Annotated in this window: 52 protein-coding genes (2 of these 52 cut by a window edge); 26 read left to right on the forward strand and 26 right to left on the reverse strand. The window is 42.1% G+C overall.

From position 1 onward, the window contains the following. The 3 genes in view from CDH51_RS06270 to CDH51_RS06280 are tightly spaced (at most 42 nt apart) and all read right to left on the reverse strand, a layout consistent with a single transcriptional unit that may run on beyond the window. Nucleotides 1–581, reverse strand: partial view of an ABC transporter ATP-binding protein gene (locus CDH51_RS06270; RefSeq protein ID WP_100627881.1) — the 5' portion only. It extends 52 nt beyond the left edge of the window; only the first 581 of its 633 coding nucleotides appear in the window; the start codon lies at nucleotides 579–581; its stop codon lies beyond the left edge, outside the window. Nucleotides 582–585: 4 nt separating this feature from the next. Then, entirely contained in the window at nucleotides 586–1,761 is a 1,176-nt protein-coding gene (locus CDH51_RS06275) for a hybrid sensor histidine kinase/response regulator (protein ID WP_100627882.1), read from the reverse strand. Nucleotides 1,762–1,803: 42 nt separating this feature from the next. Then, nucleotides 1,804–5,235 carry an ATP-binding protein gene (locus CDH51_RS06280; protein WP_100627883.1) on the reverse strand — a complete coding sequence of 1,144 codons (3,432 nt, stop codon included), beginning with the start codon at nucleotides 5,233–5,235 and terminating at the stop codon, nucleotides 1,804–1,806. 115 nt (nucleotides 5,236–5,350) lie between these two features. On the opposite strand from CDH51_RS06280, the gene sucD reads away from it, so the two are divergent. Beyond that, entirely contained in the window at nucleotides 5,351–6,232 is an 882-nt protein-coding gene (gene sucD, locus CDH51_RS06285) for a succinate--CoA ligase subunit alpha (protein ID WP_100627884.1), read from the forward strand. Nucleotides 6,233–6,373: 141 nt separating this feature from the next. Then, on the forward strand, nucleotides 6,374–8,005 hold the full coding sequence (locus CDH51_RS06290) for an ABC-F family ATP-binding cassette domain-containing protein (RefSeq protein WP_100627885.1): 1,632 nt from the start codon (nucleotides 6,374–6,376) through the stop codon (nucleotides 8,003–8,005). Between the two features lie 78 nt (nucleotides 8,006–8,083). On the opposite strand, the gene CDH51_RS06295 is transcribed toward CDH51_RS06290, so the two are convergent. From CDH51_RS06295 to CDH51_RS06340, 9 genes are all read right to left on the reverse strand, one after another. After that, on the reverse strand, nucleotides 8,084–8,833 hold the full coding sequence (locus CDH51_RS06295) for an NIPSNAP family protein (protein ID WP_100627886.1): 750 nt from the start codon (nucleotides 8,831–8,833) through the stop codon (nucleotides 8,084–8,086). Nucleotides 8,834–9,060: 227 nt separating this feature from the next. Continuing rightward, entirely contained in the window at nucleotides 9,061–9,756 is a 696-nt protein-coding gene (locus CDH51_RS06300; RefSeq protein ID WP_100627887.1) for a DUF2490 domain-containing protein, read from the reverse strand. 48 nt (nucleotides 9,757–9,804) lie between these two features. Beyond that, nucleotides 9,805–10,572, reverse strand: coding sequence for a carbonic anhydrase (locus CDH51_RS06305; RefSeq protein WP_100627888.1), 768 nt, complete (start codon nucleotides 10,570–10,572; stop codon nucleotides 9,805–9,807). Nucleotides 10,573–10,662: 90 nt separating this feature from the next. Further along, nucleotides 10,663–10,950: a hypothetical protein gene (locus CDH51_RS06310; RefSeq protein WP_133389845.1), complete on the reverse strand. Its 288-nt coding sequence runs from the start codon at nucleotides 10,948–10,950 to the stop codon at nucleotides 10,663–10,665. A 125-nt stretch (nucleotides 10,951–11,075) separates the two neighbouring features. Then, on the reverse strand, nucleotides 11,076–11,942 hold the full coding sequence (locus CDH51_RS06320; protein WP_100627891.1) for a sugar phosphate isomerase/epimerase family protein: 867 nt from the start codon (nucleotides 11,940–11,942) through the stop codon (nucleotides 11,076–11,078). A gap of 37 nt (nucleotides 11,943–11,979) precedes the next feature. Next, complete coding sequence (locus CDH51_RS06325) at nucleotides 11,980–13,683, reverse strand: GMC oxidoreductase (RefSeq protein WP_100627892.1); 1,704 nt, start codon at nucleotides 13,681–13,683, stop codon at nucleotides 11,980–11,982. A gap of 794 nt (nucleotides 13,684–14,477) precedes the next feature. Next, entirely contained in the window at nucleotides 14,478–15,581 is a 1,104-nt protein-coding gene (locus tag CDH51_RS06330) for a sensor histidine kinase (protein WP_198514279.1), read from the reverse strand. Between the two features lie 290 nt (nucleotides 15,582–15,871). Then, on the reverse strand, nucleotides 15,872–16,252 hold the full coding sequence (locus tag CDH51_RS06335) for a VOC family protein (protein ID WP_100627894.1): 381 nt from the start codon (nucleotides 16,250–16,252) through the stop codon (nucleotides 15,872–15,874). A 66-nt stretch (nucleotides 16,253–16,318) separates the two neighbouring features. Then, a complete protein-coding gene (locus CDH51_RS06340; protein WP_100627895.1) occupies nucleotides 16,319–17,359 on the reverse strand; it encodes an NHL repeat-containing protein in 1,041 nt (346 codons plus the stop codon). A 107-nt stretch (nucleotides 17,360–17,466) separates the two neighbouring features. On the opposite strand from CDH51_RS06340, the gene CDH51_RS06345 reads away from it, so the two are divergent. Beyond that, nucleotides 17,467–18,291 carry a sugar phosphate isomerase/epimerase family protein gene (locus CDH51_RS06345; protein ID WP_100629353.1) on the forward strand — a complete coding sequence of 275 codons (825 nt, stop codon included), beginning with the start codon at nucleotides 17,467–17,469 and terminating at the stop codon, nucleotides 18,289–18,291. A 387-nt stretch (nucleotides 18,292–18,678) separates the two neighbouring features. On the opposite strand, the gene CDH51_RS06350 is transcribed toward CDH51_RS06345, so the two are convergent. From CDH51_RS06350 to CDH51_RS06360, 3 genes are read right to left on the reverse strand one after another with little or no spacing between them, the layout of a single operon-like run. Beyond that, complete coding sequence (locus CDH51_RS06350; protein ID WP_100627896.1) at nucleotides 18,679–19,974, reverse strand: TRAP transporter large permease; 1,296 nt, start codon at nucleotides 19,972–19,974, stop codon at nucleotides 18,679–18,681. 1 nt (nucleotide 19,975) lies between these two features. Further along, on the reverse strand, nucleotides 19,976–20,464 hold the full coding sequence (locus CDH51_RS06355) for a TRAP transporter small permease (protein WP_100629354.1): 489 nt from the start codon (nucleotides 20,462–20,464) through the stop codon (nucleotides 19,976–19,978). A gap of 1 nt (nucleotide 20,465) precedes the next feature. After that, nucleotides 20,466–21,449, reverse strand: a complete 984-nt coding sequence (locus tag CDH51_RS06360) for a TRAP transporter substrate-binding protein (protein WP_100627897.1) — start codon at nucleotides 21,447–21,449, stop codon at nucleotides 20,466–20,468. A gap of 193 nt (nucleotides 21,450–21,642) precedes the next feature. Here CDH51_RS06360 and CDH51_RS06365 point away from each other — a divergent pair, with 193 nt between their 5' ends. Both CDH51_RS06365 and CDH51_RS06370 read left to right on the forward strand, forming a co-directional pair. Next, nucleotides 21,643–23,274: a UxaA family hydrolase gene (locus tag CDH51_RS06365; RefSeq protein WP_100629355.1), complete on the forward strand. Its 1,632-nt coding sequence runs from the start codon at nucleotides 21,643–21,645 to the stop codon at nucleotides 23,272–23,274. A 4-nt stretch (nucleotides 23,275–23,278) separates the two neighbouring features. Further along, nucleotides 23,279–24,667 carry a tagaturonate reductase gene (locus CDH51_RS06370; RefSeq protein ID WP_100627898.1) on the forward strand — a complete coding sequence of 463 codons (1,389 nt, stop codon included), beginning with the start codon at nucleotides 23,279–23,281 and terminating at the stop codon, nucleotides 24,665–24,667. Here CDH51_RS06370 and CDH51_RS06375 read toward each other — a convergent pair. The 8 genes from CDH51_RS06375 to rpsT form a co-directional block, all read right to left on the reverse strand. Next, entirely contained in the window at nucleotides 24,653–25,417 is a 765-nt protein-coding gene (locus tag CDH51_RS06375; RefSeq protein WP_100627899.1) for a zinc-dependent peptidase, read from the reverse strand. The genes CDH51_RS06370 and CDH51_RS06375 overlap by 15 nt on opposite strands. A 42-nt stretch (nucleotides 25,418–25,459) precedes the next feature. Next, a complete protein-coding gene (gene rny, locus CDH51_RS06380) occupies nucleotides 25,460–27,025 on the reverse strand; it encodes a ribonuclease Y (RefSeq protein ID WP_024281518.1) in 1,566 nt (521 codons plus the stop codon). 69 nt (nucleotides 27,026–27,094) lie between these two features. Beyond that, nucleotides 27,095–27,379: a cell division protein ZapA gene (locus tag CDH51_RS06385; protein WP_024281517.1), complete on the reverse strand. Its 285-nt coding sequence runs from the start codon at nucleotides 27,377–27,379 to the stop codon at nucleotides 27,095–27,097. Next, the gene (locus tag CDH51_RS06390) at nucleotides 27,380–27,664 is read right to left on the reverse strand and encodes a hypothetical protein (protein ID WP_100627900.1); all 285 of its coding nucleotides are present in this window, start codon (nucleotides 27,662–27,664) and stop codon (nucleotides 27,380–27,382) included. Nucleotides 27,665–27,667: 3 nt separating this feature from the next. Next, nucleotides 27,668–30,082 carry a phenylalanine--tRNA ligase subunit beta gene (pheT, locus tag CDH51_RS06395; RefSeq protein ID WP_100627901.1) on the reverse strand — a complete coding sequence of 805 codons (2,415 nt, stop codon included), beginning with the start codon at nucleotides 30,080–30,082 and terminating at the stop codon, nucleotides 27,668–27,670. 113 nt (nucleotides 30,083–30,195) lie between these two features. Then, complete coding sequence (locus CDH51_RS06400; protein ID WP_100629356.1) at nucleotides 30,196–30,813, reverse strand: DUF1684 domain-containing protein; 618 nt, start codon at nucleotides 30,811–30,813, stop codon at nucleotides 30,196–30,198. A 144-nt stretch (nucleotides 30,814–30,957) separates the two neighbouring features. Next, complete coding sequence (gene radC, locus CDH51_RS06405; RefSeq protein WP_100627902.1) at nucleotides 30,958–31,653, reverse strand: RadC family protein; 696 nt, start codon at nucleotides 31,651–31,653, stop codon at nucleotides 30,958–30,960. A gap of 95 nt (nucleotides 31,654–31,748) precedes the next feature. After that, nucleotides 31,749–32,003: a 30S ribosomal protein S20 gene (gene rpsT, locus CDH51_RS06410; RefSeq protein ID WP_024281512.1), complete on the reverse strand. Its 255-nt coding sequence runs from the start codon at nucleotides 32,001–32,003 to the stop codon at nucleotides 31,749–31,751. Between the two features lie 211 nt (nucleotides 32,004–32,214). Between rpsT and CDH51_RS06415 the strand changes: the two genes are divergently transcribed. From CDH51_RS06415 to CDH51_RS06445, 7 genes are all read left to right on the forward strand, one after another. Next, nucleotides 32,215–33,156 carry a zinc dependent phospholipase C family protein gene (locus CDH51_RS06415; RefSeq protein ID WP_232724767.1) on the forward strand — a complete coding sequence of 314 codons (942 nt, stop codon included), beginning with the start codon at nucleotides 32,215–32,217 and terminating at the stop codon, nucleotides 33,154–33,156. Nucleotides 33,157–33,249: 93 nt separating this feature from the next. Beyond that, the gene (miaB, locus tag CDH51_RS06420) at nucleotides 33,250–34,722 is read left to right on the forward strand and encodes a tRNA (N6-isopentenyl adenosine(37)-C2)-methylthiotransferase MiaB (RefSeq protein ID WP_100627903.1); all 1,473 of its coding nucleotides are present in this window, start codon (nucleotides 33,250–33,252) and stop codon (nucleotides 34,720–34,722) included. A 2-nt stretch (nucleotides 34,723–34,724) separates the two neighbouring features. Further along, the gene (locus tag CDH51_RS06425) at nucleotides 34,725–36,011 is read left to right on the forward strand and encodes a sigma-54 interaction domain-containing protein (RefSeq protein ID WP_100627904.1); all 1,287 of its coding nucleotides are present in this window, start codon (nucleotides 34,725–34,727) and stop codon (nucleotides 36,009–36,011) included. Further along, on the forward strand, nucleotides 35,995–36,534 hold the full coding sequence (lptE, locus tag CDH51_RS06430) for an LPS assembly lipoprotein LptE (RefSeq protein ID WP_100627905.1): 540 nt from the start codon (nucleotides 35,995–35,997) through the stop codon (nucleotides 36,532–36,534). Before CDH51_RS06425 ends, lptE begins: the two co-directional genes overlap by 17 nt. Before the next feature lie 27 nt (nucleotides 36,535–36,561). After that, nucleotides 36,562–37,299, forward strand: a complete 738-nt coding sequence (locus CDH51_RS06435) for a hypothetical protein (protein ID WP_100627906.1) — start codon at nucleotides 36,562–36,564, stop codon at nucleotides 37,297–37,299. 1 nt (nucleotide 37,300) lies between these two features. Further along, nucleotides 37,301–37,663 (forward strand): preprotein translocase subunit SecG, encoded by a 363-nt coding sequence (gene secG / locus CDH51_RS06440; RefSeq protein WP_026945508.1) that lies wholly within the window; start codon nucleotides 37,301–37,303, stop codon nucleotides 37,661–37,663. A gap of 143 nt (nucleotides 37,664–37,806) precedes the next feature. Next, on the forward strand, nucleotides 37,807–38,739 hold the full coding sequence (locus CDH51_RS06445) for a sterol desaturase family protein (RefSeq protein ID WP_100627907.1): 933 nt from the start codon (nucleotides 37,807–37,809) through the stop codon (nucleotides 38,737–38,739). 10 nt (nucleotides 38,740–38,749) lie between these two features. Here CDH51_RS06445 and CDH51_RS06450 read toward each other — a convergent pair whose 3' ends face one another. Beyond that, a complete protein-coding gene (locus CDH51_RS06450; protein WP_100627908.1) occupies nucleotides 38,750–39,460 on the reverse strand; it encodes a hypothetical protein in 711 nt (236 codons plus the stop codon). A gap of 216 nt (nucleotides 39,461–39,676) precedes the next feature. Here CDH51_RS06450 and CDH51_RS06455 point away from each other — a divergent pair, with 216 nt between their 5' ends. The 3 genes from CDH51_RS06455 to CDH51_RS06465 all read left to right on the forward strand — a co-directional run bounded on the left by CDH51_RS06455 (nucleotide 39,677) and on the right by CDH51_RS06465 (nucleotide 42,162). Continuing rightward, nucleotides 39,677–39,955 carry a co-chaperone GroES gene (locus CDH51_RS06455; protein ID WP_024281503.1) on the forward strand — a complete coding sequence of 93 codons (279 nt, stop codon included), beginning with the start codon at nucleotides 39,677–39,679 and terminating at the stop codon, nucleotides 39,953–39,955. A 32-nt stretch (nucleotides 39,956–39,987) separates the two neighbouring features. After that, nucleotides 39,988–41,619: a chaperonin GroEL gene (gene groL, locus CDH51_RS06460; protein ID WP_100627909.1), complete on the forward strand. Its 1,632-nt coding sequence runs from the start codon at nucleotides 39,988–39,990 to the stop codon at nucleotides 41,617–41,619. 156 nt (nucleotides 41,620–41,775) lie between these two features. Further along, nucleotides 41,776–42,162, forward strand: a complete 387-nt coding sequence (locus CDH51_RS06465; RefSeq protein ID WP_026945505.1) for a response regulator — start codon at nucleotides 41,776–41,778, stop codon at nucleotides 42,160–42,162. An 18-nt stretch (nucleotides 42,163–42,180) separates the two neighbouring features. Here CDH51_RS06465 and CDH51_RS06470 read toward each other — a convergent pair whose 3' ends face one another. Further along, nucleotides 42,181–43,275 carry a serine hydrolase domain-containing protein gene (locus tag CDH51_RS06470; protein WP_100627910.1) on the reverse strand — a complete coding sequence of 365 codons (1,095 nt, stop codon included), beginning with the start codon at nucleotides 43,273–43,275 and terminating at the stop codon, nucleotides 42,181–42,183. Nucleotides 43,276–43,291: 16 nt separating this feature from the next. Next, complete coding sequence (locus tag CDH51_RS06475; RefSeq protein ID WP_100627911.1) at nucleotides 43,292–44,809, reverse strand: S10 family peptidase; 1,518 nt, start codon at nucleotides 44,807–44,809, stop codon at nucleotides 43,292–43,294. A gap of 152 nt (nucleotides 44,810–44,961) precedes the next feature. On the opposite strand from CDH51_RS06475, the gene CDH51_RS06480 reads away from it, so the two are divergent. From CDH51_RS06480 to CDH51_RS06535, 11 genes are all read left to right on the forward strand, one after another. Then, a complete protein-coding gene (locus tag CDH51_RS06480; RefSeq protein WP_100627912.1) occupies nucleotides 44,962–45,216 on the forward strand; it encodes a hypothetical protein in 255 nt (84 codons plus the stop codon). Nucleotides 45,217–45,403: 187 nt separating this feature from the next. Continuing rightward, the gene (gene purL, locus CDH51_RS06485) at nucleotides 45,404–49,081 is read left to right on the forward strand and encodes a phosphoribosylformylglycinamidine synthase (protein WP_100629358.1); all 3,678 of its coding nucleotides are present in this window, start codon (nucleotides 45,404–45,406) and stop codon (nucleotides 49,079–49,081) included. A gap of 124 nt (nucleotides 49,082–49,205) precedes the next feature. Continuing rightward, a complete protein-coding gene (locus CDH51_RS06490) occupies nucleotides 49,206–50,333 on the forward strand; it encodes a helix-turn-helix domain-containing protein (protein WP_100627913.1) in 1,128 nt (375 codons plus the stop codon). 122 nt (nucleotides 50,334–50,455) lie between these two features. After that, nucleotides 50,456–52,159, forward strand: a complete 1,704-nt coding sequence (locus CDH51_RS06495) for an amidohydrolase (RefSeq protein WP_100627914.1) — start codon at nucleotides 50,456–50,458, stop codon at nucleotides 52,157–52,159. A gap of 26 nt (nucleotides 52,160–52,185) precedes the next feature. Beyond that, a complete protein-coding gene (locus tag CDH51_RS06500) occupies nucleotides 52,186–53,112 on the forward strand; it encodes an alpha/beta fold hydrolase (RefSeq protein WP_100627915.1) in 927 nt (308 codons plus the stop codon). A gap of 182 nt (nucleotides 53,113–53,294) precedes the next feature. Beyond that, entirely contained in the window at nucleotides 53,295–54,059 is a 765-nt protein-coding gene (locus tag CDH51_RS06505; RefSeq protein WP_157807052.1) for a transporter, read from the forward strand. 18 nt (nucleotides 54,060–54,077) lie between these two features. Continuing rightward, the gene (locus tag CDH51_RS06510; RefSeq protein WP_100627917.1) at nucleotides 54,078–54,602 is read left to right on the forward strand and encodes a hypothetical protein; all 525 of its coding nucleotides are present in this window, start codon (nucleotides 54,078–54,080) and stop codon (nucleotides 54,600–54,602) included. A 711-nt stretch (nucleotides 54,603–55,313) separates the two neighbouring features. Further along, nucleotides 55,314–56,462 carry a DUF4221 family protein gene (locus tag CDH51_RS06520; RefSeq protein WP_100627919.1) on the forward strand — a complete coding sequence of 383 codons (1,149 nt, stop codon included), beginning with the start codon at nucleotides 55,314–55,316 and terminating at the stop codon, nucleotides 56,460–56,462. Between the two features lie 24 nt (nucleotides 56,463–56,486). After that, nucleotides 56,487–56,699 (forward strand): cysteine peptidase family C39 domain-containing protein, encoded by a 213-nt coding sequence (locus tag CDH51_RS06525; protein ID WP_232724768.1) that lies wholly within the window; start codon nucleotides 56,487–56,489, stop codon nucleotides 56,697–56,699. A gap of 114 nt (nucleotides 56,700–56,813) precedes the next feature. Beyond that, entirely contained in the window at nucleotides 56,814–57,053 is a 240-nt protein-coding gene (locus CDH51_RS06530; protein WP_100627920.1) for a hypothetical protein, read from the forward strand. Between the two features lie 128 nt (nucleotides 57,054–57,181). Then, a protein-coding gene (locus CDH51_RS06535) for a hypothetical protein (protein ID WP_232724769.1) crosses the window boundary here: on the forward strand, nucleotides 57,182–57,671 show its 5' portion. It continues 692 nt past the right edge of the window; only the first 490 of its 1,182 coding nucleotides appear in the window; the start codon lies at nucleotides 57,182–57,184; the stop codon falls past the right edge of the window.

Below are 57,671 nucleotides of genomic sequence, written 5' to 3' on the forward strand. Positions count from 1 at the left end.
TCATGCGTAACGATAATCAAGGCTGCCTGGATTTTAGTAGCTTGGCCCTGCAGCAGCTTGACCACACGTTCTGCATTTTCATCATCCAAACTTGAAGTGGGTTCGTCAGCAAGGATAAGTTTGGGACGATTGATCAAGGCTCTGGCGATAGAAACCCGCTGAGCTTCCCCTTCACTTAACTGATTCACAGGCGAATGTGATTTATATGATAAATCCAGTTCCTGAAGAAGCTCATCAGCATCTTGCCCATTTTTATTTGAAAAATAGCGCGCCATCATGAGGTTTTCCTTCACGTCAAGCGGTGCGAGTAAGTGAGGCTTTTGAAAAACAATCCCAATATTCTCACCCCTAAAACGGTCCATTTTGCCGGAATCAAGCTGATTGATAGCGGTGCCATCTAAAACAACCGAACCAGAATGCGGGGAAAGTAATCCTGCAATAAGATTGAGCAAGGTGGTCTTTCCACTACCTGACTTTCCTAAAACTAAAAGGGACTCTCCACGATCTAAGGAAATATCTTGGAAATGGTACTCCTTTTGGCCCGGATGGGAAAACTTTAAATCTTTGGTTTGAAAGAGCATAGGATTATTTTACGGGAATCGATACTTCAAAGGTGGTGCCTTTACCTACTTCGCTCGTAAAATTGATTTCACCCTTCATTACTTCCAAGCACTTTTTTACAATTGACAGGCCAAGCCCCGAACCTTCTACAATTCCAACGTTTCTAGCTCTAAAAAAACGGTCATAGAGTTGGCTTTGTTCTGATTTAGGAATACCAATACCAAAATCTTGGATTTTTCCTTTTAACATCCCGTCTTCGTAATCCAAATTGAAAATCACCTCCCCATTATCCTTGGAGTATTTAATGGCATTGGATAGCAAGTTTTCAAAAACCTGATAGAGTAAATCCTGATCTGATGTGATTGTCTTTGGCAGTTTTCCCAAATTGGTTTTGACCTTTACGCCGTTTTCCACACCTGCCTGTGTAGTGTCTAGTACCTCCTTCACGAATGCACCCAAAAATAATTTTTTAGGTTTGTACTCCATTTGATTTGCATCTGCCTTTCCAAAAAACAACACACTTGTCAGGAGATTATTAAGTGCTCGAACTGAGTTCTCGATTTTAAATGCATGCTTACTAATCTTTTGCTTAAAGGGATGATCCTTTTCAGCATACATCTGTAAAAGTTGGGCGGAACTGAGAATAGAAGTAAGCGGAGTCTTAAAACCGTGAGAAACATTCAAGACGATCCTCGATTTCAGTTCATTGATTTCACGCTCCTTTTCCAAGGCCTTGGTAAGCTCTTTATTGGCTTCGTAAAGCTCAGCTGTCCTAAGCTTCACTTTTTCTTCCAATTCATTATTTAGCTTTTGCAGCTCCTTCTCCTTTCTATCCTTGAATATGGCCAGTTCGATAACCATATTTAATTCTCGGATATTAAACGGCTTAATTACATAGGCACTAGGGTTGGTTCCCACCACCTTATTAAGTGTCTCTGCATCCGAACTCGCACTCAAGTAGACAACAGGAATATCATATTTCTCATTGATTATTTCGGTTGTCTTGATTCCATCTAAGTCTCCTGCCAGATTAATATCCATCATGACAATATCAGCTGGCTGTTGTTCGAGGAGTTCCAAGGCTTTTTCCCCAGTATCAGCCACACCGATTATTTGATGGTTATTTTTTTCAAGAGCTCGCTGAAGCAAAAGTGCCGATACCGAGTCATCTTCAACGATGAGAATTTTTAAGGAAAACATCTAGTCGAGTTCAAATTGGATTAGGTGGGAAAAATACAAAATTTATATTTCCGACAAGGGAATCTGTACGAATACGGTTGTACCCTTCCCTTTTTCACTCTCGATTTGGATTTTTCCTTCCAGCATTTTCACTAGACTATGCGTGATCGTCATCCCTAGTCCTGTGCCGTCAAATTTGCGCCCATTTCCTGTACTCTCCTGCTCAAAAGGATCAAATACCTTTTCCAAAAATTCAGGTGAAATCCCGATCCCCTCATCTTTGACCAGAATATTCAACCAATCATCTTCTTGGGAAACATCTACTTGAATCCTTCCCTTCTCAGAATATTTGATCGCATTACCAATTAAATTATTCAGGATAATGGTTGTAAATCGCTGATCAATGAATCCTTGTACCGCAGTCTTAGGATAATTCCCCTCCAATATGAGCCCCTTTTTTTCGGCCAAAGAAGATAATGGATATACAATTTTCTTTATAAAAGCGATGACATCAGTTTGCTGCTTAACGATTTCAAGTTTTTTGGCCTCAATTTTAGCCATATCCAAAATGGAATTGATGGTAGACAGCAATCGCTCACCACTTTGAAGAATTATTTCCAACTCGGATAAAAGTTTTGGGTCATTTTTCCGAGTCATCATCACATGTTCGGTACCTCCCAAAATCACATTTAGCGGAGTTCGAATTTCATGACTAACATTCGACAAGAGACTGGTCTTAAATCTATTAGCCTCTTCTGCACGATCTTTGGCCTCCCTAAGTCTATGTTCGATTTCTTTCTCCACCGTCACATCCCTGAAAACTGCAAGCAACAACCTTTTGCCCTCGAATTGGGAGGGAATTTCTTTGGTGTAAACTTCATTTTCCATTTTTCCTAAAGGCCAGAAAACCTGACAGGTAAAAGAAAAACCAGGAAGATTATTCGCCTCAAGTTCTTTCATATACGACTTAAAAAAATCGGAATCATTGATGGCATCATGGAGGTCCACGCCTAACAAATTTTCTTCCTTCTGAAGAGACCACTTTTCGAAAATAGGGTTTACGGCTATGATTTCCTGACCATCAAGTGTTAGTACAAGTGCATCTTTTGAACTATCCCAGACATTCTTAAACTGCTCTTCGGCCCGAATTTTCTCCTTTTCCTTCTTATCAACCGCAGACTCCAATATTCCTAGCTTTCGAAGCTGAGAACTAAATGAACTGACCAAAAACCCAACCCCAATCAAAAAAAGGGAAACCAAAGCCAAAAACCAAAATCTAAAATAAAAGGGTTGGAGAATCCTCATCTCTGCGGTAGAAATAGTCTCGGTCATCCGGTAATTTTCGTAAGATGACTTTATCTCAAATTGATAGTCTCCCGGTGGAATATTTGGATAGAAAATTTGATTGGATTGTGGATTTTTTAGAATCTTCCAGCTTTCATCAAAACCTAATAACCGATAGTGCACCCAAAGCTCTTTTTCTCGATTAAATCCAATTGCAGAAAAATCTACTTCGAGGCTATTTTCTTCAAATGGTATTTCTACGGTTTTTTCCCAAGCAATGGCACTCGAGCCTGCATTTATGCCATTTATGGAGATTTTAGGTTTTCCTGAGGCGATGAATTTTTCTTCCTGAAAATAAATGGACAGCCCCTCAATGGTTCCGATCATGATTCGTTGATCGTTACCCTCTATCAAAGCCCCCCGATTTGTCTCATTATTTGGAAGACCTAGTTTTTCTGTGAAATGAACTAGCGAGTCTTTGTCATATTTGTAAAAGCCATCATCGGTACCAAACCACAATGCGCCTTTTGAATCTTGAAGAATTGAAAAAACAGGGTTTTTTATTGTACGGCCAGCTGGAAAAAATGGAACTACTGATTCTCCTTGGATCATCTTTAGCCCTGACTCCGTCCCTAATAAAATACCATCGGGCGTTTCTAGGAAATCATATCCTTCTGCGATACATAGTCCAGGCTTTTGAATCAAAGGGTCCGGATTTTCCAATCTCCCTGCCCTCATCACCATCAATTTCCCATCCCGAAGTTTTTTTGCCTTTCGAAGATGATAAAACCCTTTCTCAAAAATCTCATTTATCTGACGTTCTAAGCCATTTTTAAAAAGGGCTTCTCCTCTATCAGTAATCTTTGCAAAAAAAATATTTTTGGAACTCGTAATGATTAAGCTGTCACCTTCCACTTGAACGGAGGAAATATTATCTCCTTCGGGCGCAGGGAAAATCTCAATTTCCCCGGTGTTCAAATCGTATCTTCCCAAACCATTAAGCGTAGCCGAAAACCAAACCGAGTTTCTAGAATCAGTAGAGAAATTTACAATCCGACTTGTAGGGATGCCTTCAGGACTAGGATATTCATAAAGAGTTTCAATGCCTGATCTTGAGAATTTTTGAATTCCATTATTGAAACCCAAAAGATATTCTCCTGTCGGCAAAAGCGTAATCGCCGTCACTTCATTTGCTAAGAGCCCTGAATAGGATTTGGTGTAGTTTTGAATAGCTAGGTTATTAATATTGGCAAGTCCTCGGCTACTTGCCAGCCAAAGCAAACCCTCTTGATCAATGAGAAAATCCTGAAGCAGAAAAACCCCAAAAATATCTTGGGAATCAATAATCAGTGATCGTGATGCTCCAAGTCTTCTTTTTCTAAGACTTGAATTGAAATGGTAAAAAACACTCCCCGAGTGAAAACTCAATCCATATAAGTCAGTGTCATACGGGTACGGATAAGTAAAACCCCGATCTACAAATTTTTCTGGTTGATTTTCATAGGGACCACTTGCTAGATAGCCGTTGCCCAAAAAATAAAACTCTCCTGTTGCTGGGTTTTCCATGACCATAGCAGGAGGAGAGGGAAGCGATAGACCCTTTAATGGGTAAGGTTTCCAATCTCCGTCACTTAAAACCAATGGCTCTTCACCAAGAAAATAAAATACGGGTGATACAGTACTTCCACCAAGAAAAGATAACTTGGAGTTAATTTTTTCAGGATCGGGAAGAATTTTAAACCACTCTTCTTCACGAGAATAATTCAAGCTTTCAGAAGTATTTATGACAAATTCCTTATCCCTCCCTTTTCCTCTGCTTAGAAATTGGATAAAACTAAACTGCGCTGAATTATCTACTTCCGTAAAAAAGACTTCTTCCCAAGTCCCATATCCACCCTTGAAAAATCGCATTTGTCCCCGGTCATTATACAACCACACGCTTCCGTCCTCATCAATATGAATAGCGATTTGGTAGTCAAATTTGGCATTTAGGCTATCTGGCAAGGAATAAGTTTGAATCCCGTCCGAAAAAAAAACGCCTCGAGTGGTGGAAAACCAAATTCTACCCAAGGTATCCTGCTCCACTTGAAAAATATTTTGCACCGGCAATCTTACTCCTTTGGGACTGGTATCATACTGAAAAGACTGCCCCATTCCTGCCAAAGGGAATATTAAAAAGAAAATGAGGTAGATATCAAACAATCGTTTCATGAGCTCTAAGATAGAAAAAGATCAGAATCGTAATTTTGAATGCATATTGTTTTACATTTCTTTTTGTCAGCGGGTGCTTTCTTTTATTTTTGTGCCAAACTTTATCTAAGCAAGCATGAGTGTACTAGTCAATAAAAACTCCAAAGTAATTGTACAGGGATTTACCGGTTCTGAAGGTTCTTTCCACGCCCAGCAAATGATCGAATACGGCACCCAAGTAGTAGGTGGTGTGACTCCAGGTAAAGGAGGTTCCATGCATTTGGGCAAACCGGTATTCAACTCCGTCGAAGAAGCTGTGGCAGAGACTGGTGCAGACACATCCATTATTTTTGTACCACCTGCTTTTGCAGCGGACGCCATTATGGAAGCAGCAGATGCTGGAATCAAGGTCATCATTGCCATCACAGAGGGAATTCCTGTAGCTGACATGATGAAAGCCAAGCCTTACATCAAAGAGCGGGGAGCTGTTTTGATCGGACCAAACTGCCCTGGAGTCATCACACCGGGAGAAGCAAAAGTTGGAATTATGCCAGGTTTTGTATTCAAAAAAGGTAGAATTGGTATCGTATCCAAGTCAGGAACTTTGACCTACGAAGCTGCTGATCAAGTAGCAAAAGCTGGTCTTGGAGTCTCTACTGCCATCGGTATTGGAGGAGACCCTATCATCGGTACTTCTACCAAGCAGGCTGTGGAAATGCTAATGAACGATCCCGAAACTGACGCTATCGTCATGATCGGTGAGATCGGTGGTAACTACGAAGCAGAAGCAGCTAAGTGGATTCGTGAGACTGGAAATAAAAAGCCAGTCGTAGGATTTATCGCTGGACAGACTGCACCTCCAGGACGTAGAATGGGCCATGCCGGTGCCATCATCGGTGGAGCGGACGATACAGCGGCTGCCAAAATGCGCATCATGAGAGAAAACGGAATTCACGTTGCAGAGTCTCCAGCTGAGATAGGTGCAACTATGGCCAAAGCCCTTGGGGTAAACGCTTAAATTATTTGTCCGATTTCCGATGTCGGATATCAGATCTTTAAAACCGCTTCGATTAAATTCGGAGCGGTTTTTTTATGATTTGACCAAGTCTGATTTTTCAATATTCAAATCACTACCTTTGCGGCGTCAATTTATTTACCTATGATCTCAGTAGATAACGTCGCGGTCATTCACAGCGGCAGCACCCTTTTCAGCAATGTTTCCTTTGCCATCAATCCAAATGATAAAATCGCCCTGATGGGTAAAAACGGAGCTGGTAAATCTACCCTATTGAAAATCATAGCCGGGGAGACTAAGCCAAGCTCCGGGGCTGTTTCCGCACCAAAGGACTTCGTAGTCGCATACCTTCCGCAGCATTTGCTTACTTCAGATGACTGTACAGTGGCTGAGGAAACTGCCAAAGCTTTTGCCAGCTACTTGAATATGAAATCCGAAATCGATCGGATCAATGAGGAATTGACTGTGAGAACGGATTATGAATCGGAAGATTACTACAAACTGATCGAGAAGGTATCGGATCTCAGTGAGAAATTCTACGCGATCGAAGAGATCAATTATGAGGCAGAAGTTGAAAAGGTATTGCTGGGATTGGGTTTTGAAAGAGAAGATCTTACCCGATCTACCTCCGAATTTTCCGGAGGCTGGAGAATGCGTATCGAGTTGGCAAAAATCCTACTTCAAGACCCCGATCTAATCCTTCTTGACGAACCTACCAATCACCTGGATATTGAGTCTATTCAATGGCTAGAGGATTTTCTCATGAATAAAGCCAAGGCTGTGGTAGTCATCTCCCACGACCGGGCCTTTGTAGATAATATCACCACCCGAACCATCGAGGTGACGATGGGTAGAATCTATGATTACAAAGCCAAATACTCCCACTATTTGGAGCTGAGAAAAGAAAGAAGGGAGCAACAGCAAAAACACTACGAGGAGCAGCAGCGCTTTATCGCAGAGACTACTGAATTCATTGAACGGTTCAAAGGCACTTATTCCAAAACCCTGCAGGTACAGTCTAGAGTGAAAATGCTGGAAAAATTGGAGCTAGTCGAAGTAGATGAGGTAGACACCTCTGCTTTGAAGCTTCGTTTCCCTCCTTCTCCCCGCTCAGGGAAGTATCCTGTCATTGTAGAAGATTTGAGTAAATCGTATGGAGATCATGTAGTCTTCAAGGAGGCATCCATGACGATCGAGCAGGGACAAAAAGTGGCTTTTGTCGGTAAAAATGGAGAAGGTAAATCCACTATGATCAAAGCGATCATGGGAGAGATTGATGTTGAAGGAAAATGCGAATTAGGTCACAATGCTCTTGTAGGATACTTTGCCCAAAACCAAGCCTCACTTTTGGATGAAAGCCTGACCATTTTCGAAACCATCGATCAAATAGCGGTGGGAGAAATCCGAACGAAAATCAAGGATTTGCTAGGAGCCTTTATGTTTAAGGGAGATGATATCAACAAAAAAGTCAAGGTGCTCTCTGGTGGGGAAAAGACCCGATTGGCAATGATCAAATTGTTATTAGAACCAGTGAACCTTTTGATTTTGGATGAGCCTACCAATCACCTGGATATGCGGACCAAAGATATCATCAAGGATGCATTGAAGGCTTTCGATGGGACGCTTATCGTAGTGTCTCACGATCGAGACTTTTTGGATGGCTTGGTGAACAAGGTGTTTGAATTTGGGAATAAAAGAGTTCGAGAGCACTTCGAAGACATCAATGGATTCCTTCGAAACAAAAAGATTGAAAATCTGAAAGAAGTAGAGCGGTGATTTTTAGTTTGTAAGTTGTAAAGGGTAAGTAGTAAATGGTCTTTTTGAAGCCAATTACTACTTACCATCCACCTAAAATCATTTCATTGGAGAAAAAGGAAGTGCTTTTAAATAAACCGCATCCACTCGCTCAACGATTTTCCCATTTTCCTCAGAAGCATCCCTTGCTTTAATCCAATCTGGGTCATTTCTGAAATTATCAAATGCTTGATCAAACTGTCCCCGGTCACGGTGTCCTAGCAAATAGACCAATTTGGGTTGAGATCCATCATTTTCCTCCGTCAAAAAATACGGATAGTTGATTAAGCCCTGCTTCTCGAATAAAGCTTGGGTATGATTTTTAAAACGCTTTTGAATATCATCAATCTTTCCATCGTAGCAGTAATAAGTTCGCAATTGAAAAACACCGGATTCTCCAATAAAATCCCCTTCATTAAGTCCAGGAGCCAGCGTCATAAATTGTTCATCAATTTTGGCTACCAAAGGACCATTTTCTCTTGACTTTTCGTAAGCAGCTTTCCAGTCAGGATCATTCAGAAAAGTCTGCCACATACTATCACGGGAAGCCTTATCCGGATAACCCAAGATATAGTAAAGCTTATTTTCTTCTTTATCCAAAGGCTCAAAATAGGCTACATTTGTCATTCCGGCCTTTTCAAAAAGGGCCATGGTATGATTTTTAAACCGGTTGATCAGGTCCGGCAATTTCCCCTCATGTGCGGTATAAATTCTTAGCTCGAAATAGGTCGCATTTTCTAGAGGTGATTCCTGTGCAAAGGCAGCAAAGGAAAATATTAAGAGGCAAAGGGTGAGAAGCTTGAGTTTCATCTTTTAAATGGGGTTAGTTTGACAAATCAAAGTAGGGGATTCAATCCATAAAAAAAAGAAGTCTTATTCATCTTATCAGCTTCACAAAGTCAAATGGTCAGAAGAACCCGACACGCTCCCAAAAAGGGCAAAAAAATGAGTGTTTACAAATGATTTCAATCCATAAAAGCCCCCAAAAATGATTTTATTTTTGGGGGCTAATGCTTCAGAAATCAGTCAACACAGGTTTAAAAACTATGATGGAGACTCAGTTGAGTCTGTCCTTTACTCCACTGTGAGGTAGTTTGATTCATCCAACCTGCCTGAAGGCGAAGATTGTCCCGGAGTCCAAACCCCAGCCCTAAATAGGTACGGTTTCGATCGAATCGCTCCACCATGCGCCCATCTCCTATATCAGTCTGTCCATTAATGAATATTTCATTGTAAAGCGCTGCATAGAGTACATTCTTCTTCAACTCCGTTCCGTTGATGGGAACATTGATGAACAGATTGTACCGGTATCGAGTCCTGAAGTCTTGGTTTTGAACCCACCGCTGTTCATACCGAAACCGGTGTGTCAAATACACCCGATTACCTAGCTTTTGGGGCAGGAGAGCCTCTTGATAAATTCGGTTTTCAGGAGTAGTAGCATCACCTTCCCCAAATTCGCCGGAGGATATAAAGGCATAACCTAGCGTAAACATCACATTCGTATTCTTGGGTGTATAAGTGAATCCAGTCCGAAGTAATATTTGCTCCAAGTCTGAACCCATATTCCAATATCGAAACTGATAGTCTCCTTGGATTCCAAATTGACTGTCACCAAATTTCTTATTGAAGAAATACATGTACCAAGCCCCCAATTGACTATCATCCACCTCAGTCTGAGCTCTACTAGAAATAGCCAAGCTCATCACTACACAAATCATCAATAACTTTTTCATACAAAACTTGATAGACAGCCGGCCAAATGACCGGCTGAATTGATTGAATTAGTTAAATTTTGGAAGTGAGGTGATCGTCTCCTCGATGAAATGCACATAGCCAGACTGCAAATTGTAAACTGCTCCTACAATCAGGACTTCGCCCCCATCGGACTTTCTACTCAGAACTGGCTCTAAACTCCGTAGTAAGTTGACCTGCTCGATCACATTTTCTTTGACGGCATAATTAAGGGCCTCTTTTGCAGGTAAGTTTTCTGCTTTAGCACGAAGCGATGCTGGTTTTATCGCATTGATTAGGGTTACAACATGTCCCGGAGGATTGGCTGGCAATTTCATGGCAGCATCCACTGCACCGCATGACTCATGACCCAATACTACAATCAGCTTGGTTTTCAAGACCTCAACCGCATATTCAATAGTGCCATAGGAAGCCTCAGCCATAACCTGTCCAGCAGTGCGGGTGATAAACAAATCTCCAACTCCTTGGTCAAAGATAATCTCGTTTGGCACTCGACTATCTGCGCATCCAATGATGACAGCAAAAGGCGACTGTCCTGCTTCATTGCTCTTCAAATCAGCATCTGTCTGCCTTGGCCTGATACTTTTATCCTCAGCAAAACGCCTGTTCCCATAGATCAATTTTTTTAAACCATAATAGGGATCTAGGTATGCACTATCGCGATCTGCAAAATATTGACCTTCTTCAACTCCCAATCCTTTTTGGACTGCGGAAGACAGTTCTTGTCCATTTACAAAGGGAATGATTGTCGAATAGAATATTATAATTAGAAATAAACTTTTAAATAGATTTTTCATTTTGAAAATAATAATTAGTTGATTTAGGAAAATGTAAAACTTCCCAATGCCTCAGATCAGGTATTGGTACGTTTCAAGAAAGAGATGAAATCAAACTAATTCAGGAGGGAAATCTATGGATATTCTTGCTCCATCAGGAATTGAAAAAATCACATTTGTGGTAGTTGATAGCTCAACACAAAAGGCTCTAAAAAGCTCGTTACTAGAGAAATCAGAGTAAAAATTTGATTTCTCTTTGGTGTCTTTTTTTTCCTCTTCACCATCCAAGTTTTCCACTAGTTGAATAGAAAAGATGCTGTTTTCAGCATCTGAAACACTAATGGAACTCGTCAAAACGGGAATCAAAATCAGAAAAGAAAAGAAAAGAGCTAAACGCATATTTTTTATTCGAGTAATAAAGAACCTTTATGCATTGAAAAAGTTTTTGACAACCATAATTTTTTTGAATCCAATAAAAAAGCCACTTCCTAGAAAGTGGCTTTTGAACAAGTTGTTTTTGGATTCTAATACCTCAAGCTTTTGAGATAAGCAATGCTTTTGGGTAGTGCTTCAAGTTCCTGATCGCTTTCATCCTCGATAAACATGTGCTTGATTCCGATTTTGTTTGCCTCCCGAAGAATGCTTGGAAAATCTAACTCTCCCTCGCCCAAAGGAACATCATTTTCAGGACCGGTCAAACCAGTCATATCTTTGGGAGCACCCTTTCGGAAGTCTTTCAAGTGTAAGGACACCCAACGATTACCATATTTTTCTAACAAGGAAGCTGGGTCCGCCCCACCAAAATGCGTCCACATCACATCCATTTGAAGCGCTACGTATTCAGGATTTGTATTTTTCACCAGATAGTCGAAGAGCGTTTCACCTTCATAGGGCTGAAATTCATAGCCATGAACATGATACTTGAAGATCAATCCATTTTCATTCAATACCTTCCCTCCCTTATTGAAAGCTTCAATAGCCCGATCTGCATCCTCTTTGGAAAATTGTCCTCGCTGATGAGGAATCCAAGCGCACATTACATATTTCACACCTAAGGCTTTGGCTCGGTCAGCCACCGCTTGAGGATCCGACTCCAACTGCTCAAAACCAGTGCCTGTAGAGGGCATGGAAATCCCTCGTGAGTTCAACATTGCTTTAAATTCATCGGGGCTAACTCCATTGGGAACACCTCCCTCATATTCTTTGAAACCCATCTCCTGAATAATATCCATTGTCTCCGAAACCCCATTTTCCCATTGGTTACGAAAAGTATAGGCTGCTATCCCTAGAGGTACCTGAAACATAGGGTCTCCTTTTTTCTGAGCAAGGGATTCTTTTGGAAGAGTCAAACTTCCAAAAAAGAGAAAAAAGGCTAAAATAAGATTCTTCATTTGTATAGGGATTAAGGATTATTGAGAAGTCATCAACTTACAAATTTTGCTTTTTGAGCTCCTCCACGGCGTAATTCGCTGCTCTCGCCGTCAGGGTCATGAACATGAGCGTAGGGTTTTGTGTACTGGTACTAGTCATACAAGCCCCATCTGTCACAAATACATTGGGACAGGCATGAAGCTGATTGAATTCATTTAGAAGGGAAGTTTTGGGATCCCTCCCCATTCTTACTCCACCCATTTCGTGAATATCAGATCCAGGAGGAGCTTTGGTATCGGTCACATTGATATTTTTGAAACCCATACGCTCGTACATTTCGGATTGCTGCTCAAGAAAATCCTGCGTCATTTTATCATCATTCTCGGTCCACTCGACTGACATAATGATTTTTGGAATTCCATACTTATCGGTTTCAGCTTCGCTCAGTCTCATATGATTAGACTCGATCGGAATGACTTCTCCCTGCATCCAGGCAGCCATAGTCCAAACACCATATTGCCTGTTGAGAAGATTATCTCTCAACTGATGACCTATGCCTGAAGTATCGGCATCTACCCTTCTTCCACCTGCCATTCCTATTGCATAGCCACGGAGGAAATCAGTGTCTTGCCTGAAGACATTGCGAAACCTAGGTACATAGGCATGCCCTGGATGTCTTCCCTCAGTAGCCTGATCAAAAAATCCTTCGAAAGAGGCATTTCCTTTACCCCTATAATTATGACAAGCCATAAACTTGCCCATCAATCCATTATCATTCCCTAATCCATTCGGGAAACGGCTAGACTTGGAGTTTAGCAGAATGGCATTGGAATTTATAGTAGAGGCATTGACAAAAATAATTTTGGCATAAAACTCCGTGGCCTCTTTGGTGTGGCGATCTATAATCCGCACTCCAGTAGCCCGACCTTTTTCTTCATCATAAATAATGGATTCGACGACTGAGTCTGGACGAATAGTCAAATTTCCAGTCTTTTCTGCCCAAGGCAAAGTGGATGCATTTGCTGAAAAATAGCCCCCATAAATGCAGCCTCGATTACACATATTCTGATGCTGGCACTTGTTTCTTCCTTGCTGCTTGTGTATTTCCTGTGGGTCGGTCAGGTGTGCACATCTTCCTTGGATCAAATGCCGATCACCATAAATGCTTTTCAGCTGCTCGCTGTAATATTTTTCGATACAACTTAATTCAAAACCTGGCTGAACAATCTGATCAGGAAGCTCCGGAAGACCATCCTTCGAACCACTAAAACCTACGAAACGCTCCACATGATTGTACCAAGGCTCCAGATCTTTGTATCGAATCGGCCAATCAACCGCATAACCATCCCTTGCAGGACCTTCTAGATCATAGTCAGACCAGCGCTGAGTCCCTCTAGCCCAAAGCAAAGATTTCCCGCCTACATGATACCCCCTAAACCAACGAAAAGGCTTCTCTTCAATGATTGGTTGTTCATCTTCCGTCAGAGCCCAATGCATCGTCTCCTCTCTTCCCCAACGTGCTGCACCTATCCCGGATCTTTTTTCTATGGGCACTGTCCCTCTAAATTCAAATTCCCATGGTGCCTTAGATGCTGTAGGGTAATCTTCAATATGCCGGACCATCCGTCCTCTTTCTAGAACTAAGGTCTTTAATCCATTTTCGCAAAGTTCCTTCGCTGCCCAGCCACCGCTGGCACCAGAGCCAATTACGATTGCATCATAGGTTGTTTCGGACTTTGCTTTTGTATTCAGATTTGCCATTTTCAGCGGATTGATAAGGATCGATAATTAACCAAAAATCAAAACATTATACTATCAATAAACCGCAAAAGGTAAAAAAATCCTGACAAACGGGTTTAGACAGAAAGAATAAAAAAAAGCGGAAAGCAACCTTTGAAGTCACTCTCCGCTTCACAGCCAATTACCGTAGTACTTGACTGCGTCAAGATAAGTATTAGATGAAGTCTAATTGCTTAGAGCTTCTATCTCAGTCATCCAATGGACAGCTACTTCTTCAGACAAACCTTGCGGTCTTTTAACCTAGCCATTTCGATTTTCCGAAAAAAACCGATGGGCTTTGTCAGTCCTTGATGCAGCCAATTGACATTGCTGTCAACCTCGCAGATCGCCTCACTTTCGCGAAGCTTTGTGAATCATTAAAGTCAGACTAATCCGACTAACCTAGACTCCCCTAAACAACTTTAGATTGCTCTTCATTGTGACCCCTGAGGGCCAATAGGTGAATGGAGTCAAGCCTCTGTGCCAGGCACTGGGCTGTGGTCTTTGATCACTACCGCGAACTTGCAAGTTTACTTCCAAGGAAGCACCCTAACAAGATCCAAATTTCAAACTGATATTTAGGACTTAATCCTAATATTTTACTTTCTTGATGAAATAAAGTTGGCTATTATTTTACCAAATGACAAATATTCAGAATAATATTTCTTAACAATTTATCCCCCAAAAAGACATGAATTATAAACAACTTACACACAAAGTTTCAGCTGTTTTCCACATTATTCAGCTTTCAAAAAATATAGGAAATGATTGATGATTTATGAGGACAAGTCCTTCTCCAGAAAGAATATATTTCCAGCATCACTATCCACTTCAAAACCCAGGCTCAGCTCAAGTTGATCGGCTATTTTCTTACATAGAGGCAAACCAAGACCAGTACCTTTTTCTGAGCGCGTACCAAGAGAACTTTTTACCTTAAATTCAAAAATATCTCCATGAAGATTTTCGGGAATAGGATGCCCAGGATTAAAAATTCTCCATTCAATCTTTTCCTTGCTTACTTGGGCTTTGACCTCAATATTTTCACCTGTCGGAGTAAATTTAACTGCATTATCCAACAGGTTTTTCAAAATAATCTTGACTTCATTCACCTCTAAATCACAGACCATATCCTCCCCTAGTTTTTGAAGTACTATCTGCTGCCCCTTACGATGAGCAGGCACTCTCATTGCATCGACGATCTCTTCTGTGAGTTCATGGACATTTATGGGACTTTTCTGAGCCTTTGTACCATCCATTTCGGCCATTACCCAGCTCAGCGTGTTATTTAAAATTCGATTGAGATGCACCGATTGGTTTTTCAAATCTCCCAAAATCAAATTGACTTCGTCCTGATCAAAAAGTCCTTGATCCACCATTTCTAGTGTAGACTGCAGTACTGCAACAGGACTTTTCAGGTCGTGGGAAAGTAAAGCCAAAAGTTGATTTTTCTTAAGATTCAAGTCCTCGAGTTTCTTAAGAGCTTCATCTTTTTCCTTCTGAACCTTCAAAAGCGCCTCATTTTGAATGCTGTAATTTTTTAATAGCACGTAGATACCGAGAAAAACAAATAATCCACACCAAAGAATAGTGATCCAATGGTCCCAAAATAAATTTTCAAGGCTTGAATATTGTGAATCAACCACATACCATCCACTTACCTCCCCATAAAAAAGTAGACTGTATAGAAGAAAGGTGAATCCCAGCCAAAAAAACCGCTGCCAACCTCGGATCAAAATTGCCGTGACGGCAGAAAAAATAAAAATAGTATATAAAGTAGGCCCACGAAATCCTTCATTATTTGGGTAGTTTATGGCGGCAATTAGCAGCCCTAAGAAAAGCATCACCTGAATAATCTGCTGATGCCAACCCCATCTTCGCATAGCCCAATATCCTGTCAAAAAAGGAATAGCAAACGAGAGCTTAATAATGACAATGAAACTTGAAAGGCCAACAAAAAAATCACTGAAACCTAAAACAATCATTAAAACACCTGCCAACAACGCAAATATTTCTGCAGATTTATCCTGAAGCTTAACTAAATCGCCTTGTAACCCCTCCGAATCGAAAAAACCAAATCGCACCTACTTATTTTTTTTCAGAAAATAAAACTAACAAGAAAAATAGATTTTCAAACTATTGAAATATTATTCATAGTTATTGTTTTATTATTTTATCGATTGGAATGAAATGCAACCCGGTTTCCTTCGGAATCAATGATTACTCCCATATAGCCAATATCAGGAGCAATCATCCTTTTTGGAATCTCCACCTTTCCTCCAGCAGCCTCCACTCTGGAAAGCTCCACCGCACAATCATCCACACCAAAATAAACCAAAACTCCAGTTTTTGGACTTATTTCATAAAACTCTTGGTGATAAACTAGACTTCCTGATGCTCCACCCTGATCAGGATCGAATGGAAACCAAGCCATTTGAAAATCATCAAGCACCTGCTTGGATAATTCACACTCAAAAACCTCCTGATAAAAATTAATCGCCCTATCCATATCCTGAACGGGTATTTCAAACCACTGAACACTGACCGATTTCATATTTGAAAGATTTAATTTTTGAAATGAGCTAACCAATCAGGTTAACAAAGCTTAAATAGACACTACCTACACCCTAGTCAATTTGATTGGATAGGTTTTTCCTGCATTCCATTGGCAGACGTATATATTTTCATCCTGATCAATACATACATCGTGGCAATGCTTAAATACAGGCTCCGCTTGCTTCATTAATTGAAGTTCACCATCCCGATATTCAGGCTCTGATCCTCCTGGATTCGAAATCACCTTATTATCCTTATTCAAAATAGTTACAAAGCCAGAGTCAGGCGTTTGCTCCAAGTATCTGAGCCTAGACCAACAAACTCCAGCATATAGATTTTCGCCATGAATTACCGGTCTACAGACAAAAGCGCCCGGTAAAAAAATGGTCTCCATATATTCTCCATTAAGGCTGAACCGCTTAAATGAATTATGACCTCTAGAAGTACAGATCAAAGTAGGGCTTTTACAATTTCGCTGGTCTACAGCAATTCCATGAGCAGTACTAAATTGGTGATCTTCGGATCCAGGACCTCCAAACTTTCTGATAAAATTTCCATCCGAATCATAATGAAGAAAGTACTGCGATCCATATCCATCAGCTACATACAAATCCCCGTTGGGCGCTACGGCCGTTTCAGTTGGAGTCCAGCGCATTTCACTTTCATAAATCCCTTCCTTTCTTGGGTCGACCAGTTCCGAAACTACCGTTCCTTTCAGCGTAGTCTTAATCACCCTTCCTCCATTATCAGAAATCCACAGATATTCAGCATCTCCTTCATCGACAAGTGTCAAGCCATGCGCAGCCTGTAGACCTAGAGTCCAAGTTTCCAAAAGCTTACCGGATTGATCATAAATAATGACATTATTCTTGGGCTCGTCTGTCAAAAGGATCATTCGCCCCTTTCGATCCATTACCATCTCATGACAATTGACCACCGGAAACTTATCCGGATCAAGATTGCCCCATTTGGGATCAATCTTGTAGCGAAAATCGCCATGTCCAAGAATTTTATCTTTTGATTGAAATAATGAAAGATCAGGTCGAATGGTCATAGACAAGCCTAAGAGCGAGGAGTTTTGAATAAATTTTCTTCTGGATATCATAATTTTACTCAACAATTTATAGCTAATTAATGAAAATTCAGCATTTTAAGGATTATCAAATTATTTTTTCTAAAATTTACTATTACTCAAAAAATAAAACCCAAAACATGAAACTCAAAAGCCTATTTCTCTCACTCCTTCTTGCAGTTCCGGCCTTGTCATTTGCTCAGGAAATCGGTATTCAGACTTACTCTCTCCGCAATCAATTACCCGATGATCCTGAGAAATACTATAACATGATTGCCGACTGGGGCATACGTGCAATTGAAGGAGGAGGAATGTATGGGATGTCTCAAGAGAAATATGATCAGGTTTTCCAAGAAAATAATCTCCGAATAATTGGAGTCGGCGCAGATTACAATCAATTGCTTCGGGATCCCGCCCCAATCATTGCTGAAGCTAAAAAACACGGTGCGAAATACGCTACCTGCTATTGGATTCCTCATCAAGAGGGACCCATTTCTCTGGATGAAATAAAAGTTGCAACAGCGCTTTTCAATGAGGTGGGTAAAACTTTCAAAGAAGAGGGAATCACCCTACTTTACCATCCTCATGGCTATGAATTCTCGCCTGCCGGCAAAGGTGTAGTATTAGACTGGATGCTGGATAATGCAGAAAATTTTGCATTCAACATGGATATTTATTGGGTAAAAATGGGAGGTGGCGACCCTTTAAAAATCATGAAAAAACATAAAGGAAAATTCCCAATGCTTCACCTTAAGGACCGACAAATCGGAACTCCCAATAGCATGGATGGCCGCGCGGATGTTGAGACGAATGTTGTCCTAGGTACCGGAGATGTAGGTCTTGCAAAAATCATCAAAGAAGCACAAAAACAAGGAACCGAATACTTGGTCATAGAAGATGAAAGTAGCCGTTCCGTGGAGCAGATCCCACAATCAGTTGCTTTTATTCAAAGCATCTTGAAGTGAATTTGAGAGCTGTCAACCAAGGGATAGTTTGAACCCCTAATTGAGAAATTTAAAATCTAGCTACAATTATCTTATTCAACATTGATAAAATAATCTTAAAAATTTAAGACTACAAAACTCAATTTTAATACGAACCCTAAATTTGAACGAGCGGGGGGTGACGCAGCCCTGCCTTTGCCGGCAGGCAGGAGCGGGCCAGCGTCAAGCTTTGTGCGGAGGAAGCTTTGCTGTGTCTTGACTTTTTGGTTCTTTTGGCTTGACCCAAAAGAACGAAGAAAAAAGACACGAAAATACCTTTGGAATAATATGGAGCCTAGTTTATAGGGCAACTTATAATCTCCTATATCAAGAGGAAACAGAAAAAATGAGTAAGGATAAAGTCTTACTTTACAAACCAAAAAGTGAAGGCAACCAAAGACTAATTTGTGGAAACAGCATAATTAAAATCAAGGCCAAGACCATCGCCAGAAAGAAAGGTAGAAGGGGCTTGATCACTTTTTCGATACTCGTCTGAGCGATCCCCACACCGATAAAGAGAATAGAACCTACCGGAGGTGTACATAATCCAATGCAAAGGTTGAGTACCATCATGATCCCAAAATGAACTGGATCCACTCCCAACTCTGTCACCACCGGAAGGAATATGGGGGTAAAAATCAATACCGCCGGAGTCATATCCATAAATATCCCGACAAAGAGTAAAATCAGGTTAATCAGGATCAAAATCACAATAATATTATCGCTCAGCGAAAGCAGGGAGTTTGCAATTTGCTGTGGGATTTCCTCTGCTGACATGACCCAAGACATAGCCATGGAAGTGGCTATCAGGAGCATGACCACGGCTGTTGTCTCTGCTGATTTGAGCAAAACACTAGGCAGATCAGAAACCTTCAATTCTCTGTAAATCATCGACAAACCCAAAGCATACAGCACTGCAATGGCTGAAGCTTCTGTAGCAGTGAATACACCGGCTACTATCCCCCCAATGACCACCACCAAGAGCAACAAACTCGGAATAGCTTTCCAAAAAGTAGAAAGTAAATGCTTAAAACTTGAAGACTCTCCGGCTGGTAGCTTTTTGATTTTGACCATGACAGCCCCAGTAATCATCAGCATCAAGCCTACCAATAAGCCAGGTAAATAACCCGCCACAAATAGCGCTGCTACCGACACACCTCCTGATGCTAACGAATAGACAATCAGTACGTTAGACGGGGGAATGATTAAACCTGTAGTCGAGCTCGTAATATTGACAGCAGCCCCCAACTCCTTTGGGTAGCCTTCTTTTTCCATTCGCTTTCCCAAGATTCCTCCCATCGAGGAAGCCGCCGCCACGGCCGAACCTGCGATTGCTCCCATGAGCATGGCCGCAATTACATTCACATGAAGCAGACCACCGGGTAATTTCCCAGTCATTGCTTTGGCAAATTCAATCAATCGATTGGCAATCCCACCACGATTCATGAGTTCTCCAGCCAATATAAAAAAGGGGATTGCGAGCAAGGAAAAGCTATCCAACCCTGTCCCCATTCGCTGTGCTATGGTCGTAGCTGCAGGCATCGCTGAGACAGTTACCAAAAGCGTCAGCAGACTTGAAAGCCCCAAACTCCAGGCTACGGGAACACCGATACCCAAAAAGAACAAAAAGGAAAAGACTAAAACCAAAATACTCAAAGTCTCCATATCAGTCTGCTTTGGGGTTAGATAATAAATATTGAATGGCCAAAGCCTGATAGTACATTACCAAAAGCCCGCTGAAAGGAATGATCATATAGACATAGGCTAAGGAAATCTTCAAGGCTGCAGATGTTTGACCCAGCGTGAAGGTGATGTAGACCAAATTGATCCCTCCGATCACCATGGCCGCCAAAGCAAAAATCAAAACCAGAAAATGAATTAAAACCTTGGTCTTTCTTCGATTCTCCTCATTCATCTTGTTCATCAGAATATCTATAGCCAAATGCTCATCCTTACCCGCTACATAAGCAGCCCCAAGCATTCCGACCCAAATGAGCATATACCGGGCTAGTTCATCCGTGAAGGAACTGGGATTTTGGAAAACATAACGAGACGCTACCTGCCAGCTTACATTAATTACCATCAAAGCCATCAACAAGACCAAGGCATGGGCAATCATGGTATCGATTCGGTTTTTCAGTCGGGATCCCTGCATGTTATTGGATTTTTTGGATCTCTTGGATGATTTGATAGATTTCAGGCTCATTCGTTTTCAAAGCCTCGTACATAGGTTGTACCGCCTGTCGGAAAGGTTCTTTATCTGGATAGGTGATGACTACTCCTGCTTTCTTGAGTTCGTCGAGAGATTTTTGAGTAGAGGCTTCCCAAAGCTCGTATTGGTAAAGGGCAGATTCATCCGCTGCCTCTTGAAGCCATTGCTGTTCTTCCTGATTGAGACTATTCCAAACCTTCGTACTGACAATGACTACATCAGGCAAAGCGGTGTGTTCATTCATGCTGTAGTACCCACAAACTTCATAGTGCTTTGATGTATAGAGACTGGGCGGGTTATTTTCGGCACCATCCACTATCCCCTGCTGAAGAGCGGTGTAGAGTTCTCCATAGGCAACGGGAGTTGGCGATCCTCCCATAGCCCTGACCATATTGGTTGCCATATTGGACTCCATCACTCTTACTTTCAGCCCTTTCAGATCTTCAGGCTTTTCAATGGGCTTATCTTTGGAATAAAAACTCCGCTTGCCCGCATCATAAAAGCAAAGCCCCCTTAACCAATATTTTTCAGCTCCCAAAAGGAGGCTTTTACCGATATCACCTCTCAACACCTTAGTCAAGTGCTCATCATCTCTGAACAGAAAAGGCACTCCTAGTACTTGCATCATGGGTGCAAAGCCCTCCAAAGCTGCCGATGACACCTTGGTCATGCCTAAACTGCCTATTTGCAAAAGTTCTACCAGCTCCCTTTCTGTTCCAAGCTGCTGATTGGGATAAACTTTGATTTTAAGCCTTCCATTTGATTTTTCTTCTACTCTTTTGGACAAAAAAAGCATCGCCTCGTGTACAGGATGGGAAGTCACCAAAGCATGCCCCATCTTGATCACTCGGACATTGGAAGGTCCTGAGCAAGAAAGCATCAATGAGCAGATAAAAAGGAATAAAGCAATTATTTTTTTGTACTGCATGAGTCATTTTGGGTTCTCAACAATAATACACTTTTTGACAGACTATTGATAAAGGAATTACGGAAACGATTTTCTGACTATTTCAAAAGCCCAAGCCATTTTACCACCGAATTGCCAAATGCAAAACAGCCTATCGACTGAATCTGACCTGTATTTTCCCGAAAAGAAATTTATCTTGCTTCTCATTCTTACTATGGAAAAGCAATACTTACAAATAGACCCTGCTGATAATGTGCTAGTGGCTCTGCAGAATTTGGAAAAAGGAGCAGAAATCCTCCATGATGGAAATATCATCCATCTTGAGGAAGAAATTCCAGCCAAACACAAATTTGCGATTCGCCCTTTTGAGCCCGGTGATGAAGTCAAAATGTATGGAGTCTTAGTGGGCAAGGTGGTGAAGAGCATTCCAAAAGGAGGGCTTTTGACTACAGAAAACATCAAGCATGAAGCTTCCTCATTCACCCATAGAAGCGCTCAGTATCAGTGGAATGCTCCGGATGTATCCAAATTCGCTGAAAGGACTTTTGAGGGATTTCACCGGGCAGACGGTCAGGTAGGAACTGCTAATTTTTGGCTAGTCATCCCCCTAGTTTTCTGTGAAAATCGAAATGTAGAAGTGATCAAAGATGCCTTTTTGGAGGAGTTGGGCTATGCCAAACCGAATCCCTACAAAGGCCTGGTGAAAAAGCTGATCAATCAATATGAATCCAAGAAACCGACAGCTTCTGATTCAATTACTCAAACGTCCTCAAGTAGGACATTTCCTCAGGTAGACGGAATCAAATTCCTCACTCACCAAGGAGGTTGCGGAGGAACCCGTCAGGATGCGGAGGCTCTTTGTGCCTTGCTGGCAGGCTATATTCACCATCCAAATGTGGCAGGTGCGACAGTTCTAAGTCTGGGATGTCAGCATGCCCAAGCAGCTATTCTCAAAAGAAAGCTTTACGAATTCAATCCTGCTTTTGATAAGCCATTGCTTGTTTTTGAACAGCAGCAGGAAGGAACGGAGCCCACCCTTCTATCCAAAGCCATCGAGGCTACCTTCTGGGGAATGGCGGAGGCAAACAAGCTTTCTCGAAAACCTGCCTCGCTATCCAAACTGAGTATCGGCTTGGAATGCGGAGGCTCAGACGGCTTTTCTGGAATCTCCGCAAACCCTGTTTTAGGGAGAGTTTCTGATTTGATCGTGGCTTTGGGCGGAAAGGCAATCCTTTCTGAGTTTCCTGAGCTTTGTGGAGTAGAGCAAAACCTCATTGACCGATGTGTCAGTGATCAGACGGCCGAGCGCTTTTCCAGCTTGATGAAAGCTTATTCTCAGGCAGCCGAAAAAGTAGGGTCTGGATTTGACATGAATCCCTCTCCGGGAAATATTCGAGACGGCTTGATCACCGACGCTATCAAATCTTGTGGGGCTGCCAAAAAAGGGGGGAGCTCTCCCGTCAAGGATGTTTTGGACTATGGGGAATATGTCCAGAAACCCGGACTAAATCTGCTCTGCACACCGGGAAATGATGTAGAAAGCACGACTGCTCTTGCCGGGGCAGGTGCCAATTTGATTTTATTTACAACTGGTTTGGGTACTCCCACCGGAAATCCCATCTGTCCGGTCCTCAAAGTATCGAGCAATGACCACTTGGCGCAGCGAATGCCTGATATCATCGATTTTAATACCGGAGGAGTAATCACCGGAGAAAAGAGTATTGAGCAACTTGGCGAAGAACTTTTGGAAGAGATCATTGCTATCGCAAGTGGCAAAAAACTCACCAAAGCCATGATGCTAAATCAAGACGATTTTATCCCTTGGAAAAGAGGAGTTTCCCTTTAAATCTATGTCAAAAAAAGAACTTCCAATCAGAATCTTACAGGTCGGCAATGGAAACTTTCTTCGGGGCTTCCTGGATTGGATGATTCAAAAAGCCAATGAAAAAGGAGTCTGGGAAGGTGGGATTCACAGCATTCAGATTCATTCCACAGAAACTGATCAGCGAATGGTCCGGCAAGCTAACAAATTCCACGTCTGGACTGCCGGAATTGAAAAGGGAGAAAAAATCGACCTCCTAGATGAAATTGACTGCGTAAAAGGCTATACCTGTCTGACCGATTTCTCAGAATTAAAGCAAATCAGCCAAAATCCCTCGCTTGAATGGGTTGTTTCCAATACCACGGAGGCCGGGATCAACTATGAGAAAGAGGCATTTCAACCTGAAACTATCCCGAAAACCTTTCCGGCTAAAATGACGGCTTTGCTTTGGGAGCGCTTTCAGTTTTTTGGAGGAGCTTCCGAAAAGGGTTTAACATTTTTACCCTGTGAGTTGATAACAAATAATGGTGATCAACTCCGAGAAATCATACTCCAGTATGCCCGCGATTGGTCATTGGAGGAGGCTTTTATCGATTGGATTAAAAAGAGCTGTAAGTTTTGCAATACCCTGGTGGACCGAATCGTGCCGGGATTTCCAAAGGAAAAAATCAATGAGCTCAGCGATAGGCTTACTACCAAGGATGAGTTGCTGGTCATGGCGGAACCCTACCATTTTTGGGCCATCGAGGGAGATAAGGAAGTCGAAAAGTCCCTCCCACTTCATCGCGCAGGATTAAATGTTCAATTTGTAGCAGATATCAAACCATATCGAGAACGAAAGGTCAGAATATTGAATGGCGCTCATACTGCCTTAGTCCCTTATGCTTATTTGCTGGGCCTTCGTACAGTTCGGGAATCGGTCGAACACCCTGAGATTGGAAAGTGGCTGCGTGGGTTAGTTTTTGAGGAGATCGTCCCGCATGTTTCGCTAGACCGAGAAGAGACTTTCCGTTTCGCAGAAGATGTGCTGGAGCGCTTCGCAAATCCATTTATCCTACATGAACTTCGAAGCATTGCCCTCAACCAAATTTCAAAATTCAATGTTCGTGTTCTTCCTTCCCTCTTGGACTATTTTGAAGAAAAGGGACATTGGCCCCAAAGACTTATGGAGTCATTTGCCGCAACGCTATTGTTTTACAAAGGGCAGGTAGGTGATCAGAAAATTCCGCTGAATGATGATCCCGAAATTTTGACACTTTTTGAAGAGCTATGGAAAAGCAATTCTGAGAAAGAGCTTGTCCAGAAAGTACTTTCTGAAGAAAAACTTTGGGGAGAAAACCTAGCTCTTCATTCAGGCTTGTCAGAAAGTTTGGAAAATGCACTTGGAAACCTACAAGCAGATTTAGGATTGCTTTAACACGATGGGATTTTGCCGCAGCAACTTCACCAAAACTGTGAAAAGCAGAGGCTTTCTGTTTTGGAATTCCTCCGGTCTTTCGAAGAAATTCTCCAAAGCTACCGCGAAAAATTCATGGGCATCATCCCCTCCCCTTTTTCGAAAAAAGTCATCTTTTCCTTCTTGAATTTGCTCCATTTCCATTTCCGATAGCTCCAAATACTCCGACCATAATTTGGGATGTAGAAAATTAATTTCATCATTGGACCGAATCCAATTTTCCAATTTAAGAGCATGAGCTACTTCATGGATTCCCAAATTAATCCCATCCTTTTCATCAGCTAAGCCTTTGGCAAAGCTTTTCCAAGAAAGGACTATGGCTCCATGCTTCGGATTGACTTCTCCGGCATGCTGCTGATTGGAAATGGTGGACAAATAAGTATCCGGATAGATCAAAATATTTTTAAAATGGCGCAGGCGAAGTTCTTTGAACCCAAAAACTACCTGCACGATCGTAGCTCCGATCAACAGCTTCATTTCCTTAGTGACTTCTTTCAACCCCCCGCGCGGATAGAAGCGTTTCTCCGTGAGAACTAGCTCCAAACGATGCTTAAATTCCTTTTGATGCTGGGGACGAAGTGACTTGAAGTATGGAAAAAATTTTCGCAGAGTTTCTAAATCTTGCTCCTCCAGCCTTTTTCGAAAAACCTGCTTCCGAGCTCTATCAAGCCCTTCAAAAATATCTGAGACCAGCTGAATAGTTAACCACATATAAAAAAAGGTGGCTGATTACCAGCCACCATAAATTATTGATTAACGGGCATAATTTACTGCACGCATTTCTCGAATAACCGTGATCTTGATCTGTCCAGGGTACTGCATCTCTTTTTCGATTTTTTGAGAAATATCGAATGAAAGCTTACCCGCGGTCTGATCGTCTACATGGTCTGCGTCAACCAATACGCGGAGCTCACGTCCGGCCTGCATTGCAAAGCATTTATTGACTCCATCAAATCCTAGGGCCATTTCTTCCAACTCTTTCAGACGCTTGATATAGCTATCCATGATCTCCCGACGAGCTCCAGGTCTAGAACCTGATATGGCATCAGAGGCCTGTACGATTGGCGAAATCATAGAAGTCATCTCGATCTCATCGTGGTGGGCACCGATCGCATTGCAAACCTCAGGATGTTCCTTGTATCGCTTCGCAAGCTCCATTCCCAGGATCGCATGTGGAAGCTCTTGCTCTTCATGCCATACCTTTCCGATATCATGCAGAAGGCCTGCTCGCTTGGCAAGTTTTGCATTCAATCCCATCTCAGAAGCCATGATAGCAGCAAGCTTGGCAGTTTCGCGTGAGTGTTGCAATAAGTTCTGACCATAGGATGAACGGAATCGCATTCTACCGACCATTCGGATCAGCTCAGGATGCAATCCATGAACTCCCAAATCAATACAGGTACGCTCACCGATTTCCACGATTTCTTCTTCGATATTTTTCTCTGTTTTGGCGACCACTTCCTCGATACGAGCAGGGTGAATCCGTCCATCTTGCACCAATCGGTGAAGGGAGAGTCTTGCAATCTCTCTTCTGACAGGATCAAATCCAGAGATAATGATCGCTTCCGGAGTATCATCCACGATGATTTCTACACCTGTCGCGGATTCTAGCGCTCGGATATTTCTACCTTCACGTCCGATGATTTTTCCTTTGATATCATCACTTTCAATGTTGAAAACAGAAACACAGTTTTCAATTGCATGCTCAGTAGCCGTACGCTGAATGGTATCTAAAACGATCTTTTTGGCTTGCTTGGTGGCAGATAGTTTTGCCTCATCAAGAATGTCCTTGATTTTGGATGAAGCCTTACTTTGAGCTTCATCTGTCAGCATTTGTACCAATTGATCACGAGCTTCTTCACGGGTAAGTCCGGCGATTTTTTCTAAATCAGCAATTCGTTGATTCGTAACTCGATCGAGTTCTTCTTTTTTCACCCGAACAGCATTTAACTGTGCGTCGAGATTTTCTTTTTTACTATCGAGTTCCGCTTCTTTTCGCTTGACCTGCTCCAGTTCTTTGGATAAATGCTGTTCTCTTTGCTTGAGTTTATTCTCATTGGTGCTGAGAATATTTTTCTTATGCGAAACCTCCTCATCAAACTCAGATTTGAGCTTGAGATACTTTTCCTTGGCTTCTAGAATCTTGTCTTTCTTGAGTGATTCGGCAGAAATCTCCGCCTCTCTTAGCATGGATTTGACCTTTTCTTTGGTCTCCTCCTCTAGTTTCTGATGCTTATTTTTGATAAAAACGCTTGCAAGCGCAGCTCCTGCACCCAGACCCACCAGGCCGGCCAGGATAATATATAACACTTCTCCCATAGGTATTTTGGTATTTATTAGACCTTTTGGGAATCCTCAAACTCGGAAAAATCAGTGGGAATCAAAGAATTATATGGCTTTGGATAGCAGGGAGTTAATATGGGCAATACTGGCACGAATGTGCTCACTGTCTTCTTGATTGACCGCATTGGTCTCCAGTGATTCTACCATGCAGTCAAAAGCGACCATGGCAAGCAAATCCTGATTGTCATCTAGTCCAAACTCCGATTTATACTTCCTCAGTTTTTCATTTATCAACTTACCGGCATGCCTGATTTTGGCTTCATCCTCCTGAGTCACCCGCATGGGATATTCTCGGTCTCCGATTTTGATGCGTATGGCAAGTGTCTCCATTTATTCTGACAAATAATCGATCAGATGATCGATCTCTTTTATATAATTATTGATTAATTCACTCATTTCGGCCGAATCCTCCGGATTCACCGTTCGGTTATCCACAATGTTAGTAATTTTAATCTTATTTTTAAAATTCTCGATTTCCTGCTCACGCTGACTCAATTGACTCTCCGCCTGACCCAATTTCTCCTTTAATAATTGGTTTTCAGCAGACAACTCACTGATCCTCAGACTAGCTTGTCGGGCTAGTTTCTCCAGTTTTTGCAGTTCTTCTTGAATCATCTTTTAGCTTCGAATGACGGCCCCGACTTCATTTTGAAAGGCCTCCATTAATTTATGCATTGTTTTGTCAATTACCTTATCTGTCAGTGTTTTTTCCTGATCCTGAAGATGAAAACTCAAAGCATAGGCTTTTTTGCCTGCATCAATTTTATCCCCTTGGTAAACATCAAAAACTCCAATACGTCGCAGTAGCTTTCCGCCTGCCTTCTCTGCTACCTCTTTCACTTTTGCGTAGCTCACCGCTTTGTCAATCACCAAAGAAAGATCCCTACGCACTTCAGGGAATTTGGAAATCTCCGCATATTGCTTCAGCCCGCTGGCTTTTTTGCAAAGCAAGTCCCAATCCAAGTCCGCATACCATACTTCCTGCCTAACCTCAGTCATTTTCAGAAGTGAATCCTTCACCAAGCCCAAGGTTCCCAGTTCCTTTTGGCCCAGCATGAGACGAAGGCCATATTCAAATGGAGCTGATTCAAGCATTTCTGAATTGGAGATTTGCAGGTTGAGCTTATCCAACAGCCGTTCGATAGTCGCATACAGGTCAGCAAAGCCGAAAGGTCTCGCAGGCTCCAACCAACTCTCAGCAGAACGATTTCCTGAGTGAAAGATTGCCAATCGACGGCCTTCTTGGTACCCGGCATCGGTTTTTTGGTAGACTGTGCCAAATTCAAAGAATTTCAGATCGCTTTGACGACGATTGATGTTATGGGCTAACACTTCCAATCCTGTGAAAAGGAGTGATTGACGCATCACGCCCAAGTCCTCACTGAGTTTATTGTAGATTTCCACATTCAAATTGGAGTCCAAGAAGCCTGATTTTTCAGCATAAACTGGTTTGGTCAAGCTGTTGGTAATCATCTCCTGATACCCTTGAGCTCCCAAAATCTCCGAAAGTCGGTATTGGAGCTTATTGAGATCTTTGACCGGATGCTCAGCCAGATAATCGGTTTTGAGATTTTCGGAAAGCTCAACCTGCTGAAAACCATAGATTCTCAGAATTTCTTCAATAATATCTGCTTCACGGATGACATCCACCCGGTAGGGCTTGACGATCGCTTTGAAGCCTTGTTCTGTCTCATTCTCCACACGAATGTCCAATCCTTCCAGAATGGACTTCACTTGACTTGGCTCGATTTTCTTCCCGATCAGTCGGTTGATATGGCCGTATTCCACGTCGATTTCAAAGTCAGCGATCGGGTTTGGATAGAGGTCTACCATTTCGGAGCTCACCTTGCCTCCGGCGATCTCCTGCAATAGTTCGACTGCCTTTTTCAAAGCATAGACCGGCATATTCGGATCTGTCCCCCGCTCAAAACGGAAAGAAGCATCTGTCTTCAAGCCGTGATATTGAGCGCCTTTTCGGATGACATCTGGAGAAAAGTAGGCCGACTCCAAGAAAATAGAAGTAGTCTGATCAGAAACTCCAGATCCTTTTCCTCCGAAAATCCCGCCAATACACATCCCTCCTTCGGAATCACAAATCATCAATTCCTCGCCAGAAAGTTTTCGTTCCTTCTCATCCAAGGTGATGAATTTGCTGTCCTTAGGAAGTTTTTGGACGCTGATTTTGCCTCCGGAAATTTTCTCAAAGTCAAAAGCATGCAAGGGTTGTCCCAAGTCATGCAAAATAAAATTAGTGATATCGACCACATTATTGATCGGCTCCAGATCCAGCGCCCGAAGAAAATCCTGAAGCCACTGTGGAGAAGGAGCTACCTTCAAATCAGAAACAACCACACCTGCATATCTTGGGCAATCAGCAGCATCAGCTACAGATATTTCCAACTCTTTCCGATCACCTTCTAGCGTCAAATCAGAGACTTGATCGATACAAAGCGGTCGGCCTAAAAGTGCTTTCAAATCCCTTGCTACTCCCAAATGAGAGGCTGCATCTGCCCGGTTTGGCGTCAATCCAATCTCCAAGACATGATCACGAGTCACAGAAATCAATTCAGAAGCGGGAGTTCCGTTGGGTAGGTCTGTGTCCAAAACCATGATACCGTCGTGACTGGTACCGATCCCCAATTCATCCTCAGCACAAATCATCCCTTCGGAAACCTGTCCGCGGATTTTAGCCTTCTTGATAGTAAAAGAATCTCCTCCTGTAGGGTAGAGTGTGGCTCCAACGGTGGCTACCAACACCTTTTGTCCTGCAGCAACATTGGGTGCTCCACAGACAATCTGCGAATGGGAATCTGCTCCGATATCCACGGTAGTCAGGCTGAGTTTATCGGCATCGGGATGCTTTTCGCAAGTCAAGACTTCCCCAATTACGATCCCTTCCAGTCCTCCGGGGATGGAAACAAACTCCTCGATCCCTTCCACCTCCAGGCCGGATTGAGTAAGTAAGTCTGCAATTTCTTCCGGTGATTCAGTTAAAGCAATGTATTTTTTTAATCGGTTGATTGAAATTTTCATAAAACTCGGTTCTTTTATTGCCTTCCGTAGACTTTCAAATACAGAAAAAGGGTTCGAAAACCCTCTTTCTCAATTAACACAGACAAATTTAAAGCTTTTCAGGAAGGCCGAAGCTATTCCTTGTAATTTTTCTCCCCAGCCTCAATAGCGATATCCAAAATATTTTCTCTTGGTGGGATGGGACAGGCATAGTCGGGATTGTAGGCGCAATAGGGATTATAAGCCAAGTTAAAATCGATCGTAATGCTGTTTTTCCCGTCCTGTCTGGCATTAATATAGCGTCCTCCGCCATAAGTCTCGCGACTGCTCGTCTCATCGGCAAATGCCAAAAAGAAATTCCGCTTGTCCACTTCATCCATCGCCTGAAGCAAGAGGAGTCGATTGGTCTTCCCTCCCAGCTCAAACTCAGCGTATGCATGTTCGATATATCGCTCCTTACTCCCGTCTGTAAGTGGCACTTCCCGTACCTTTTTATCTTCTTTTGGGATGATTCGAGCCTTCACTTTATACGCAGGGTCAATGGGATAAAAAGTCAATTCCTTAAAATTCCGCTTTTGCTCCTCCGTCAAAGGCGACTCAAAATTGTATCGGATAAATTTAAACTGACGTTCGCGTTCGGCTTCGATATTCTCAATATAGGTCTCTGGATCCTCAGCACTGGTAAGTGTATAAGCTATTGCTGCCAAAACCACGACCGACACAAAAATTAAAATAATATGATTGGTTTTCATAAATCGATAGGGACTATCCTTTTCCTGTTTCAAATAACAGGAGGAGACTTCAAAGGTTGCCAAAATTACAATCTATCTCCTTTCCCTCACAGCACCAGCGCTCTTTTCTCTCATGTCTTTTCTCTAGAATCTAATCTCTTGTCTCTATAAAATTCCTTCATCCGCAAAGCTAAAATAACCTGAGTCAGTAAAAATCACATGATCTAAGACCGGCAGATCCATCGCCCGGCCAATTTCCGTCAATCGCTTGGTTAGTCTTCGGTCTTGCTCAGAAGGGCTCAGGCTTCCGCTCGGATGATTGTGCACGAGGATGACAGACTGAGCCTGATGATCCAAAGCTGCTTTGAAAACCAGTTTGGCATCGACGACCGTACCAGAAGTCCCCCCTTGGGAAATTCGTTCTTTTTTGATGACTTGATTGGACCGAGTCAGAAGCAATAGGTAAAAATGCTCGACAATCTCGTCATACAATTCAGGCTTCATCAGATCATACACATCTCTGGAGCTGGTGATCTTGAACTTTTTTCTCGGCTCGATGTCCTTTCGCCTTCTTCCAAGCTCCATGGCGCTGACGATGCTGATAGCCTTGGCTTCTCCTATTCCCTTGAATTTCTTGAGATCCTGAATCGTCAGCCTTGCCAAGGCAGAAAGATCATGATTCACAGAAGACAGGATATGCTTGGACAGATCGACCGCGCTGATGCTTGGGGTGCCTGAACCGATCAGAATGGCAATTAATTCAGCGTCTGTCAGTGCAGATTTGCCTTTCAATAATAATTTTTCCCGGGGCCGATCTTCTTCGGCTAGCTGTGCGATTTTGATTGAAGTAAAGTTCTCCATGCCTAAATCAAAAAAAGTGAAACTAAATCTATTGATTTTTAGACATAAAAAAAACCCTGACAAGCAGGGTTTTCAATAATTTTTTAAGCTATTAATTAACCTAAAGCATTGACAAATTTTGCCAGCTTAGATTTTTTGTTGCTCGCGTTATTCCTGTGAATGATGTTCTTCTTGGCTAGTTTGTCAAGCATAGAAGATACTTTTTGGAATAGCTCTTGCGCTTCTGATTTTTCCGTAGCCGCTTTCAAACGCTTGATAAACGTACGAGTAGTCTTTGACTGATATCTGTTTCTCAAACGCTTCGCTTCGTTGGCACGAATTCTCTTTAGAGCTGATTTGTGATTTGCCATATCTTGAATTAAATAAATTTCTTAAACGATCCCCTAACCGAATTGGAGTGCAAATTTAGAGCAAATAATTAATTCCACCAAAGGAAATTAATAATTAGTACCATTCTCTGTCCTTTCGGATGATCGATTATTTGGAATAATTGAATTTAACGCTGCGAATATAAGGCATAAAGCTATTTCATTAGCAAATTATTCGTTGTATTTTCATTGAATGATTTTTTTACTCAATCCACATATTTCATTTATCAGCCTAATTCTAAGCCTGCATTTCTGGGGATTTTTTGCACATCAGCTCATTAATCGTGTTGCGGTTTTCTCACTTCCCCCTGAACTCATTACTTTTTATAAGCCTCATATTCAATTTATTACAGAAAAGGCAGTCAATCCCGATCGTCGCCGCTATGCCGTAGCCGGAGAAGCAGAAAAGCACTACATCGACTTGGACGTTTATGGTGATTCTGCATTACATGTACTTCCTGTTTTTTGGTTTGACGCAGTAGAAAAATTCGGTGAGGATAGCTTGAGAGCACACGGCATCGGTCCCTGGGCTGCCTATCTTACCTTTACCAACCTGACCAAGGCATTCGAAAAGAAAAATAAAGACGCCATCCTTCGACTTTCCGCAGATTTGGGTCATTACCTAGGTGATTTGAACGTTCCACTCCACACCACCAAAAACTACAATGGGCAACTGACCGGCCAAGAAGGAATCCATGGTTTCTGGGAAAGCAGAGTCCCGGAATTACTATCCGGAAACTTCAGTCTTTGGATCGGGAAAGCCGAATACGTGGATAAACCTCAGCAAGCCATCTGGGAAGCTGTAGCGACTGCCCATAGCCAAGTCGATAGCGTATTGCAAATCGAACGTGAATTAAGCAAAAGCTTTTCCGAAGATTTGAAATATAGCTTTGAGGAGCGAAATGGCTTGACTGTCCGGGTCTATTCCCGTGAATTCACCGAAGCCTACAACTTTGCTTTGAATGGGATGGTCGAGCGACAAATGAAAAATTCTATTAAAATGATTGCTGATTTTTGGTACACCGCCTGGATTAATGCGGGACAGCCTGACTTGAATACCGATGATTTTACGCTGACCGAGGTAGAAGAAGTCCTCAACCCGGACCCTAAACTCAAAGTCCGAGAACACAATTGATCTCCAACTGTGAATATTTCTTATAATAGTTTCGAGAACACTGCCATTTTGTCCGATTATTCGTAATTTCGCAGTTCGAAAAATGAGAATTGAATGGATCAGTTGATTAAAGATATTGACATCATCACCGGAGAAGAGGCTCAAGCGGTAGATTACAAGACTACGCAGGAGGAAAACACCGGCAAAAGCAAGAAAATCTACATTGAAAGCTACGGTTGTCAGATGAATTTTTCAGATTCTGAAATCGTCGCCTCCATCATGAAGGAGAATGGCTATGATACCACTTCTGACTTTGAGCAGGCAGATGTGGTTTTTTTGAATACATGCTCTATCCGAGAAAAGGCAGAGCAAACCGTCAGAAACCGACTCAATCATTTCAATGCAGTAAAAAAATCTAAGCCCGAAATGACCATCGGTGTGTTGGGCTGCATGGCTGAGCGACTTAAGGATAAACTTCTCGAAGAAGAAAAAATCGTCGACGTAGTCGTTGGCCCTGATGCCTATCGAGACCTACCAAATCTGGTAAATGCTGCAGAAGACGGTAGAAAAGGAGTCAATACCTTCCTTTCCAGAGAAGAAACCTACGCCGATATCGCTCCTGTCAGACTAAACTCAAACGGGATCACTGCATTCATCTCCATCATGCGAGGCTGTGATAATATGTGTTCTTTCTGTGTAGTACCATTCACCCGGGGAAGAGAGCGAAGTAGAGACCCGCATTCCATTGTAGCAGAAGCGCGAGACTTATTTGAAAGAGGGTATCGCGAAGTGACGCTATTGGGTCAAAACGTGGATTCTTACAAGTGGTCTCCTGAGGAAAACAATAAGGCTAGACTCAATAAAAAAGAAGGGGAAGTGACGCAGGTTATCAATTTTGCCAACCTGTTGGAAATGGTTGCTCAAATCGACCCCCTGCTTCGGGTTCGTTTTTCCACTTCCCATCCAAAAGACATTACAGATGAGGTGCTCTACACCATGAAAAAGTACGACAACATCTGTAAATATATTCACCTTCCAGTTCAATCTGGAAACAGCCGCGTTTTGGAAATGATGAACCGAACCTACACCAGAGAGTGGTATTTGGATCGGGTTCGTGCCATCCGGGAAATCCTCGGCGAAGAGTGCGGCATTTCCTCCGACATGATTGCAGGATTCTGCACCGAAACAGAAGCCGAACACCAGGATACCCTGACCTTGATGGACTTGGTGAAGTATGATTTCTCTTACATGTTTTTCTATTCGGAGCGTCCGGGCACTTTGGCGGCTAAAAAATATGAGGATGATATCCCGCTCGATATCAAAAAGCGGAGGCTAAGTGAAATTATCGCTAAGCAAAATGAGCTTTCACTGGAGCGAAACAAATTGGATATCGGAAAAGAGCAATGGATTCTCATCGAAGGAACCTCCAAAAAATCTTCTGAGGAACTCAAAGGAAGAAACTCCGCCAACAAGGTGGTGATTGTACCATCTGCAGGCCTGAAACTGGGCGATTACGTAAAAGTAAAAATCACCGATTGTACCACAGCAACTTTGTTTGGAGACGTCTTGGAAGTAAATCCCCTTTAAGCATGATCACTCCCCACGAAATACAAAGTGTCAAGCAGCGATTCGGGATCATCGGAAACAGTCCCTTGCTCAATCATGCCATTCAGGTAGCGATGCAGGCTGCTCCGACTGATATGACGGTCCTGATCACCGGAGAAAGCGGTAGTGGTAAGGAAAGCTTTTCGAAAATAATCCACTCCCTATCCACTCGAAAGCATGGGAAGTTTATAGCAATCAACTGTGGAGCCATCCCGGAGGGCACGATAGACTCTGAGCTTTTTGGGCATGAGAAAGGATCCTTTACAGGAGCTCACGAGGCCAGAAAGGGCTACTTCGAAGTGACTGATGGCGGCACAATCTTTTTGGATGAAATCGGAGAAATGCCACTTGGTACCCAAGCCAGGCTGCTTCGGGTTTTGGAAAACGGTGAATTTATCCGCGTCGGCTCTTCAAAGGTTCAAAAAACCAATGTCCGCGTCATCACAGCCACTAACGTGAAGTTGTTGAGAGCGGTGGAAAAAGGGAAGTTTCGAGAGGATTTGTATTACCGACTCAACACGGTGCCGATTTTCGTTCCGCCCCTTCGAGAGCGGGGTGAAGATGTAGTCTTGCTCTTCCGAAAGTTCACTTCTGATTTTTCGGAAAAATACCGAGTTCGGCCAATCTCTTTGGATGCTGATGCACAAGGATTACTAATGCGCTATCCTTTTCCAGGAAATATCCGACAGCTAAAAAACATCGCCGAGCAAATATCCCTCTTGGAAGAAGAGCGAGAGGTAGATGCGAAGACGCTGAGCAAATACCTTCCTACTGACAACTCCCGACTTCCTATGCCACTTCCATCAGGCGGCTCCTCAGGAGAATCTATGGATTTTTCGGAGCGGGATTTATTGTACAAGGTCCTTTTTGATATGAAAAAGGACATGAATGATCTGAAAAAATTCGTCCTCGAAACTTACCAAAATGGAGGTGTGAGTAGCAGTGTGCTTCAAAAGCACAGTGACCTTTTCGATGATCTGGATCATGGTCCCTCCCAAAAAGAGAAGCCCGAAGGAGGCTCAGGGTACTCTTTGCCTTTGGTATTGGAAGCACAGAAAAACAGCAGTTCAGACGACTATGAGGATGAGGCCATAGAAGATATCATTCACGAGGAAGATGACAATTCGCTTTCGCTAGAAAAAAAGGAGAAGGAAATGATCCTAAAAGCTTTGCGAAAGCATAACAACAAGCGGAAGTACGCCGCCTCCGATTTGGGAATCTCTGAACGCACACTTTACCGCAAAATCAAGCAATATGAAATTGATCAATAGGACATTGCGATCTGCTTTTTTTGCAGTAATTCTACTTTTGGGCGGTTGCTCCGTGAATTACAGCTTCACAGGGACCAATATCAATTATGAGTTAGTTCAATCCTTCTCGGTGGACAATTTCTTCAATGATTCTGGTGGTGGACCTGCCAACATGGAGCAGCTTTTTACAGAATCTTTGAAGGATTATTATCAGCGAAACACCCAACTTGAGCTCGTTAGATCCAATGGGGACCTTCAGTTTTCAGGAGCAATCAAACGCTATGCCCTGACTCCACAAGCGGTAGTTTCCAGCGGAAATCCAAACCTTCCGGATCGAGCTGGACAGATGCGATTGACGATATCTGTAGAAGTGGAGTACATCAACCTCAGCAATGAGGAAGAAAATCTCAAGCAAAATTTCTCTTTCTTCCAAGATTATGATCCCCGAACGACTACTTTGCTTGATGTAGAAAGTCAATTGGTAGAGGAAATTTTCAGAAACATCATTCAAGACATTTTTACTGCCACGGTGGCAAATTGGTAAAATGTCTATATTGGAAAAAAAGTAATCGTGAACGCCAATCAACTCAAGGAAATATTAAGCCGGGCTAGTAATCTGGAAAAATCAGATGTCCTTCTGCTGAAAAAAATGCAGGAAAACTTCCCTTTTTTCCAGCTACCTCATGCTTTGATCGCACGTTATGAATTTCAGAAGGAGTCCCAAAACTCTGAAAATACGCTAGGTTGGGCGGCTATTACCAGCCCTGACAGAATTTGGCTTCGTCAATTGATTCATCAAAAGCCTACCGTCCAATCGGAATCCAAAGACGAGGATCTTCTGCCAGAAAATCTGACTAAACCAGCCGAAAGCGCTAATCAAACCGCTAAGCTGGTTCAACTGGAAAAAGGACTGAAATCGAACGGACCTACACCTGAGGAGAAGCCCAAGCCCAAGCGAAGAAAGGCTTCCGGAGACGACCTGATTGAGTCTATTAAAAAGAAAGAAAAAAAGCAGATTGTCGATGCCAAAAAGAAGGAACAGATCGATCTGATCAAGGCTTTCAGTAAAAAGGATATCAAGATGGCCACGATCAAAGAGATCGAAGCCAATCAAAACAAAGAAAATCTCGCCGAAAGCAGTACCCAAATCAAAGAAGAGCTGATCACCGAATCTTTTGCCAAGCTTTTGGTCAAGCAAGGGAAAAATCAGAAAGCAGTAGAAATTTATGAGAAGCTGAGTTTGAAGTTTCCAGAGAAATCAGCTTACTTTGCGAACTTAATTCAAAATCTGACTAATACCGACTCATAATATGTTTACGTTCTTGATTACCGTTATCCTGATTTTGGCAGTATTATTAATACTTGTCATCCTAGGCCAAAATTCTAAAGGAGGCGTTGGGGCAGCTTTCGGAGGTAGTGCTTCCCAGATTATGGGAGTGACTCGTACCGGAAATGTTTTGGAAAAAGCAACTTGGGTTTTAGCTGTATCCATTTTGGTTTTATCCTTGGTTTCTTCTGCTTTCTACACCAACCCGCAGTCCAATCAATTCTCATCTCCGAACATTGAAAATGCGAAGCAACAAGTAGTAGCTCCAGCATTCGGAGAACAGGAAACTGAAAGCATCTTACCAACTGAGGAACCCACAACTGAGCCTGATAGCGCAGGCAATTAATCACCGATAGAAATAATTAATGATGTCCGTCTTTTCAAGGCGGACATTTTTTTTGTACCTTGTAATCGAGTTGTTTTTTAGAGCAGGTTTGATGTTTATCACCACCAACTTTCAAAATCTGCTCCTGAATCGAAATTAATTTTATGCAAAATCAACCTCTCCGACTGGAGGACCTTCAACTTGAAAGCTGGCCAAATCTTATTCTTTGGGCAGCTCCAATCATGTTTCTTTTGGTATTTATCGAATGGGGAATTAGCTGGTATCAAAAACGTGATGCGTATGATACCAAAGACTTCCTGGCAGCCTCTACCATTGGCTTAGTCAATGTTGGGATTAGCGCCATGATCAAACTGGCCACATTCGGTGTAGCATTGTTTTTCTATAATTTGGCTCCTTTCAAAATTCCTGCAACTTGGTGGTCATTCATTGTCTGCTTTGTTGCCATTGATTTTGCTAGGTATTGGGCACATAGAGTCGCTCACGAACAACGTTTTTGGTGGGCTACTCATATCACGCACCACAACAGTTCCAAGTACAACTTCTCGGTTTCTTTCCGTTTAGGCTGGACACAACACATCAAGATCGTCTTCTTCATCCCTGTCATGTTGATGGGCTTTGATCCATTTGTGTTTTTCATTTGTCATCAGATAGCAGTCCTTTATCAATTCTGGATTCATACCGAATACATCAAAAAATTACATCCAGCAATCGAGTTCTTTTTTACCACTCCTTCTCACCACCGCGTACATCATGCGAGTGATGAGCATTACCTGGACAAAAACTACGGATCAACCTTTATTATCTGGGACCGAATGTTTGGGACATTTATGGAGGAGCAGGAGCGACCGACTTATGGTATCACCAAGCCGGTGACTTCCTACAATCCTATTTATCTTGTTTTTCATGAATGGAGAGACATTTTTGTTGACCTTCGAAAGGCAAAAAACCTGAAAGAAGCTTGGTTGATTCTATTTGACAAGCCAGGTGCCGATGTGATCCAAAAACGTAAAAAGGCTGAAAACACAGCAAATCAAGGCATAGCTAATACCGAAAAGGAATTAGTAGAAGCCAGCTAAGCCTTACCTTTCATTTGCTGACATGCTGCAATAGCAATCTCTTGCTGATCGGAAGCAAAGTCTCTTCGATGGGAAAGTCCTGCTTGCTATGCATTCGCCAAGCGGCGGGATTGGGCAATTCCTTGATTTCACGGATTAATTCCAGCTTCAAAGCCTCTAGGGTTCGAACTAGAGTCCGTTGAAAAATACCCACCAGCCACAAAGATATACTTCGGAAACGCTCCCCTGCTATTTGTAGCAAACTCGACTGATAGCGAAATGCATGGATGTCAGATCGCTTTTCCCGAGTTAAAAAAACAAACCCCTCTTTGGTGTAGATCGGTAAAATACCAACCGGCTCGAAGGCTATATGATCCTCCACAAAATCATAGATCGCTCTTCCTTCATAGATCTGATCTTGGATCTTTTCAATCGCAAAATCAGTAATCAGGTGAATCTCTTTCATCATCTCGGAATCATCTGATTGAGATTGATAATTCAACTTCTTCTTTTTAAAGTCCACACTTTCCAAAGCTTTTGGAAACATATCTGAAAGTTGTCTTTTGCCTGACTTGAAAGCATTGAGATTTCGGTGATGCTCAATCAGCTCACCAAGTGGTGGGTAAAGCTTGATTGCCTTAAAGGATTTGTCAGTTTCCTGCAAATAGGCCAAGAGTTGGTACTTTTTGTATTCAAAATCAATTAGGCCTTCAGTGATCCAATTTTTCGACAGTTTACTCATATTCTAGAAGCTTTTACAAAAAGTAATGAATTATGACATTTTTGTCCAGAGCCTTTGGAAATTTTGACAGTTTTTTAGAATGAAAATTTCATAACAGTGGTCAGAAACTGACAAAGTGTGGCCGATTTGTCAGTGTTTTTCTGTAAAAACTCATTGGCACAGGAATCGCTCTAGTGGCTTCAGAATTTTAATCTAACCTTTAAAAATTTCATAAAAATGTCAAACGTGAACATCAAACCACTTGCGGACAGGGTGTTGGTACAGCCTGCTGCAGCCGAAGAAAAAACCGCTTCCGGACTATACATTCCGGATACAGCCAAAGAAAAGCCTCAGAAAGGTACGGTAGTGGCCATCGGAACTGGTAAGAAAGATGAACCATTGACTGTGAAAGTGGGCGACACTGTTTTGTACGGAAAATACTCCGGTACTGAGCTCAACGTCGACGGCGCTGACTACTTGATTATGCGTGAGTCCGACATTTTCGCAATCCTTTAATTATTTGTAGAAACTAAAAATCAAACAGAAAAATGGCTAAAGAATTATTCTTTGATACCAATGCAAGAGACCGCCTGAAAAAAGGTGTAGATGCGCTTGCTGATGCAGTAAAAGTGACACTCGGACCAAAAGGCCGAAACGTCATCCTTGACAAAAAATTTGGAGCCCCTACCATCACTAAGGATGGTGTATCCGTGGCAAAAGAAATCGAATTGGAAGAGCCAATCGAAAACATGGGTGCTCAACTTTTGAAAGAAGTAGCTTCTAAAACTGCAGATAATGCAGGTGACGGTACTACTACCGCAACTGTTTTGGCTCAGGCTATCTTCAACGCAGGTATTAAAAACGTAGCTGCTGGTGCAAACCCAATGGACCTTAAAAGAGGTGTAGACAAAGCGGTTGCTGCAGTAGTTGCAAAATTGAGAGAAAACTCAAAAGAAATCTCTACAAGCAAAGAAATCGCTCAGGTAGCTACTGTATCTGCTAACAATGACGATGAAATTGGAACGATGATCTCCAACGCTATGGAGAAAGTCGGAAAAGATGGTGTCATCACAGTAGAAGAAGCAAAAGGTACCGAGACTGAGGTGAAGACTGTAGAAGGAATGCAGTTTGACCGCGGATACCTTTCTCCATACTTTGTGACCAACACAGAGAAAATGGAAGCTGAGCTTGAGTCTCCATACATCTTGATCTACGACAAGAAGATTTCTTCCATGAAGGAATTGCTTCCAGTATTGGAGCCAGTAGCACAGTCTGGCAAGCCATTGGTTATCATCGCTGAAGATGTAGATGGTGAAGCTTTGGCTACTTTGGTAGTAAACAAAATCCGTGGCGCACTGAAAGTCGCTGCTGTAAAAGCTCCAGGATTTGGAGACAGAAGAAAAGCTATGCTTGAGGATATCGCCATCCTAACTGGTGGTACTGTAATCTCCGAAGAGCGTGGATTCAAACTTGAGAATGCTACAGTAGATATGCTTGGTCGAGCTGAAAAAGTAAATATCGACAAAGACAACACTACAGTAGTGAACGGTGCCGGACAAAGTGATTTGATCCAAGCTCGTATCTCTGAGATCAAAGCACAGATCGAAAAGACTACTTCTGATTACGACCGTGAGAAACTTCAGGAAAGACTTGCTAAGCTTTCCGGTGGTGTAGCTATCCTATATATCGGTGCTGCTACTGAGGTTGAAATGAAGGAGAAGAAAGACCGTGTAGACGATGCCTTGCACGCTACTAGAGCGGCTGTTCAAGAAGGTGTTGTTGTAGGTGGTGGTGTTGCGCTTATCAGAGCAGCAGAAGCACTTGAAAACCTAACAGGCATCAATGAAGATCAGGATACCGGTATCAACATCGTGCGTATGGCGATTGAGTCTCCTTTGAGAACTATCGTCCTTAATGCTGGTGGTGAGCCTTCTGTGATCATCAATAAAATCAGAGAAAATAAAGGAAACTACGGTTACAATGCCCGTACCGATCAGTACGAAGACCTTTTCAAAGCTGGTGTAATCGATCCTACTAAGGTAACTCGACTAGCTCTTGAAAATGCAGCTTCTATCGCTGGATTGCTATTGACCACTGAGTGTGTGGTAGCAGACGTGAAAGAAGATGCTCCTGCTATGCCTCCAATGGGTGGCGGAGGAGGAATGGGCGGCATGATGTAATTCGCTCAGTCCAAATTATTTAAAAAAGGGAAGCTTCGGTTTCCCTTTTTTTGTTCAACTTTGTGAATCGAAATAACTTCATTAAAAATCTACCAAAACCTTTTTCTTGCTATTGGAATAATCGTATTTTGCCAATGCCTGATCCAATGACACTTCATGATTCAATTTGATGCCATTTTTCTAGTGGATGATGATCCGATTAATAACCTGATCAATAAACGACTGCTTGGAAAGACAGAAGTGAGCGAGAGCATTCTTGAATTTTTAGAAGCAGATTTAGCATTAAAAAAGATTGAAGAGTTTCCGCAAAACCAACAACTTTTGATTTTTCTTGACATCAACATGCCGGTCATGAATGGTTGGGAGTTTTTGAATACCTATCAGGAGAAATTTCCTGAAAGAAAAGATGAAATCGTAATTCTATCAAGTTCCATCGACTTCCAAGACAGGCAGAAAGCACTAAGTTTCAATATTGTGTCGGGATTTCTTGAGAAACCTTTGTCGCTGGATAAAATCAATTACCAGCTCAGCAAGTATATTTAAACTTACCTGGAGACTAGCTTAATTGCCACTGATCACTGGACCGAGTCTTTCCCAAATCTGATTCATCAATAAAAAAGGTATTAAAGAAGTATCCGAACTTGCACCCATTCGGACGATGACCACATTTTGAGAAGGAATCACCATCAAAAATTGCCCATTTTTACCCAAAGCCATAAACATGTCCTCGGGCGCATCCGACACCAATGAACCTGGTAAATTTCTTTCCATGCCCGGCAATCTGAAGGAACTTTGCCCATTCAGCCAGGTCAATAGTCCGTAACTTGGATTAAAGTCTTGCGATGGACTGATCATTTGCTCTACGAATTCGGAATTCAGAACCTGTTCGTCTTCCCATTTTCCTTTGGCTAGAAGCAAAAGTCCAAAGCGTGCCATAGATCGAGGACTTGAGTAGTACACATTATTTCCTCCGGTATTTTGCCAGAGGCCATTCATTCCTATCCGGTCTCTGATTTTTTCTTGAAAATAATCTTGGAAGGACCTGCCGCTTGCATTTTGCACCACTTGTTTGAGGACAGTATATGGAGCATTGTGATAGCTCCATCGGGTTCCGGCTTTTGCCCTAAAGCGAAGATCCGAAGGAGCCACACTATTCAAATCCCCTGTATCATCAAGCCCTGTGGTCATGCTAAGCTGATGAACAATCCTGATTCTTTTCTCCTGCTTATTTTCCAAAGAAGTCCATCCTTTCCCGAGGTATTTTTGGCTGCGGTCTTTCAGCTTAAGAAGTCCTTCCTCTTCAGCAATTCCAAGGAGTGCTGCAGTTAGGGTTTTGCCGGCAGAGGCCCAATACCAAAGGGAACTCTCATCCATAGGACCCATTCCGGTAAGGCGATTTCCGCGGTATTCTTCGACAACGAGTTTCCCATCTTTCAAGATGAGAAAAGCTCTAGTATTGGTGCTTTCCAGCCAAGATAAAAACGCTCCCATTCCGGCTTGATCCCAGCCAGTTTCAGGGAAAGACATCCGCTCCCAAGTCAGACCAACCTTTGGGGGAAAATAAAGCTGAGACTCTGAAAGAGCTTGGGCTCTAAGCAAAGCAGAGGATGAAAAGCTAAGAAAAATAGTAGCTAAAAGTGTGAGGCTTCTGGTCATTTGAATCTAAGCTGGATTATTTTCTCTGAGTATCCTCAATAAAACTCTTAAGATCATCTCTAAACTCCTGAGCGGAAGGAAGATGCGTGTACATCATATGACCTGCTTCATAGTAAGTCATAATAATGCGGTCTATCGCCTGCTGAGGCAGGTCTAGATGAGAAATAGAGTGTTCTACTCCATAGAAAACAGTTGCCAAATCATAGTAGCCGTTCATGATCAAAACTTTCACATTGGGATCCTTGCTAAGTGCCTCCGCCATATCGGGAAGGGTGGTGACAGCGGCATCTGCACCCCAGAAGTTATTTCCCTGATGCTTCCAATCCCAATTAAATCCTGGCTTAGAGTAAGCCGAAGTTGCATAAAGCCAGTCTTTACTCACGCCCAACTGACCATGGAAATAATCCAAAAACGCCATGGTGTAGGCTGGGGAAATTGCGTCACTTTGTGGATCTGTGAAGGAATCCATGGACATCGGATCGATATTGATCCCCTTGTATCGGGAGTCTAGTCTACCTACGGTGTTTTCCTCGTCGCGAAGTAGCTCTTGGAAATACTCTGAAGCAGTGATTTTCAAATCAGCTCGCTCCCAAGTACCTGCTGCTATCCCAGTGATGTCTTGAAGTTTTTGAGCAATTTGAGATTTTTCTGAGGCTGAAATTCTATTTCCCTTGAAAAGCGCCGGTGCATATTCATTCTCGGTGAATTCCCGTACTTCTTGCACAAATTCAGGTAGACTTTCACCCTTATCAGCTACCCGATTGTGATACCAGGATGTCGCTGCCATTGTTGGTAGATAGACAATGTAGGAAATATCTTCATTGGGAGCGAAAAAGAGCGTTCGCAAATCAAAAACCGCTGAAACCATAATCACGCCATTGAGCGCGTATCCTTTTCCCAATAGGTAATTCATCACTCCTGCGTTTCGGAAAGTACCGTAGCTTTCTCCCAAAATATATTTAGGTGAATTGAGCCGGTCATGCTCCTTCAGAAACTGCATGATAAATAGACTGACACTTCGAATATCTTGATCTACTCCCCAAAAATCCTTTCCTGTAGCCTCTCCTATCGGAACCGATAAGCCCGTCCCCACAGGGTCCATCATTACTACATCAGCCACATCCAAAATCGAAAACTCATTGTTTACCAATTCATAAGGAGCTGCAGGATTGTAATTAGGATCATCTACCACTACTCTTCGGGGGCCCATGATTCCCAAGTGAAGCCAATAGGAAGAAGAGCCCGGGCCTCCATTGTAGGCAAAGACAATAGGTCTATTTTTCTCAGGATTTTTCTTGAAATAAGCCGTAAATCCAAAAAGAGCGATGGGTTTGTTGTTTTCATCTTTGAGCTCCATCGTACCGGTATGAGCTCGGAGATCGATGGACTTACCGTCAATGTTTACTGAAATATCGGATTCAAAAACTTCTGCTTTAGGGTCTTGCTTTTTTTCAGCGTTAGAGTTTGTCTCTTGTGCCGAAAGGGTAAGCGAGAGAAATAAAAGAACGAAACAAAGGCTGTATATCTTCTTCATTTTAATATTAGTTGATCATCAAACCCTTAAGATATATAAAATCAATCTGTCAGGATGGATTAGGAGTAAAAAACAATAATTTGCTGTAAATTAAATCCTAGTTGATAGAGTGACGTCATCATTTTCTAGAATTTCAAAAAATTTAAATACCCATGACCGGAGGAGCGGGTTTTAGTCGATCAGCGAAACAGTCTTTTGATGAAAATCAGAAGCTTGGGAAATTTCGCGATAAGCAAAATGCCTATTCATCTGCAAAAAGAGGAAATGCTGTTCCAAAAGATCTAGATGACTTGATTGCCCATCGCTATGGTAGAAGGGATTGGTTCCTAAGGACTCGAAAAATCGTATTGATTTCCTTTATAATTGCAGCCATTTTATTCTTGGGCTACCTATTCGTTTTAGGCTAGTTCAACACGTCTCTTAAATCTTCTCTTTTCTTGAAAGCGGATTATTTTTAATCTGATAATATTTAGCCTTAAACAAAAACCAATACTTCCCTTTTGACTTTTTCACTTTCAATTAGCTAAGATTAAAAAGGGAATTTTCCAAAGCTTCTCTCAATTCCTTACATTTGCAGCTTACCAGCTAATGGACATGATTTTCTTCTTCGAATCACCCCAAAAAGTAGTCTACGCAGTACAGACTCCCCAACCTTTCGCCCAGGAAGACATCCAAAAACTGAAATGGCTTTTCGGCGAAGCGACCCAAATCAATCAAGCATCTCTTTCCGGAAAATTTGCCGGTCCTAGAAAAGAAATGATCACCCCTTGGTCTACCAATGCTGTGGAGATCACGGTGAATATGGGCATTTTGGGCATCCAACGAATCGAAGAATTTTTCCCATTGAAAGAAGGGGAAGAAATCGACCCAATGCTTCAAAAGGCATATGATGGGCTGACACAGGATATTTTCGAAATTGATTTGGAGCCAGCACCTATTCAGGCAATCACTGATATCGCTGCTTACAATAAAAAAGAGGGTCTTGCTCTGAGCGATGAAGAGGTGGCTTACCTGGAAAATGTTTCCAAACAATTGGATAGACCGCTGACTGACTCCGAGGTTTTCGGATTTTCTCAAGTGAACTCTGAGCACTGTCGACATAAGATCTTCAATGGTACTTTTATCATCGATGGAGAAGAAAAGCCAAAGACACTTTTCCAATTGATCAAGGAAACCTCCAAACAGCATCCAAATCGTATCGTCTCGGCTTACAAGGACAATGTCGCTTTTATCCAAGGACCCAAAGCGCATCAATTCGCTCCAAAAACCCAACATCAAGCAGACTTTTTTGAGGCAAGAGAAATCGACACGGTCATTTCACTAAAAGCTGAAACACATAACTTCCCCACGACTGTAGAACCTTTCAACGGAGCTGCTACAGGTTCGGGAGGGGAAATCCGGGACAGACTTGCCGGTGGAACCGCATCGATTCCACTTGCAGGAACAGCGGTCTACATGACTTCATACCCTCGATCTGAGAAAGGTAGAACTTGGGAAACAAATCTCCCTGAGAGACCTTGGCTCTATCAGACTCCCATGGATATTTTGATCAAAGCTTCCAATGGCGCTTCTGACTTTGGCAATAAGTTTGGTCAGCCTCTTATTTCTGGTTCACTTTTGACTTTTGAACATGAGGAAGGCGATAAGCATTTTGGTTTTGACAAGGTGATTATGCTAGCTGGCGGTATTGGCTTCACCAATGCCAACTATGCCAAAAAAGACGAGCCAAAAGCAGGAGATCAAATCGTGGTCATGGGTGGTGACAACTACCGGATCGGAATGGGTGGGTCAGCAGTTTCCTCCCTCAATACGGGTGAAGTTTCCAGCTCTTTGGAGCTCAATGCAGTACAGCGATCGAATCCTGAGATGCAAAAGCGCGTGGCAAATGTCATTCGCGCAATGGCGGAAAGTGCTGAAAATCCAATCATTTCCATACACGATCATGGAGCAGGAGGACACTTAAACTGCCTATCAGAACTAGTCGAGTCTACCGGAGGAACGATCCATATAGATCAACTTCCAGTAGGTGACCCTACCCTATCTTCCAAGGAAATCATCGGAAATGAGTCCCAAGAACGAATGGGCTTGGTGGTTTCTAAAAAAGATATTCCTACGCTATCTCAACTTGCAGCCAGAGAACGTGCTCCTTTCTATGTAGTGGGAGAGACGACTGGCGACATGCACTTTAAATTTGAAAATCAAAAAACCGGTGAAAAACCGGTAGACTGGAACTTGGCTTACATGTTTGGATCTTCTCCAAAAACTATTTTGGAAGATCAGCATCAAATGCCAAATCTTCAGGAAGGAGAATATAATGCAGAACTCATTCTCGGCTATATCAGAGAAGTGCTACAACTGGAAGCAGTGGCTTGCAAAGACTGGCTTACCAATAAAGTCGATCGTTCTGTAACTGGTCGAGTAGCCACGCAACAGACTGTTGGGGAAATCCAACTTCCCCTCAACGATGTGGCGGTGATGGCTTTGGATTTTAATGGCACCAAAGGAATCGCAACTTCCATCGGACATGCACCGGTGGCAGCATTGGCTGATGCCGAAGCAGGCAGTCGATTGGCTATCGCCGAAGCTTTGACCAACTTGGTTTTTGCACCTATTGAAGGAGGACTTCAGGGAGTTTCACTTAGCGCCAACTGGATGTGGCCAGCCAAGAATGCTGGAGAAAATGATCGCCTTTATCGAGCTGTTGAGGCTTGTTCTAAGTTTGCAATCGACCTGGGAATTAATATCCCGACTGGTAAGGACTCGCTTTCTATGACGCAGAAATATCCTGACGGAAAAGTAGTTTACGCTCCGGGTACAGTGATTATTTCTACTGTCGGCGAATGCTCTGACATCAACAAAACAGTTCACGCTGCACTGAAGCCACACCAAGGCTCGAAGGTCTATTACATTGACTTTTCAAAAGATCAAGCGAAGCTGGGAGGATCTAGCTTCTATCAGACATTGAACAAAGTGGGAACTGAGTGTCCTGATATCAAGGACAGTTACTATTTCAGCCATGCTTTTATGGCTATTCAAAAGCTTATTGAGCAGGGGCTTGTATTGGCAGGACATGATATCTCTTCCGGAGGTTTGATCACAGCGCTTCTGGAAATGTGCTTCCCTAGTCCTTCGGTCGGACTTAAAGTCAAAACGGACAGATTGAAAGAAAAGGATCTTATCAAGGCTCTTTTCTCTGAGAATGCTGGTGTTTTGATTCAGATTGAGCAGGTAGAGAAAGTAAGGGCCATCTTAGATAATTATGACATCGATTACACTTCTATTGCAGATGTGACATTGGATTCGGCTGTTTCCTTACCGGAAATAGGCTTGAAGCTAGATGTAGCCGAACTACGGGATGTATGGTTCCGCTCTTCTTACCTTCTGGATCGCAAGCAAAGTGGAGAGAAGCTTGCAAAAGACCGCTTCGACAATTACAAAAATCAAAAGCTCAGCTATCAATTTGGAAAAGATTGGACTGGAAACTTTAAAAAGTCGGGAATTGATCCTTTCAGAAAAGAAAAGGGTTCATCAAAAGCTGCAATCATCCGGGAAAAAGGAGTCAATGGAGACCGGGAGATGGCCTATTCGCTGTGGCTGGCAGGTTTTGAAGTGAAGGACATTCACATGACCGACTTGATTACCGGTCGCGAAGACCTCAGCGATGTACAGATGATTGTCTTCGTCGGTGGTTTCTCCAATTCCGATGTTTTAGGCTCTGCAAAGGGTTGGGCAGGTGCTTTCCTTTATAATGAAAAGGCCAAATTGGCTTTGGATAATTTCTACGCAAGACCGGATACCCTTTCCCTCGGAGTATGTAATGGCTGTCAGCTGATGGTCGAGCTTGGTTTGGTAGGAAAAACTGACAGCTCCAAGGCAAAAATGCTGCATAATGAAAGCCATAAATTCGAATCGGCTTTTGTGAATGTTACGATTCCTGACAATAACACTGTCATGCTTCAAGGCTTGAGTGGACAGCGTTTAGGAGTATGGGTAGCACATGGTGAAGGTAAATTTTCCCTACCAGAACCAGAAAACGAATACCATATCGGCATGAAATACAGCCATGAAGCCTACCCTGGCAATCCCAATGGCTCAGACTATCATGTGGCCGGAATCGCCTCCAAGGATGGCCGTCACTTGGCCATTATGCCACACATTGAGCGTAGTTTGAAGCCATGGAACTGGCCCTATTATCCTGAGCAACGTCATGATGACTTCACTCCTTGGCTGGATGCCTTTGTAGCAGCCCGCGAATGGTGTGAAAACAAATAAGCAATTCAAACTCCTTTTTTCTACTGATAAAAGGAGTTTTTTATTTTATTCTTTTAATTTTATCACACAACTAAAAATAAATTTGATTTATTTTTAGGTTTTGTTTAATTAAAATTCTTTTGATATGGATTTGTCGTCTGTGGTAAGTTTGGTCGGCACTTCATTTGGATTATTAGCTATTCTTATTGCTATTCTCAAAAAGCGAGGAGATTTTTTCAAAAAAACATCCTTTTTGGTCATGCTCATCTGTCTGACCTACTACTGCTTTATTGTTTTTATTATTGACAGTGGAAAAGCTCTCCAATTCCCGCATTTATTTAGGACAGGTAGTCCTTTTTTTTACCTTCTACCCATCGCTATCTTATGGGTAGGCCAGGCATACCTTTTTGACAAAAAAAAGCTAAAAAGAACCGACTTCTTTTTACTTCTCATCCCCTTCATTCATATTCTAGAAAATATTCCTTTTTACCTTCAGAGTACTGCGAAGAAGGTTAGCTACTTAGAAAGTCTTATTGTAGACAGGGATCAAATCATCTACGCCAATGAAGGTTTGCTACCTACCTCTATCCATTTTGTCATCCAACTCAGTTTTGGACTGATTGTATCCGCATATCTAATCTATTGCACTCATCAGGAAAAGACCAAAAAAAATTCATCTAACGCAGAAACCTCATGGTTGAAGGCTTTAGCTTATGTTTTTTTGGCATTTTATATTATCGGAATTAGTCTCTTGATTTTTGACTCTCAGACTCTTCAAATCCATCAAATGGCTTCTTGGCTATTTGGAATTATGCTTGTGGTCCAATTGTTTTTTCTGTTTTTCAGGCCGGAAGTACTTTATGACATCAAAGAGTCTGAAAAAGAGAAAATCAGCATGACTCAAATCATTTCCCTGGAAGAGAATGAAGTCAACCAGTACCGACAAGCTATCGAAGAATATTTCAAAATCAATGATGATTTCCTGAATACTGAGTTTCGACAGCAGCATCTTGCAGAACATTTGAACATCCCGAAAAACCGGCTTTCTCAAATAATCAATCAAGTCTTTGACAAAAATTTCAACCAATTGATCAATGAAAAGCGAATTGAGGTTGCGATCGAGAGACTTGAATCGAAAGCTTGGAGGAATTTGACCATCGAAGGGGTTGCGCAAATGGTAGGCTTTAAGTCAAGAACTACTTTTAATAAGGCATTCCAAGAAAAAACCGGACTCACTCCTTCTCAATTCCGAAAGCAAATGGCAAAAGCCTGATCTTCAATCTGTTTTTTGATCAATTTTTCATTTTTGGACAAGAAAACAAGCCGGCGAGATACCTAAAGCCTTTTTTTAGCTTATCATTGAAATAGTTTTTAATTAATCCCAAAGCCTGTAATATGAAGAAGCTCAACCTTTTAATAAGTTTAATGCTACTCTTTCTTTGGTCCTGTCAAACGAAGGAGGATTCTGGATCAGCACCTGTAGTGTATTATGGTGGAGATATCCTGACCATGGAAGGCGACCAGCCTCAATATGTAGACGCCTTGGTCATCAAAGGTGATAAAATTGATTTTGTAGGGAGCTCGGACGAAGCAATGCAAGTAGCGGGTCCCAATCATAAAATGGTCAATCTGGAAGGGAAAACGCTGCTTCCGGGTTTAATCGATGGGCATGCTCATTTTGGAAATTTTGGATTGCAGGCAGTCGGAGCGCAGTTGCTAGCCCCGCCAGACGCTACGTGTAAGGATATCCCTACGCTGATCCAATTGCTGAAGGAATGGAATACCCCGGAAAACCTGGCTCTGACAGGATGGATCTTTGGAACAGGCTTTGACGATTCCGTTTTGGAAGAGAAGCGTTTCCCGACCAGACATGACCTAGACCAAGTCAGTACAGAAGTCCCAATTATGATCACGCATATCTCGGGGCATTTTGCTGTAGTCAATTCTAAAGGACTCGAAGTCTTGGGCTTTGATGAGAATACGCCTGATCCAGAAGGTGGAATTATCCGAAGAGAAGCAGACGGAAAGACTCCGAACGGTGTACTTGAAGAACTCGCTGCAATCCCATACATGTTAAAAGCACTCATGCCCAAAGATCAAGCAGGGGCGGACCGGTTTTTTCAGGCAGGTCAGGACATGGCTCTTTCATTCGGATATACCACTGCACAAGAAGGCAGAGCCATGCAAAATCACGAGCTATTGGCTGCAAATGCCGAAAAAGGAGAGTTGAAAATAGATGTAGTCAGCTACATTGATTATGCCTTTGCAGATCAATACATGGGCTCAACCTGGAATAGCAAAAATTACACGAATCATTACAGAATTGGTGGAATGAAAATCACGCTGGATGGTTCTCCACAGGGCCGAACTGCCTGGCGTACACAACCCTACCTACTTCCTCCTGATGGAATGGGAGCTGATTACGCTGGGTATCCCGCAATCCCCGATGACGCAACAGTGCAATCTATCATGGAAAAAGGCTTCCAAAACAACTGGCAAATCTTAGTACATGCAAATGGAGATGCCGCGATTGATCAATTGATTCGGACACTTCGTCCAAATGTAGATAAATATGGAATTGGCGATAGAAGAAACACGCTGATTCACGGCCAATATATCCGCGAGGATCAGTTGGACTCTCTGAAGGCTTTGGATGTAGTCGCTTCACTTTTCCCCTTGCACACTTTCTATTGGGGAGACTGGCACAAGCAAATTATCGGAGATGAACTTGGAAATAAAATCAGTCCCGTCCGAACGGCCTTAAACAAAGGCGTAAAAGTCACCATTCATACCGATGCTCCGGTAGCACTTCCCAACTTAATGCGTGTCTTGTGGACAGCTGTCAACAGAACCTCTCGATCAGGGGCCATCATTGGAGAGGGCGAAAGACTATCTCCTTATGAAGCGCTTCAGGCCATTACGATTTGGTCTGCCTATCAGCATTTTGAAGAAGATGAAAAAGGCAGCCTGACCCAAGGCAAATTGGCAGATTTGGTCATTTTGGATAAGAATCCGCTAAAAGTTGCCCCGGATGAAATCAAGGATATTCAAGTATTGGAGACGATCAAGGAAGGGGAGACTGTTTATAAAAAAGACTAAGATCAGGAAGTAATAACTAATCATCTATGTTAGCTTCAAAAGCTTCAAGAAGTATTTTTCTCCTCGTCCTCCTACTTCAAACATTCAGTTGTAAAGAGTATAATCAGAGGCAGGAACCAAATGCTCAAAAAGCACCTGCGGAGACGGGGGAAGTGAGGGGCTCGGAACCTGAGAGATCGGGGATTGCACAACTTAAAGATGCCCAGATTGAATATATCATCCAGGGAGAAGGAAGTCCCATTGTACTATTGCCAGGAGGCGGACTGAGTACGAAGTACTTAAAACCCTTAGCTGGAGAACTGTCTAGGGCAGGATATCAGACCATCCGGATTAACCCCCGGGGCGCCGGACAAAGCCGGGGATCTGCTGAAGGGGCCACCATGCATACTATGGCGGGAGATGTCATCGGCGTTCTGAAGGCCCTTGGTTTGGAAAAGGTAGATCTTGCCGGACACGCTTTCGGCAACCGGGTGGCGCGGACGGTGGAACACGATGCTCCCGAGTATGTGCGCAGCGTCATTTGCCTAGCTGCAGGCGGAGTAGTACAGCCCCAGCCTGAAGCTGCTGGAGCGCTCAAACTGGTTTTCGATCCCGGAGCTACCGAGGATGATATCCTGAACAGTATGAAATACATGGTGGGGGACACGGCTAATGCCAAAGCGAGTTGGGCTTATGTTAAAGCCTCTCGGTATCCAGCGGCCGCCGCGGTGGTGGGGGCTGCCTCGCAGACGCCACAGGACAGCTGGTCCAGGCCATCCGGAAAAAACCCGTTCCTCATCATACAGGGAACAAATGACCAGATTGCCCCCTCAGAAAACGGTGAATTACTGAAAAAGGAACTAGGTGATCTGGCTGATATCGTTTCCATAGAAGGCGGAGGGCACCTGATGGTGATCAATCATGCGGAAGAAACCACAGAAGTCATTTTGAATTTTCTAAGATCCAAATTTTAATCCGATAACCAACTATTTCAAAACTTTAGAGAGGTTTCTAACCCGAAAGCTAGGCCTTTCATCCAGTGTAGGAGATTTGACTACAATTATCAATTAATTCTCATCAACTACTCGCTAAATTTTATAAATCGATGTTAAGAAAAGACCTTTTAAAGATTTCAGCTCTTCTTTTATGTATCCTTATGGCTTCGAACAGAGGTTATGCGCAAGAGCAAAACGGAGCTTCAGCTGATGATTTGGCAAAGCAACTCCAAAATCCGGTAGCAAGTCTCATCAGCGTTCCCTTTCAAAACAACTTTGACTTTGGAGTCGGTCCGAGTGATGGCTTTCGCTATACGCTAAATTTCCAGCCTGTCATTCCAATCAGTATCAGTGAGAATTGGAATCTTATTTCTCGGGTGATCGTCCCTGTGGTTTCACAAAAAGATGTCTTTGGGGAAAGTGGGAGCCAAACTGGCCTCAGTGATGTATTGATCAGCGGCTTCTTTTCCCCCAAAGAACCCACAAGTGGAGGTTTGATTTGGGGAGTTGGCCCTGCTATTTTGGTGCCGACTGCCACCAATAACCTCCTAGGAACCGAAAAATTCGGATTGGGCCCTACGGCAGTTGCTTTGAAACAATCAGGGATGACAAGCTTTGGAGCTTTGATCAATCACATTTGGTCGGTGGCAGGCAATGCAGACCGAGCGGATGTAAATGCCACCTTCTTTCAACCCTTTGTAGCTCAAAACTTTGCAGGAGGCAAGGCGATAACGCTAAACACTGAGCTATCTCAAAACTGGACCGCCAAAACAACCTCTGGTACTATAAATCTTGTTGGATCCAAAGTACTCATGCTGGGCAAGCAGGCCTCTCAGATTGCTATAGGCCCGCGAATTCATTATGGAGACGGCAATCCAGCAAGTTGGGGCGTTCGTGCAGTCTTTGTGCTCCTTTTCCCTAAATAAAGAATGGGAAGGTGGATAATGATATTGAAATTGATTTATGGCTTTATGGCTCAGGCTTGCGGCCAAGAAATTTATCATTCTCATTCGAAGCATCAGCTTCAACTGATAGTGAGTCATACTCAGATTCACAGCAGATTGGATGCGAGTGGAGATCGAAAGTGGCAATCTCTTCCTTCTTGGGGTCTGAATTACAACTTTCAACTTTCTAACAAATGGAAAATAGGCTTTCACAATGACATTATTGTCGAAGATTTTCAGGTAGCTTCAATCGGCAGAAACGAATCTAAGGTTTTAGACCGCAGGTACCCTATCGCTTCCGCATTAGTGTTTTCCAGAAAGCTAGGAAGACACTTTCAGCTTTTGCTGGGCCTGGGAGGAGAATTCGCCGAAAGTCAAAGTTTTCTACTATTGCGGGGAGGAGTAGAATATGGATATCATTTTAACGAAAATTGGGAGCTCATTACCAATTTAACTAATGACTTTAAATGGAACGCCTACAACTCTTGGGCGATTGGTCTAGGAGTAACCCGCATTATTCAATAACAAAGGCACACAACTGAGCAGAAGCTGTGTCACCCCACCCTCCCGGGAGTATTTGGGAGGGTGTTTTTTTTGAAGTTTGAATAGGATAAAGACTTCAATCAAATGTAGATTCCGGCACCTACCCCTGCTAGGTGTAGACAAAAATGATTAGGAAAGAGCGTAGTTTATCTGGTTTGTTCTCCCCCAATTAGATTTGTTGAATGCTTCTTAGGACTAGGTTTAGTCCTGAAAGCTGTACGGGATCAGCCAGCCCCTAATTAAACTTCAGAGCTGCTGAGAAGATCCTAAGAGTAGAAGAGTAATTAATATAAGGGAAATCAAGAATATCTAATTCAGTAAAAACTTACTGAAAATTAGAAATATCTTACTAGGCATTGGCTAAATAAGCAAATAATTTGGGAACTAATCGATTGGAGGTACCGATCGAGTCTTTTAACCATAATTACTATTTTTTATGAAAAAGTTAAGTTTAGAAATGCTCCGACTCAGCACTGACGAAGTCTTGGAAAGAAGTCAAATGAAAAAGATTACCGGGGGTTATGGGGGAGGTGTCGGATGTCTTGATATGAAATGTGGACGAAGCATCCAGGCAATGTTTGCTGCGCACAAACCTCTTGTTATGATCTTACAAGCGGTTTTTGTAAGTTAAATTGAATTTAATCGAAGCCACAATTAATGTGGCTTCATTAAACTCCTCAATTTTAAATTCCAATGAGATATTTTATTATCCCCTTTATTGCTATTATTTTCTGTGGATGTACAGAAAGGACAACTGAATTCGAAAATACTAAGAAAATTTATTCCATTGATACTGTACGAATCAATTCCAGAAATGAAATTTTAGATATATGGGGATTTCTTTCATTTTCTGATCTAGATTCAGCAAAAAAATCAATTTTCTTTTATAATTCTTACAATCATTCAATAGACCAAATTGATCTTAACAGGTTAGAATTTATTAAAAGGCTAAAATTTGAAAAGGAAGGTCCAAACGGTACTGGTGATATTTTTCATGAATTCAACGTTTTAAAAGGGAACCGTTTTTTTATGAAATCATTTGAAAAATCTGGGATTTTTGATCAAAATGGAACACTAATTCGAAGAATAGATTGGAGAAATTCAGTAGGTTTTAACGGGAAAAAATATTTTGATTTCCCAAAAAGACAAATTCTTATAGAATCAGATAGTTCTATTGTAGTTGGACTATCTTACGATTATGAAAACATTGAAGTCCACCTTGATATTTTGTCTTTAGAAGAAAATTCCGTGGAGAGGTTGAAATTAAATTCAAAAAAATCATATGGCGATTTAAGTTTTAGAAGTGCCAATTCTGGTAATATAATTGATCCCAGTATAGAATTCAAATTTCAAAATGAAAAGGTCATAATAAGTTATGAATTCTCTAATGAAATTGTAGTTTATGATCCTCATGATAAATCTCTAAAGTTTATAGATTATAATCCTAAACTAACACCAAAAAGAGTAGCCCCCTCAAAGATTCATATTGGATCAATAGAAGAAATTCAAAAAGAATTAAATTATTTCTACGAACAAGTTGCATATTATCGTCCAGAATGGGATAGCAAGAGCAAACATTATTTTCGCCTATCATCAAAAACGATTTTTTCTGAGGAAATTGAAAATAATATAAAATCTAGCAATCGGCAGATTAAAAAAAATAAGGTTTTTATAACAGTTTTTGATTCCGATTTCAATCTAGTTGAAGAATTGGAAATAAAGGAATTGTCAGAAATTGATAACGATTATTTTATAAAAGACGGAAAACTATGGCTATTAATAAATTTAGATGATGAATTGGGATTTGTAAGATTAAGTTTAAGCAATTTACTGAAGCAATAAATAAAAAGAATTAAAACACAATTTTTGAAAACCTTCCCCCTCTACAAACAACCCGACTCTAAAGACTGTGGACCCACTTGCTTACGAATCATAGCGAAACACTATGGGAAGCAGACCTCCCTCAAGGAAATCCGGGAAATATCGGAGACGACTCGGGAAGGAAGTAGCTTATTGAAGCTCAGTGATGTCGCGGAGGGGATGGGGTTTAAAACTATTGGGGCTGATTTTTTTCAGTAAAAACTTACTGAAAATTAGAAATATCTTACTAGGTATTGGCTTAATAAGTAAATAATTTGAAATCTAATGATCGGAAGTACCGGTCAAGAATCTTAAACAAAACGAACAAGTAAAATGAAGAAGTTAAATTTAGAAATGCTCAGACTCAGCTCCGAGGAAGTCTTGGAAAGAAGTCAGATGAAGAAGATTACTGGGGGGTATGGGGGAGGCTGTTGTTATAGAGCTCTTGGAGGGCAAGTATTTACAGGTTTATCTGTAAGTCAAGCACAAAGCTATTACAATTCCCATGCAGGTCAGGGTCAAGCTGCTTACTGCTGTGCTAGTTGTGGAACAGGTAGTTTTACTTGGTGCTAATCATATTGGGGCTGAATTTTACCCAGCCCCAATTTTAGATTATAATTACTTATTTCAAAACATTTAATTAAATCAACTACAATTAGTATGAAATATCATTTTTCCAAACTCAATATATAGATATAAAAATGAAAAAACACTTTATATTCTTTATTTTGATAGTATTATATTCTTGTAATCCAAAGAGTGAAAATTTACAGGTAAATCATGATCTGGAAAATAAAAGGGTGGTTTTGGAGCAAAGGGATAGTATCAAAATTGATTTTGTTGGAAACCCAAATGTACATGATATTCATCCTCAGTCTAAAACGGTACTTTTTGTTCATAATTACGAAATGTTTAAAGAAGATATCCATCTAGCTAATTTTGATGGTTTAGTCTTCTCCTCATTTTCTAAGACGGGTGATAAACCCGATACCTATTTATTCTTGATGTCAACTTTTAGGATATTAAATGAAAAATCATTTCTAGCTTATGGATATAATGGATTCATGACTTATGATTTTGAGGGAAAATTGCTTTCTAGGGTGGAGCTAAATGACTTCCAAATTCCAAACTATTCTCCTTTGTTAATGGGGTATGGAATGGAAAAACTGGGAGAAAAATATATCTATATCA

The organism is Algoriphagus formosus (assembly GCF_002807035.1).
In the GTDB taxonomy this organism is placed as follows: Bacteria; Bacteroidota; Bacteroidia; order Cytophagales; family Cyclobacteriaceae; genus Algoriphagus; species Algoriphagus formosus.

Excerpts from the sequence above, each read along its gene's own strand:
- CDH51_RS06495 (WP_100627914.1), top strand. The coding sequence starts at position 50,456 with ATGAAGAAGCTCAACCTTTTAATAAGTTTAATGCTACTCTTTCTTTGG.
- CDH51_RS06375 (WP_100627899.1), bottom strand. The coding sequence starts at position 25,417 with ATGTGGTTAACTATTCAGCTGGTCTCAGATATTTTTGAAGGGCTTGAT.
- CDH51_RS06415 (WP_232724767.1), top strand. The coding sequence starts at position 32,215 with ATGATTTTTTTACTCAATCCACATATTTCATTTATCAGCCTAATTCTA.
- groL (WP_100627909.1), top strand. The coding sequence starts at position 39,988 with ATGGCTAAAGAATTATTCTTTGATACCAATGCAAGAGACCGCCTGAAA.
- CDH51_RS06385 (WP_024281517.1), bottom strand. The coding sequence starts at position 27,379 with ATGGAGACACTTGCCATACGCATCAAAATCGGAGACCGAGAATATCCC.
- radC (WP_100627902.1), bottom strand. The coding sequence starts at position 31,653 with ATGGAGAACTTTACTTCAATCAAAATCGCACAGCTAGCCGAAGAAGAT.
- CDH51_RS06355 (WP_100629354.1), bottom strand. The coding sequence starts at position 20,464 with ATGCAGGGATCCCGACTGAAAAACCGAATCGATACCATGATTGCCCAT.
- CDH51_RS06320 (WP_100627891.1), bottom strand. The coding sequence starts at position 11,942 with ATGAAGAATCTTATTTTAGCCTTTTTTCTCTTTTTTGGAAGTTTGACT.
- CDH51_RS06470 (WP_100627910.1), bottom strand. The coding sequence starts at position 43,275 with ATGACCAGAAGCCTCACACTTTTAGCTACTATTTTTCTTAGCTTTTCA.
- CDH51_RS06455 (WP_024281503.1), top strand. The coding sequence starts at position 39,677 with ATGTCAAACGTGAACATCAAACCACTTGCGGACAGGGTGTTGGTACAG.
- CDH51_RS06505 (WP_157807052.1), top strand. The coding sequence starts at position 53,295 with ATGGCTTCGAACAGAGGTTATGCGCAAGAGCAAAACGGAGCTTCAGCT.
- CDH51_RS06280 (WP_100627883.1), bottom strand. The coding sequence starts at position 5,235 with ATGAAACGATTGTTTGATATCTACCTCATTTTCTTTTTAATATTCCCT.
- miaB (WP_100627903.1), top strand. The coding sequence starts at position 33,250 with ATGGATCAGTTGATTAAAGATATTGACATCATCACCGGAGAAGAGGCT.
- CDH51_RS06465 (WP_026945505.1), top strand. The coding sequence starts at position 41,776 with ATGATTCAATTTGATGCCATTTTTCTAGTGGATGATGATCCGATTAAT.
- CDH51_RS06475 (WP_100627911.1), bottom strand. The coding sequence starts at position 44,809 with ATGAAGAAGATATACAGCCTTTGTTTCGTTCTTTTATTTCTCTCGCTT.
- CDH51_RS06345 (WP_100629353.1), top strand. The coding sequence starts at position 17,467 with ATGAAACTCAAAAGCCTATTTCTCTCACTCCTTCTTGCAGTTCCGGCC.
- lptE (WP_100627905.1), top strand. The coding sequence starts at position 35,995 with ATGAAATTGATCAATAGGACATTGCGATCTGCTTTTTTTGCAGTAATT.
- purL (WP_100629358.1), top strand. The coding sequence starts at position 45,404 with ATGATTTTCTTCTTCGAATCACCCCAAAAAGTAGTCTACGCAGTACAG.
- CDH51_RS06400 (WP_100629356.1), bottom strand. The coding sequence starts at position 30,813 with ATGAAAACCAATCATATTATTTTAATTTTTGTGTCGGTCGTGGTTTTG.
- CDH51_RS06295 (WP_100627886.1), bottom strand. The coding sequence starts at position 8,833 with ATGAAACTCAAGCTTCTCACCCTTTGCCTCTTAATATTTTCCTTTGCT.
- CDH51_RS06520 (WP_100627919.1), top strand. The coding sequence starts at position 55,314 with ATGAGATATTTTATTATCCCCTTTATTGCTATTATTTTCTGTGGATGT.
- CDH51_RS06365 (WP_100629355.1), top strand. The coding sequence starts at position 21,643 with ATGGAAAAGCAATACTTACAAATAGACCCTGCTGATAATGTGCTAGTG.
- CDH51_RS06325 (WP_100627892.1), bottom strand. The coding sequence starts at position 13,683 with ATGGCAAATCTGAATACAAAAGCAAAGTCCGAAACAACCTATGATGCA.
- CDH51_RS06530 (WP_100627920.1), top strand. The coding sequence starts at position 56,814 with ATGAAGAAGTTAAATTTAGAAATGCTCAGACTCAGCTCCGAGGAAGTC.
- pheT (WP_100627901.1), bottom strand. The coding sequence starts at position 30,082 with ATGAAAATTTCAATCAACCGATTAAAAAAATACATTGCTTTAACTGAA.
- CDH51_RS06490 (WP_100627913.1), top strand. The coding sequence starts at position 49,206 with ATGGATTTGTCGTCTGTGGTAAGTTTGGTCGGCACTTCATTTGGATTA.
- CDH51_RS06340 (WP_100627895.1), bottom strand. The coding sequence starts at position 17,359 with ATGATATCCAGAAGAAAATTTATTCAAAACTCCTCGCTCTTAGGCTTG.
- CDH51_RS06335 (WP_100627894.1), bottom strand. The coding sequence starts at position 16,252 with ATGAAATCGGTCAGTGTTCAGTGGTTTGAAATACCCGTTCAGGATATG.
- rpsT (WP_024281512.1), bottom strand. The coding sequence starts at position 32,003 with ATGGCAAATCACAAATCAGCTCTAAAGAGAATTCGTGCCAACGAAGCG.
- CDH51_RS06445 (WP_100627907.1), top strand. The coding sequence starts at position 37,807 with ATGCAAAATCAACCTCTCCGACTGGAGGACCTTCAACTTGAAAGCTGG.
- CDH51_RS06300 (WP_100627887.1), bottom strand. The coding sequence starts at position 9,756 with ATGAAAAAGTTATTGATGATTTGTGTAGTGATGAGCTTGGCTATTTCT.
- CDH51_RS06275 (WP_100627882.1), bottom strand. The coding sequence starts at position 1,761 with ATGTTTTCCTTAAAAATTCTCATCGTTGAAGATGACTCGGTATCGGCA.
- CDH51_RS06310 (WP_133389845.1), bottom strand. The coding sequence starts at position 10,950 with ATGCGTTTAGCTCTTTTCTTTTCTTTTCTGATTTTGATTCCCGTTTTG.
- CDH51_RS06330 (WP_198514279.1), bottom strand. The coding sequence starts at position 15,581 with ATGCGAAGATGGGGTTGGCATCAGCAGATTATTCAGGTGATGCTTTTC.
- CDH51_RS06450 (WP_100627908.1), bottom strand. The coding sequence starts at position 39,460 with ATGAGTAAACTGTCGAAAAATTGGATCACTGAAGGCCTAATTGATTTT.
- CDH51_RS06290 (WP_100627885.1), top strand. The coding sequence starts at position 6,374 with ATGATCTCAGTAGATAACGTCGCGGTCATTCACAGCGGCAGCACCCTT.
- rny (WP_024281518.1), bottom strand. The coding sequence starts at position 27,025 with ATGGGAGAAGTGTTATATATTATCCTGGCCGGCCTGGTGGGTCTGGGT.
- CDH51_RS06480 (WP_100627912.1), top strand. The coding sequence starts at position 44,962 with ATGACCGGAGGAGCGGGTTTTAGTCGATCAGCGAAACAGTCTTTTGAT.
- CDH51_RS06500 (WP_100627915.1), top strand. The coding sequence starts at position 52,186 with ATGTTAGCTTCAAAAGCTTCAAGAAGTATTTTTCTCCTCGTCCTCCTA.
- CDH51_RS06350 (WP_100627896.1), bottom strand. The coding sequence starts at position 19,974 with ATGGAGACTTTGAGTATTTTGGTTTTAGTCTTTTCCTTTTTGTTCTTT.
- CDH51_RS06370 (WP_100627898.1), top strand. The coding sequence starts at position 23,279 with ATGTCAAAAAAAGAACTTCCAATCAGAATCTTACAGGTCGGCAATGGA.
- secG (WP_026945508.1), top strand. The coding sequence starts at position 37,301 with ATGTTTACGTTCTTGATTACCGTTATCCTGATTTTGGCAGTATTATTA.
- CDH51_RS06360 (WP_100627897.1), bottom strand. The coding sequence starts at position 21,449 with ATGCAGTACAAAAAAATAATTGCTTTATTCCTTTTTATCTGCTCATTG.
- CDH51_RS06390 (WP_100627900.1), bottom strand. The coding sequence starts at position 27,664 with ATGATTCAAGAAGAACTGCAAAAACTGGAGAAACTAGCCCGACAAGCT.
- sucD (WP_100627884.1), top strand. The coding sequence starts at position 5,351 with ATGAGTGTACTAGTCAATAAAAACTCCAAAGTAATTGTACAGGGATTT.
- CDH51_RS06510 (WP_100627917.1), top strand. The coding sequence starts at position 54,078 with ATGATATTGAAATTGATTTATGGCTTTATGGCTCAGGCTTGCGGCCAA.
- CDH51_RS06425 (WP_100627904.1), top strand. The coding sequence starts at position 34,725 with ATGATCACTCCCCACGAAATACAAAGTGTCAAGCAGCGATTCGGGATC.
- CDH51_RS06305 (WP_100627888.1), bottom strand. The coding sequence starts at position 10,572 with ATGAAAAATCTATTTAAAAGTTTATTTCTAATTATAATATTCTATTCG.